At 44.0% G+C, this 57,671-nt stretch carries 58 protein-coding genes (3 of these 58 only partly in view); 47 read left to right on the top strand and 11 right to left on the bottom strand.

The annotated features are described in order from the left end of the window. Positions 1–2: a 2-nt sliver of a serine hydrolase domain-containing protein gene (locus FRX57_RS04575; protein ID WP_146567167.1), read on the bottom strand. The gene continues 925 nt to the left of window position 1, outside the view; only 2 of the gene's 927 nt are visible here; only part of the start codon is in view: it crosses the left edge, with 2 bases visible at positions 1–2; the stop codon falls past the left edge of the window. After that, positions 1–736 carry the 5' portion of a CppA N-terminal domain-containing protein gene (locus tag FRX57_RS04570; protein ID WP_186600826.1) on the bottom strand. It extends 2 nt beyond the left edge of the window, so 736 of the gene's 738 nt are visible here — the first part of the coding sequence; the start codon lies at positions 734–736; the stop codon is cut by the window's left edge — 1 of its three bases falls inside, at position 1. The genes FRX57_RS04575 and FRX57_RS04570 overlap by 4 nt, the downstream gene beginning before the upstream one ends. Positions 737–851: 115 nt before the next feature. Here FRX57_RS04570 and FRX57_RS04565 point away from each other — a divergent pair, with 115 nt between their 5' ends. Then, on the top strand, positions 852–1,733 hold the full coding sequence (locus tag FRX57_RS04565) for a sulfite exporter TauE/SafE family protein (RefSeq protein WP_146567162.1): 882 nt from the start codon (positions 852–854) through the stop codon (positions 1,731–1,733). Between the two features lie 200 nt (positions 1,734–1,933). Here FRX57_RS04565 and FRX57_RS04560 read toward each other — a convergent pair whose 3' ends face one another. From FRX57_RS04560 to FRX57_RS04550, 3 genes are read right to left on the bottom strand one after another with little or no spacing between them, the layout of a single operon-like run. Continuing rightward, positions 1,934–2,530 (bottom strand): hypothetical protein, encoded by a 597-nt coding sequence (locus FRX57_RS04560; RefSeq protein ID WP_146567160.1) that lies wholly within the window; start codon positions 2,528–2,530, stop codon positions 1,934–1,936. 5 nt (positions 2,531–2,535) lie between these two features. After that, a complete protein-coding gene (locus FRX57_RS04555; RefSeq protein ID WP_146567158.1) occupies positions 2,536–5,259 on the bottom strand; it encodes an AAA family ATPase in 2,724 nt (907 codons plus the stop codon). Between the two features lie 21 nt (positions 5,260–5,280). Further along, positions 5,281–8,394: a G5 domain-containing protein gene (locus FRX57_RS04550; protein WP_146567156.1), complete on the bottom strand. Its 3,114-nt coding sequence runs from the start codon at positions 8,392–8,394 to the stop codon at positions 5,281–5,283. Between the two features lie 290 nt (positions 8,395–8,684). Between FRX57_RS04550 and FRX57_RS04545 the strand changes: the two genes are divergently transcribed. Then, a complete protein-coding gene (locus tag FRX57_RS04545; RefSeq protein ID WP_186600825.1) occupies positions 8,685–9,614 on the top strand; it encodes a helix-turn-helix domain-containing protein in 930 nt (309 codons plus the stop codon). A gap of 57 nt (positions 9,615–9,671) precedes the next feature. Here the strand turns inward: FRX57_RS04545 and pflB are convergent, their stop codons facing one another. Then, a complete protein-coding gene (pflB, locus tag FRX57_RS04540) occupies positions 9,672–11,984 on the bottom strand; it encodes a formate C-acetyltransferase (protein ID WP_146567152.1) in 2,313 nt (770 codons plus the stop codon). Between the two features lie 157 nt (positions 11,985–12,141). Here pflB and dinB point away from each other — a divergent pair, with 157 nt between their 5' ends. Continuing rightward, a complete protein-coding gene (dinB, locus tag FRX57_RS04535; RefSeq protein WP_146567150.1) occupies positions 12,142–13,236 on the top strand; it encodes a DNA polymerase IV in 1,095 nt (364 codons plus the stop codon). A 44-nt stretch (positions 13,237–13,280) separates the two neighbouring features. On the opposite strand, the gene recD2 is transcribed toward dinB, so the two are convergent. From recD2 to rnhC, 3 genes are all read right to left on the bottom strand, one after another. After that, entirely contained in the window at positions 13,281–15,683 is a 2,403-nt protein-coding gene (gene recD2, locus FRX57_RS04530) for an SF1B family DNA helicase RecD2 (RefSeq protein ID WP_146567148.1), read from the bottom strand. A 67-nt stretch (positions 15,684–15,750) separates the two neighbouring features. Beyond that, positions 15,751–16,341, bottom strand: coding sequence for a signal peptidase I (gene lepB / locus FRX57_RS04525; protein WP_146567145.1), 591 nt, complete (start codon positions 16,339–16,341; stop codon positions 15,751–15,753). Beyond that, positions 16,338–17,252: a ribonuclease HIII gene (rnhC, locus tag FRX57_RS04520; RefSeq protein WP_146567143.1), complete on the bottom strand. Its 915-nt coding sequence runs from the start codon at positions 17,250–17,252 to the stop codon at positions 16,338–16,340. Before rnhC ends, lepB begins: the two co-directional genes overlap by 4 nt. Positions 17,253–17,362: 110 nt before the next feature. Between rnhC and FRX57_RS04515 the strand changes: the two genes are divergently transcribed. From FRX57_RS04515 to FRX57_RS04360, 32 genes are all read left to right on the top strand, one after another. Next, positions 17,363–17,662: a cell division protein ZapA gene (locus tag FRX57_RS04515; RefSeq protein ID WP_146567141.1), complete on the top strand. Its 300-nt coding sequence runs from the start codon at positions 17,363–17,365 to the stop codon at positions 17,660–17,662. Continuing rightward, positions 17,659–18,183: a CvpA family protein gene (locus FRX57_RS04510; RefSeq protein WP_146567138.1), complete on the top strand. Its 525-nt coding sequence runs from the start codon at positions 17,659–17,661 to the stop codon at positions 18,181–18,183. The genes FRX57_RS04515 and FRX57_RS04510 overlap by 4 nt, the downstream gene beginning before the upstream one ends. A gap of 87 nt (positions 18,184–18,270) precedes the next feature. Then, a complete protein-coding gene (locus FRX57_RS04505; RefSeq protein ID WP_146567136.1) occupies positions 18,271–20,607 on the top strand; it encodes an endonuclease MutS2 in 2,337 nt (778 codons plus the stop codon). A 70-nt stretch (positions 20,608–20,677) separates the two neighbouring features. Next, positions 20,678–20,992: a thioredoxin gene (trxA, locus tag FRX57_RS04500; protein WP_146567134.1), complete on the top strand. Its 315-nt coding sequence runs from the start codon at positions 20,678–20,680 to the stop codon at positions 20,990–20,992. Positions 20,993–21,163: 171 nt separating this feature from the next. After that, positions 21,164–22,213 (top strand): zinc-binding dehydrogenase, encoded by a 1,050-nt coding sequence (locus tag FRX57_RS04495; protein WP_146567132.1) that lies wholly within the window; start codon positions 21,164–21,166, stop codon positions 22,211–22,213. Positions 22,214–22,342: 129 nt separating this feature from the next. Then, positions 22,343–23,557 (top strand): pyridoxal phosphate-dependent aminotransferase, encoded by a 1,215-nt coding sequence (locus tag FRX57_RS04490; RefSeq protein WP_146567130.1) that lies wholly within the window; start codon positions 22,343–22,345, stop codon positions 23,555–23,557. 139 nt (positions 23,558–23,696) lie between these two features. Further along, entirely contained in the window at positions 23,697–24,482 is a 786-nt protein-coding gene (codY, locus tag FRX57_RS04485; protein ID WP_146567128.1) for a GTP-sensing pleiotropic transcriptional regulator CodY, read from the top strand. Between the two features lies 1 nt (position 24,483). Then, on the top strand, positions 24,484–25,035 hold the full coding sequence (locus FRX57_RS04480) for a cysteine hydrolase family protein (RefSeq protein ID WP_146567126.1): 552 nt from the start codon (positions 24,484–24,486) through the stop codon (positions 25,033–25,035). Between the two features lie 83 nt (positions 25,036–25,118). After that, entirely contained in the window at positions 25,119–25,541 is a 423-nt protein-coding gene (locus tag FRX57_RS04475; RefSeq protein WP_146567124.1) for an Rrf2 family transcriptional regulator, read from the top strand. 112 nt (positions 25,542–25,653) lie between these two features. Next, positions 25,654–26,289, top strand: a complete 636-nt coding sequence (locus FRX57_RS04470) for an NAD(P)-dependent oxidoreductase (protein ID WP_146567122.1) — start codon at positions 25,654–25,656, stop codon at positions 26,287–26,289. Between the two features lie 117 nt (positions 26,290–26,406). Beyond that, complete coding sequence (gene gatC / locus FRX57_RS04465) at positions 26,407–26,709, top strand: Asp-tRNA(Asn)/Glu-tRNA(Gln) amidotransferase subunit GatC (protein WP_146567120.1); 303 nt, start codon at positions 26,407–26,409, stop codon at positions 26,707–26,709. After that, positions 26,709–28,172: an Asp-tRNA(Asn)/Glu-tRNA(Gln) amidotransferase subunit GatA gene (gene gatA / locus FRX57_RS04460; protein WP_146567118.1), complete on the top strand. Its 1,464-nt coding sequence runs from the start codon at positions 26,709–26,711 to the stop codon at positions 28,170–28,172. The genes gatC and gatA overlap by 1 nt, the downstream gene beginning before the upstream one ends. Continuing rightward, positions 28,172–29,608 (top strand): Asp-tRNA(Asn)/Glu-tRNA(Gln) amidotransferase subunit GatB, encoded by a 1,437-nt coding sequence (gatB, locus tag FRX57_RS04455; RefSeq protein WP_146567116.1) that lies wholly within the window; start codon positions 28,172–28,174, stop codon positions 29,606–29,608. The genes gatA and gatB overlap by 1 nt, the downstream gene beginning before the upstream one ends. A gap of 95 nt (positions 29,609–29,703) precedes the next feature. Further along, positions 29,704–30,231, top strand: a complete 528-nt coding sequence (locus tag FRX57_RS04450; protein WP_146567114.1) for a YqeG family HAD IIIA-type phosphatase — start codon at positions 29,704–29,706, stop codon at positions 30,229–30,231. Next, the gene (yqeH, locus tag FRX57_RS04445; RefSeq protein ID WP_146567112.1) at positions 30,232–31,338 is read left to right on the top strand and encodes a ribosome biogenesis GTPase YqeH; all 1,107 of its coding nucleotides are present in this window, start codon (positions 30,232–30,234) and stop codon (positions 31,336–31,338) included. Between the two features lie 15 nt (positions 31,339–31,353). Continuing rightward, entirely contained in the window at positions 31,354–31,662 is a 309-nt protein-coding gene (gene yhbY, locus FRX57_RS04440) for a ribosome assembly RNA-binding protein YhbY (RefSeq protein ID WP_146567110.1), read from the top strand. 20 nt (positions 31,663–31,682) lie between these two features. Next, positions 31,683–32,315, top strand: a complete 633-nt coding sequence (locus FRX57_RS04435; protein WP_146567108.1) for a nicotinate-nucleotide adenylyltransferase — start codon at positions 31,683–31,685, stop codon at positions 32,313–32,315. Further along, positions 32,312–32,896: a bis(5'-nucleosyl)-tetraphosphatase (symmetrical) YqeK gene (yqeK, locus tag FRX57_RS04430; protein ID WP_146567106.1), complete on the top strand. Its 585-nt coding sequence runs from the start codon at positions 32,312–32,314 to the stop codon at positions 32,894–32,896. The genes FRX57_RS04435 and yqeK overlap by 4 nt, the downstream gene beginning before the upstream one ends. A 12-nt stretch (positions 32,897–32,908) precedes the next feature. Then, on the top strand, positions 32,909–33,262 hold the full coding sequence (rsfS, locus tag FRX57_RS04425) for a ribosome silencing factor (RefSeq protein ID WP_146567104.1): 354 nt from the start codon (positions 32,909–32,911) through the stop codon (positions 33,260–33,262). A gap of 51 nt (positions 33,263–33,313) precedes the next feature. Further along, positions 33,314–33,790, top strand: a complete 477-nt coding sequence (locus FRX57_RS04420; protein WP_146567102.1) for an HIT family protein — start codon at positions 33,314–33,316, stop codon at positions 33,788–33,790. After that, a complete protein-coding gene (locus FRX57_RS04415; protein WP_146567100.1) occupies positions 33,777–34,517 on the top strand; it encodes a class I SAM-dependent DNA methyltransferase in 741 nt (246 codons plus the stop codon). Before FRX57_RS04420 ends, FRX57_RS04415 begins: the two co-directional genes overlap by 14 nt. Further along, a complete protein-coding gene (locus FRX57_RS04410) occupies positions 34,514–35,626 on the top strand; it encodes a nucleotidyltransferase (RefSeq protein ID WP_146567098.1) in 1,113 nt (370 codons plus the stop codon). Before FRX57_RS04415 ends, FRX57_RS04410 begins: the two co-directional genes overlap by 4 nt. Before the next feature lies 1 nt (position 35,627). Further along, positions 35,628–37,382, top strand: a complete 1,755-nt coding sequence (locus tag FRX57_RS04405; RefSeq protein ID WP_146567097.1) for a hypothetical protein — start codon at positions 35,628–35,630, stop codon at positions 37,380–37,382. Positions 37,383–37,416: 34 nt separating this feature from the next. Further along, positions 37,417–38,133: a YebC/PmpR family DNA-binding transcriptional regulator gene (locus FRX57_RS04400; RefSeq protein WP_146567094.1), complete on the top strand. Its 717-nt coding sequence runs from the start codon at positions 37,417–37,419 to the stop codon at positions 38,131–38,133. 302 nt (positions 38,134–38,435) lie between these two features. Then, complete coding sequence (locus tag FRX57_RS04395) at positions 38,436–38,924, top strand: hypothetical protein (protein ID WP_146567092.1); 489 nt, start codon at positions 38,436–38,438, stop codon at positions 38,922–38,924. Between the two features lie 51 nt (positions 38,925–38,975). Next, complete coding sequence (locus FRX57_RS04390; RefSeq protein ID WP_146567090.1) at positions 38,976–39,449, top strand: DUF2975 domain-containing protein; 474 nt, start codon at positions 38,976–38,978, stop codon at positions 39,447–39,449. A 12-nt stretch (positions 39,450–39,461) separates the two neighbouring features. Continuing rightward, positions 39,462–39,671 (top strand): helix-turn-helix domain-containing protein, encoded by a 210-nt coding sequence (locus FRX57_RS04385; protein WP_146567088.1) that lies wholly within the window; start codon positions 39,462–39,464, stop codon positions 39,669–39,671. A gap of 115 nt (positions 39,672–39,786) precedes the next feature. Beyond that, positions 39,787–40,608 carry a transporter substrate-binding domain-containing protein gene (locus tag FRX57_RS04380; RefSeq protein ID WP_146567086.1) on the top strand — a complete coding sequence of 274 codons (822 nt, stop codon included), beginning with the start codon at positions 39,787–39,789 and terminating at the stop codon, positions 40,606–40,608. 196 nt (positions 40,609–40,804) lie between these two features. Then, entirely contained in the window at positions 40,805–41,662 is an 858-nt protein-coding gene (locus FRX57_RS04375; RefSeq protein WP_146567084.1) for a MetQ/NlpA family ABC transporter substrate-binding protein, read from the top strand. A 67-nt stretch (positions 41,663–41,729) separates the two neighbouring features. Continuing rightward, positions 41,730–43,097, top strand: coding sequence for a M20/M25/M40 family metallo-hydrolase (locus tag FRX57_RS04370; protein WP_146567082.1), 1,368 nt, complete (start codon positions 41,730–41,732; stop codon positions 43,095–43,097). Continuing rightward, complete coding sequence (locus FRX57_RS04365) at positions 43,090–44,154, top strand: methionine ABC transporter ATP-binding protein (protein ID WP_146567080.1); 1,065 nt, start codon at positions 43,090–43,092, stop codon at positions 44,152–44,154. The genes FRX57_RS04370 and FRX57_RS04365 overlap by 8 nt, the downstream gene beginning before the upstream one ends. Further along, entirely contained in the window at positions 44,155–44,847 is a 693-nt protein-coding gene (locus FRX57_RS04360) for a methionine ABC transporter permease (protein WP_146567078.1), read from the top strand. 435 nt (positions 44,848–45,282) lie between these two features. On the opposite strand, the gene brnQ is transcribed toward FRX57_RS04360, so the two are convergent. Beyond that, entirely contained in the window at positions 45,283–46,659 is a 1,377-nt protein-coding gene (gene brnQ, locus FRX57_RS04355) for a branched-chain amino acid transport system II carrier protein (RefSeq protein ID WP_146567075.1), read from the bottom strand. A 190-nt stretch (positions 46,660–46,849) separates the two neighbouring features. On the opposite strand from brnQ, the gene sstT reads away from it, so the two are divergent. The 6 genes from sstT to srtB all read left to right on the top strand — a co-directional run bounded on the left by sstT (position 46,850) and on the right by srtB (position 53,007). Further along, entirely contained in the window at positions 46,850–48,058 is a 1,209-nt protein-coding gene (gene sstT, locus FRX57_RS04350; protein ID WP_146567073.1) for a serine/threonine transporter SstT, read from the top strand. Positions 48,059–48,207: 149 nt separating this feature from the next. Beyond that, on the top strand, positions 48,208–49,050 hold the full coding sequence (locus FRX57_RS04345) for an SAM hydrolase/SAM-dependent halogenase family protein (protein ID WP_146567071.1): 843 nt from the start codon (positions 48,208–48,210) through the stop codon (positions 49,048–49,050). Positions 49,051–49,059: 9 nt separating this feature from the next. Beyond that, positions 49,060–49,605, top strand: a complete 546-nt coding sequence (locus FRX57_RS04340; RefSeq protein WP_146567069.1) for an ECF-type riboflavin transporter substrate-binding protein — start codon at positions 49,060–49,062, stop codon at positions 49,603–49,605. Between the two features lie 8 nt (positions 49,606–49,613). After that, entirely contained in the window at positions 49,614–51,299 is a 1,686-nt protein-coding gene (locus tag FRX57_RS04335) for an ABC transporter ATP-binding protein (protein ID WP_146567067.1), read from the top strand. Next, on the top strand, positions 51,286–52,119 hold the full coding sequence (locus FRX57_RS04330) for an energy-coupling factor transporter transmembrane component T family protein (protein ID WP_146567065.1): 834 nt from the start codon (positions 51,286–51,288) through the stop codon (positions 52,117–52,119). The genes FRX57_RS04335 and FRX57_RS04330 overlap by 14 nt, the downstream gene beginning before the upstream one ends. Positions 52,120–52,158: 39 nt before the next feature. Continuing rightward, the gene (gene srtB / locus FRX57_RS04325; protein WP_246100941.1) at positions 52,159–53,007 is read left to right on the top strand and encodes a class B sortase, LPKTxAVK-specific; all 849 of its coding nucleotides are present in this window, start codon (positions 52,159–52,161) and stop codon (positions 53,005–53,007) included. 41 nt (positions 53,008–53,048) lie between these two features. Here the strand turns inward: srtB and rsmG are convergent, their stop codons facing one another. Next, positions 53,049–53,762 (bottom strand): 16S rRNA (guanine(527)-N(7))-methyltransferase RsmG, encoded by a 714-nt coding sequence (gene rsmG / locus FRX57_RS04320; RefSeq protein ID WP_146567063.1) that lies wholly within the window; start codon positions 53,760–53,762, stop codon positions 53,049–53,051. Between the two features lie 126 nt (positions 53,763–53,888). Here rsmG and FRX57_RS04315 point away from each other — a divergent pair, with 126 nt between their 5' ends. From FRX57_RS04315 to dnaI, 6 genes are all read left to right on the top strand, one after another. Next, entirely contained in the window at positions 53,889–54,437 is a 549-nt protein-coding gene (locus tag FRX57_RS04315) for a LemA family protein (protein ID WP_425472611.1), read from the top strand. A gap of 60 nt (positions 54,438–54,497) precedes the next feature. Next, positions 54,498–55,388 carry a zinc metalloprotease HtpX gene (gene htpX, locus FRX57_RS04310; RefSeq protein WP_146567058.1) on the top strand — a complete coding sequence of 297 codons (891 nt, stop codon included), beginning with the start codon at positions 54,498–54,500 and terminating at the stop codon, positions 55,386–55,388. 18 nt (positions 55,389–55,406) lie between these two features. Then, positions 55,407–55,940 carry a DUF177 domain-containing protein gene (locus tag FRX57_RS04305; RefSeq protein WP_146567056.1) on the top strand — a complete coding sequence of 178 codons (534 nt, stop codon included), beginning with the start codon at positions 55,407–55,409 and terminating at the stop codon, positions 55,938–55,940. A gap of 88 nt (positions 55,941–56,028) precedes the next feature. After that, complete coding sequence (gene nrdR / locus FRX57_RS04300) at positions 56,029–56,517, top strand: transcriptional regulator NrdR (protein ID WP_146567053.1); 489 nt, start codon at positions 56,029–56,031, stop codon at positions 56,515–56,517. Next, positions 56,507–57,664, top strand: coding sequence for a replication initiation and membrane attachment family protein (locus tag FRX57_RS04295; protein ID WP_146567051.1), 1,158 nt, complete (start codon positions 56,507–56,509; stop codon positions 57,662–57,664). Before nrdR ends, FRX57_RS04295 begins: the two co-directional genes overlap by 11 nt. Further along, positions 57,665–57,671, top strand: the 5' portion of a protein-coding gene (gene dnaI / locus FRX57_RS04290) for a primosomal protein DnaI (protein ID WP_146567049.1). It continues 896 nt past the right edge of the window; the window shows 7 of its 903 coding nt (coding positions 1–7); the start codon lies at positions 57,665–57,667; its stop codon lies off the right edge, out of view.

Genomic DNA, 57,671 nt, shown 5'->3' with positions numbered 1-57,671 from the left:
ATTTTTGAAACCATAGTTCAATGTTGCTAGGGTCTGAAACCACGAGAATACATTCTTTTTTATCCAAAAAGTAGGGGGCTTGTTTTTGAGCGAAAAATTCTCCCAGAGCCCTGAGGTCGTCATCTTGAGCGACGGTGAATTCTAAAATTTCTAAGTCCCAGATTTTAGCAGGGTCACTAGCCAAATCCTCCCCCTGAGCCAGTGAGACATCAATAGTTAGGGGCAGACCTTGGTAAAAATCTTGGGAAAGCTTGTCATCTAGAACATTGAGTATGACGGCATCTAACTGATAGTCCCAAAGTCCTTTAAAATCAGGCAGTGACCTAAACGTGCGATCCTTAGTAGGCTCAAGCAAGGAGTAGTTATCTTCGGCATGCAAGAGGATAAGGTCTCCTTGAGGAGAGTAAGCTTCAAAAGCATAGCCTTGTTTTCCTTTGAAAACCTGTTGAACAGGGTGGCCCTGAGCCAAGAGTGCCTCAATGTCTTGAGGTCTGGACGTCTTAAAAATGAGCTTGTTTAGCTTTTTATTTCCTCGGGCAGCCCGTGTTCGGTATTCCGGTGATTCTTCTAGGCTAAAGCGCGTCTCCTTGTCTTTCAGGGCACAAAAAAATGCCAGAGAATTTTCTTCTGTCAAAAGTTTGAAGCCACATACCTCTCTGAAAAAGTTAATGTTAGCTTCTTTATCCTTTACGCGTATAACAGGCGTTTGAAATCTGATAGTATCGAACAATGTCATGTCAACCTCCATATCCTCTCCATTTTAGACGAATTTACTGATTTTAGCAAGAATTTATATGCCATTTGGTAAATTATTATTTACAAGTAGCCTTTTTTAGGGTAAACTAGATATTATGGATAATAATATGATTTTACGAACGATTCAATTTTTATTGGTGGCAACTATTGTCTTCATGACTGGTTTTATCTTGTTACATGCGAAAAAAAATAAGATTAATCTTTTTAAACGTTTTGGAACAGGGTTTTGGATTGGTTTGGTGACTGACTGTTTGGACGCCTTAGGGATTGGGTCATTTGCAACGACGACAACTTTTTTCAAGATGACCAAGCTTGTGGATGATGACAGCAAAATTCCGGGCACCATGAATGCGGTACATAATATTCCGACCCTAGTGCAGGCCCTCTGCTTTATCTTGGCGGTGAAGGTGGATATGACCACCCTTCTTTCAATGGCGATTGCTTCTATTTTTGGAGCAGTAGCAGGAACACGCCTCACCAAAAATTGGAAAACCTCAACGGTTCAGCTGATTTTGGGAACTCTGTTGATTTGTGCTGCTTGTTTTACTGTTTTCCGCCTGCTCACTAACCCAGGGGATGGCTTGGATGAAAGTGTTACCGGTCTCAAGGGGATTTGGTTGGTGATTGGGATTGTCTTTAACTTCCTCTGTGGTGCCCTGATGACGATTGGTCTTGGTAACTATGCTCCAGAATTGATTTTCTTCTCAATGTTGGGGTTGAGCCCAACCATCGCCATGCCAGTAATGATGTTGAATGCGGCAGTAGTGATGACCACTTCAAGTATTCCTTTTATCAAGGCAGACCGGGTTAACTGGACTGGTTTTGCAGGTATTGTTGTTGGCGGTGTTATTGGGGTGATTATTGCGGTCTTGTTCTTGACCAATATCCCAATAACCGTGCTTAAATGGTTGGTTGTTGGTGTGGTTATCTACACTGGTGTGACCATGATTAAGGCTTCTCGGCAGGCTAGCCATTAAGATAGTAAGGAATAGAAAGTTACTAGCATGAGGAAAAATCCTCGTGCTTTTTAGCTGAGAATGAAGGCTAGAAGATACCTTTATTCTTCCTGTCACTAGTCTATTTAACGTCGTAACCAAGCAAAAAAACCAAGGGTCAGGAAGTCCTTGGTTTTTTTGAGTGTGCCACAGAGTGGGTAAGTTAGGAGATAGAAATTGATTTATCGTTTTCTGAATTTGAAAAAATAAATGAGATAGGCAGTTGCGGGAATAAAGTTAAAAGTAAGTAAAATAGCCGATAGGAATACTATTGAAAGCAATAAGAAAAATTGAGTACAACCATATATGGTTTTGGTAGTATCATCGACAAAGAAAAAGTTACCGGACTTAGTGATATAAGCATCTGGAAGTATTAATCTCATGATACCAATAAATGCTAATCGAACGTAATGGTAGAGTGGTCTTATAGCGATAGGAAATAATATGATATTTGAAATGAATAAGATAATGACTAAAATAAAGTGTACTGGATATTGCTGAATTGTATAAGGATTAGAATCTAAGCTAGAAGATAGACCTTTAATCCAAAAGTAGATATAAAAAACAATCGCGACTAAATAACATAAGATGAAATAGTTTTTTCCAAAGTGTTGAATAAGCTCTTGAATTTTTGTGCTTCTAGTAGATAGAATATTAGAAGACGTTTTTTTCTTGTCCTTTAAAGAAGGGCTAGCGATGTGGGATTGTTTTTCACGGATAGGAGGAACATAAGAATCTGTTGATTTATTAGGTGGTTTAACATAGTCATTATTAGACATAAAAATTATCCTTTCAATAATTGTTTTAAATCTTCTGCAGTAATGGTGTTAAGGTCATTGCTATTTGTTTGAGCAATACGTGAAGACATTAAACGAATCAGTTGTTCATTCATATTACGAATCCAGCGACCGTTACTTTGGTCATTGCTTTCCTGATAGGCTTTTTGAATAATTTGGCTATAGTGGTTTTCATCAATAATATAACCTTGTTCTTTAATACCTAGTAAACCGATTTGGCTAATCTCTTGGGCGGTGTAATCTTCAAAGTTAAAGGTATTTGGAATACGACTTGCTAATCCAGGGTTTATTTGTAAGAACTTAGTCATTTCCTTTGAATAACCAGCAAAGATAATAACAATGTCACGTCGATGATCCTCCATAAATTTTAAAATCTCATCAATAGCTTCTCTACCAAAATCGTTTCCGTGGTCTTTGTATAAAGTATAGGCTTCGTCAATGAATAACACTCCTCCCAGGGCATTTTCAAGAACTTTTCTTGTTTTAATGGAAGTTTCACCGATATAGCGACCAACTAGGTCACTTCGGGAAACCTCGATAAACCTTTGTTGCTTGATAATTCCTTTTTGGTAAAGAATTTTGCCGACAAGACGTGCAACAGTGGTTTTTCCTGTGCCAGGATTTCCTAAATATAGGGAATGGAGAGAAAAGTCTGTGTTAGCTTGTCCTTGTTCAAAGCGTTTTTTATTTAATTCTGTTAGGTCAATGAACGTCTTAATTTGATGTTTTACAGTCGAAATACCGATTAGTTGATTTAATTTTGTCCAGGCGTCTTCATCTGGATTAATTCCAGAAAGATATTGATGAATAACTTTATCGATATCAATGTTTTTTATCGTTGCAACATCTGTAGAGTTCTCATTATAGGAACGATTGGCCATGGTTTTTAATAATTGTTCATTAAAATTATGAATCCAATGACTGTTATTATGATTTGGAGTAAACTGGTAGGCACTAGCTACATGTTTATCATAATAATCACTATCTTCTAAAACATATTGTTCTTGTATTAAATGGTTATGACCTATTTGAATAATTTCTTCAGGACTATAATCTTCAAAATCAAAAATATTTGAAATACGTGCTTTTAAATCAGGGTTAGATTTTAGCAATTGTTGCATTTCTTTGGTATGATCAGAAAAGATAATCATGATTTCATCATAATGGTCTTGCATATATTTTAAAATAGTATTGAATGCTTCTTGTCCATAATAGAATTCATGCTTTTTTTTGATTAGGGTATAGGCCTTATCAATGAATAAGATGCCTCCTGTAGCCTGTTCTAAGAGATTTGTTGTCTTTATAATAGTGTTACTAAGCTCTGAGGAAACAAAATCAGATTCTGTTGCTTCAAGGAAGATAAAATCATCACCAGCTAATGCTCCGATTTCAAAGAGCATTTCTCCGAGTAAGCGGGCAACGGTAGTTTTTCCAGTTCCTGAATTTCCCATAAAGATAGCATGAAGGGCTTGCTTTTGAGGAACTAGTCCTTTTTTTACCCTTTTATTATTAAAATCGATCAATCTGAACATTTTGTCAACTTCTTTTTTAACATGACTGAGCCCAACTAGATTTTGTAATTGTTGTCTAGCATTTAGCTGTGGTCTTGTAGTATTTTGAGTTAAAGATTGACTGTTGAGTTTTGATTTAATAAAATCGCTAGATTCATCTGTCTGAAAATGAAGGTCAGCTAGATTACCATTTGGAAAGGTTACGTTTGAGATTTTTGTTAAAGAGTAATTATGAGTTTGGATATTAGGTATATAACTACGATTTAATTCAATACTTTCTAAGATAACACTCGAACTATTTTCTGAGAAAATATCAAAGCATTCCTCATTTTTTCCTAAAAATTGGCAAGTTCCAAAACCTCTAATTAAAGAATGATTACAATAAATTCCTACCTCAATAATAGTATTAGTTAGAGAAACGATACTCTTATAAACGGTAAGGGAAGTGGCTTTAGTATTTTCTACTGTCAGGCAGCAAGATTCTAGCGAAATACTTTCAGGATGTTTTCCTTGTTCCAGGAGACAATTAACTAGCGAAATTTCAGAACGCCTGGCCCAGAGAGCAGGATAATCGTGATTACTTTGTTGATTCCTTAGGGTCACCTGCTCCAGATGGAGGGAGGAGTTATTAGATTGAATCATATTATTATTATCAATGGATAAATCTACTAGACATTCTCTAAGGGTAATATTACTGTCATTGGAAACAATAATAGCTCCAAGATTAGTAGATTTGATTGACCAAACAGAATTGACAGCCTTTACCAAAGGCACATTATTGGATGCGTTAATCCAGGAATGATCTACGATTAGTTGAGAGTTTTGATTAGATGATATTACTATATGACAGTGATTATTTTCAATATGGCAGCAGTTAAGGGTAAGTTCAGATTGTTCAGTGATTATCAAGTTTTCTTTATCTGCATTAGAAGACATCAGGAGATTGGAAATGGTTACTTTGGCACCGTTAGCGATACGTAATTTACCGATAAAAGCACTATGAAAATATGTTGTGTTATCAACTACTGTAGTATTGTGTCCAAGGAGATGAATACTTTTATTAATATTTCGTTGTTGATTCACTGGAATTTCAAATGTAAAATTTTTTTCAAATTCCAAGATATCTCCATCGTTACAAACAGCATAAGCTTCGTCAAAATTCCAGGCATTTTCAGAGTAACCGATTAAATATCTAGCCATAGGATATCTGTCCTTTTCTTTTTATATTTTTTTCCGTTTGTTAAGTCTCATTAGACTTAGTAGACCGAGACCTACTAGTGCCAAGAGATGATTTCCTTTGCTACCGGTGTTTGGTAAGCGTCTCTCCGATAGGGCAGGTTTGCTACTAGGTTTAATCTCGTTTAGAGGGCTAGTTGCGACCATTGTGGCTTGGTTAATCTTATGCACTAGTTTGACATAGTCTTGAGGGTTGGTCTGAACCAAGTGCTTGTTAGGAACCTTGCTAGATTCAATGATGATGTCTTTCCCTGCTGGGATTGACTCGGTTTGGTCAGCTAACTCTGATCTTGATTGATCAGTTTTGACAGTGTCAGTAGGAACCAGGATTGGCTTGGTTTCTTCTTTGGTAGGTGGGGTGGAATCTATCACTGGATTAGTTGGGGAGGTTTCAGGTTTAGTATTGTCCTTAATCACAGGAGGTGTCATGTCTGGCTTAAGCTCCGTTGTTCCAGGAGTTTGAGTACCTTTATTGGTTGGTAATAATGTTGATAAATCAAATGTAGGGTATTTTACAGATTCCGGAGTTCCAGTAGCAAACTCAAACTTAGGAATAGCGATAGTCTCTGGAGTTCCAGTAGCAAACTCAAATTTAGGAATTGAGACAGTCTCCGGAGTTCCAGTAGCAAACTCAAACTTAGGAATTGAGACAGTCTCCGGAGTTCCAGTAGCAAACTCAAACTTAGGAATTGAGACAGTCTCCGGAGTTCCAGTGGTAAACTCAACTGTAGGGATGACGACAGTCTCTGGAGTTCCAGTAGCAAACTCAAATTTAGGAATTGAGACAGTCTCTGGAGTTCCAGTGGCAAACTCAAACTTAGGAATTGAGACAGTCTCCGGAGTTCCAGTAGCAAACTCAAATTTAGGAATTGAGACAGTCTCTGGAGTTCCAGTGGCAAACTCAAACTTAGGAATTGAGACAGTCTCCGGAGTTCCAGTAGCAAACTCAAACTTAGGAATGGAGATAGTCTCCGGAGTTCCAGTAGCAAACTCAAACTTAGGAACAGAGACAGTTTTAGTACCGACGGCGATAATTTGATCAATGGCTTCACGGACAATCTCACTAATGGTGTTGCTAACTAATTGACCGGTTTCTTTGTTGACTAGACTATAGCTGGTGGTCGTACGTTTGAGCCCATTTTTTCCGTCTTGGATGACTTTTGTTTCACCGACTAGTAGGTCAGGGCTGTCCACTTCCTTGGTCGCAAAGGCGATGAGTTCTTCTTCCACTTTTGGTTTTGTTCCAAGGGCAATTTTTCCATCCTTGCGTGGGGTATGTGTGATGGTGACCTGATCAACGACGACAACTTTCTCGCTCTTGGTAGCTGGTTTATCGAGAAGTTTCTGATAGAGTTTATCAAAGTAATCAATGACAGCTTGATTATCAATCGGGCTATACCCCTCTTTGTACCTTTGATGGTCTTCCTCTACGTCGTATATTACTTCATCTTGAGCGATATAGCGAACAGGCTTGTAACCAAAGAGTTTCCAAGCTAGAAACTCACCAAAACCATTTGCAAAGGCTTCTTGTTGGATATCACGATAATGAGGTCTAACAATCCTATCCTTGTAGTAGGTAGTATAGATGTTGGTAAAATTATCGTTAGTTGAAAAACTTCCGACAGACTCGTCAACATAAGATGGTAAACCACTATTAATATCAATAGTGTGGCCTATTTCATGGAGTAGGGTTCGTAAGAGTTTTTTGGGAGTACGTGGAGACTCGTCCGTTGATTTTGTATTTTTTATATTAATAGTGGTAGAAAGGTCAGCTAATCCGGTTGTATTTGGTCTATGGGGGATTAAATCGTTATCGGTGACGAAAAGATTGGGAATATTCTGTCGGATTTGAGGTGGAATTTTATTTAGTTGCTCTTCCAACCATTGGCGTTTTTCCTCTTCCAGGCTTGTTGTACTGTAATCAGTGCTAAAACCACGATAATTAAGCGTATTGTTGTAGCGTTGGGTGATGGCATCAAAAGCTTCATTAGCTTCTTTTTTAGCATTATTAAAGTATTCTAGGTAATGCTCCATTTTTTCAGGGCTGACATCATCCCCTAAAAGTTGTTTGCCACGTTCGATGAGCTCTTTTTCGACTTGGGGAGCAATGGCTTGAAATCTAAGGAAATTTGCCTTAGCGTCTGCATATTGACTCTCAGTGATAATATGGCTGTTATAATAACGCTTGAAGTCATCAGCTGTAGTGCTATTGTCTACAGGGATGAATTTAGTTAGATAGGTAGAGGAAGCCGATTGTATCATGTCTCTTGTTGGTAGGAATGTACCTTGAAGATGAGTCATGTTCTCAATAATGGTATGTTCTTCCCCTGTAATGCTATTTCCTGAGCCATCCCAGTATTCAGTAGGAAAATAATAGGTCCGACCATTAATGGTTTTGGTGAAGAGTCCCCCCTTTGCAGCTTCACGGATAGAAGGATTGGCTTGAATCTGAGCGACTAGCGCGGCATAGGCGTCTAGGTCCTCTGGCAAGGGATAGAAAAGCTTGCTCTCATCAATCACAATGCGGTCGCTAGGTAGTTCCTTACTCTCATCAATGGTATAAACTGTCCCTGGACTGTAGCGGTAAGTTTCGTCTAGAGGCAGGTCGTACCGAGGATTGTTGACAGTCTTATAGGTGGTCGTAGTGGTCTCGATACTGTCTTGCTTTTCAGTGATTATTTCCCTCTCGCCATAGTCCAAGGTCTCGTCTATGACATACTCAGTTGAGGCAGTTTCTAGTACTTTTTCGGTGACGGTCGGTGCTAGTGGGTCTGTGCTTGCTGGACCTGCTTCCTGGTTTTGGTCTGTGCCAAGACTCTGCTCAGTTTCTTCTTGGGGATTTAGTTGCGGCTGATTATCCGCCCCTGTTTCTAAGTTAGGGTTGGGGCTAACCATGCTGGTTTGGTCAGTGGTGACTGTCTCTGTTGATCCAGTATTATTGACTGGGCCCTTATTTATCTCTGTCTCAGGGGTAGATACCTGTGTTAGACCAGGACTAGCCTGATTACTGCTTTCTTCCGCTAAAACAGTCGGAGCGATTAAACTTCCTGCCAAGAGGGCAGAAGTGGCTAAGAATGTTTTTTTCTTAAATGTCATCATAATCCTCTTTCTTTTTCGATGTTTTTCAAGGAAAGTTCCCTGGGGTAATAACTAAGTCATTTAAGAACAGTTAGTTCTTACTGACTTTATCTAAGATTAATCTACCAAACTGATAAGGAAAATCAAGAGGGTCTTAAATTATAGTTTCAATAAAGTCAGAAAAGCCCCTTTTTTTTAAAAAATTGAACTAATTTGAAACTATAGTTTCATCGGGCTAGACAAGATTTCCGAATTATTTTATAATATGTACAGATTAATATATATATATATATATAATGGGAGAAAGTATTTTGGATAAAAAATCATATCATATATTCGGCATAGCCTTTAAAGAGTTGAGAGAGGCACGTGGGTTATCGCTCAAGGCTGCTGCCAGAGATATTGTGACACCCCAGTTTTTGAGTCAGTTTGAAAAGGGACAGAAAAGCATCACTCTAGATAAGTTTTCCCGTCTTTTGATTTCCATCGGGGCAGATTGGGTTGATTTTTTGGATTTTTATCAGGGAGAACGGCTAGATAGTTATTTTTCTATTTGGACAGAGCTGGCTGATTCTGGTGTTCATTTTGAACAGTTTGTTCCGGCAGCTGTAGAAAAGCTTAAAGACTATTATCTTGATAATCCTGAGTATAAAAAGCAAGTTCTCTTTGCCATGGCTAACCTAGCCTCTTATCGTCAAGGGATTGCAGATAAGACCTATCAGACCCAGCTCATTCATCATCTCAAGCGGGTCAATCACTTCAATCTCTTGGAAGTTGATTTATTTAACATGCTCATGCAGGAACTGCCCTTTACCTTGGTTGAAAAGATAGAAGCTTATCATTTGAAAACCTATCGGGAATCAACGGACTATAACTCCCTGACCAATGCCCATAATGGCTTGCTCTTTATTATCGGTTATTACTCGGAAAAAGGCTACTATCATCGAGCAGACCAGCTCATTGCTGAGATTAAAAAAGGGCGTTCCTTTAACACCTTTCGCATGAGTTATGACATGGCCATGCTGGAGCGAGAAGAGGCAGCCCATCTGCTCAGGCAGAATAAAAAGGAAGGTCTGGTTAAGGCAAGGCGGGTGATTGAGTTTTTTAAGCTGATGAAGGCTTTTGACCCGACGAACGAATATTATATTGAGGCTCTCCCTCAATTTATCGCAGCAATCAATAAACTCAACCAGACAGGTGAACTTCTCTTTCCCATTGATGAGAGTTTTTTGGACAGTTAGTTATTCCAAAGTTTAAGGTAACTAAAAAAGAAGAACCAAAGGGTTCTTCTTTTAGGTTTAGAGAGCAGAATCCATTGAAAGGACTTCGTGGAAGACCCGTTGGGTCAATTCTGTTTTTTGTTCCTTGGTGAGGTACTTGGTGTTGACACAGTAACCTGAGATACGCACAATAACATCTTCGCCGTTCATGATTTTCTCATAAACATCGTTGAGGTCCATGACGTTGAGGTTGACGTGCTGGCCACCATTTTCAAAGTAACCGTCAAGGATGGTGACTAGGTTTTTGACCTGCTCGTCACGTGTTTTACCAAGGGCACGCGGAGAGACTTGAGTGGTCAATGAGATACCATCGTTGGCATGTGAGAATTCCAATTTTGAGAGTGAGTTGAGGTTTTGGAGCCAGCCACCACGCGATTTGCTGGTTGGGTTAGCACCTGGTGGGAAGAATTCAACTTGGCTAGTGTTAACACTGCCATCCTCGTTGAGGTAAACCCCACGGTGAACAGGTGAGTTACCTGTTTGTTTTGAGTAGGCAACATTTGATGTGATGGTCAAGAGTGATACTGTTGCTTCGGCATTTTTGTAAAGCTTATGGCTAGCCAAGCGAGTGTAGAAGGCTTCCATGAGCCATTTGGCAATATCATCCACACGGTCATCGTCTTCACCATAACGTGGGAAATCACCGATGGTTTCGTAGTCGTAGATGTAGCCATCTTGGTCACGAATTGGCTTAACGGTTGCGTATTTAATGGCAGATAGGGTGTCAACAGTGTTGGCAAAGCCACAGATACCAAATCCCATGTTGGCCCGTTGATGACTTGGCAGGAAGGCCATTTGAATGGCTTCGTAGTTGTATTTGTCAGTCATGTAGTGGATGATGTTGAGGGCATCCACGTAGGTGTCGGTCAACCAGTCGAGAGATTTTTCAAAGTTTTCTTTGACCTCATCAAAATCAAGAACTTCTGAGGTGATTGGCTCAACCACATTGAAGACTTTGTAGTCCTTATGGACATCATCATAACCACCGTTGAGACCGGTTAAGAGGGTCTTCATGACATTGACACGGGCACCAAAGTATTGAATGTTGTGACGTTTGTCTTCATTCTCTGGATCAAGAGGCGAAACACAGCAAGAGATACAACTCATTTCACCGTAGCCTTCCTTAGCCATGGTTGAGACACCTTCGTACTGGATAGATGAGTGTTTGTGGCTCATGTGCATACAGTAGCGGCGGAAAGCATAAGGGAGTTCACTTGACCAAAGAACAGTCAAGTTAGGTTCTGGCGAGTTACCGATATTGTCCAGGGTATTAAGGAAGCGATAGTCCATTTTGGTCACACGGTGGCGGCCATCATTTCCCATACCAGCCATAGAAGTCGTGATGAAGGTTGGGTCACCAGAATAGAGTTGGTCGTAGGCCTTGGTACGAGCGTATTTTACCGTGCGGAGTTTCATGACAAAATCGTCAACAAACTCTTGGATTTCGGATTCGGTGTAGGTACCTCTTGCCAAGTCACGCTCAGCGTAGATGTCAAGGACGATTGGAACACGACCAAGAGAAGTTGCTGCCCCGTTAATGACACGCGCAGCTGCCATAAAGGCAATATTAGTCCATTGGATAGCTTCCTTGGTATCATAGGCAGGGCGACGCACGTCTAAGCCATAGAGTTCACCAAATTTGATGACTTCTGCAAGGGCTTGGTACTGGAGGTTAATTTCTTCACGAAGACGGATAGTTTCTTCATCAATCTCAGTGAGGGCATTCCAGTCGTTAACCTTTTCTTGCATCAGGTAGTCAGCTCCGTAGAGGGCAAGGCGAGCATAAACCCCGATGATACGGCCACGTGAATAGGCATCTGGTAGGCCAGTTACGGTGTGAGCATGGCGAGCCCGACGGATATTTGAGGTGTAGGCACGGAAAATACCGTCATTAACCGTTGTTGTGTGCTTGGTGTAAATCTCATGCAGGGTTGGGTCTGGCTCATAGCCATTTTCAACCAAGGTTGTTTCAGCCATGCGGATACCACCTTTTGGCATAAAGCTGAGGCGGAAGAGTTCAGAGTTTTGTAAACCAAAAATCAACTCATTGTCCTTGTCAATATAACCAGCAGGAATATCAGCGATAGAAGCGACACGGTCAGTATCCATTGGGAAACGAGTAGCTTCATAGTGGGCCTTGGTTTCTTCTACAATTTTTTTAATGTGCAGTGAGCGAGCAGTTGGGCCCGCAAGGAAGCTTTCGTCACCATCGTAAGGGGTGTAGTTGGCATTGACAAAGCGTGACACACTCGCTTTCTCTTTCCAATCCGTCCCTTTGAAGCCTTCCCAGGCTTTTTCGAAAATATCAGTTGTTGTTTTTACAGTTACCATAAACAAGTCTCCTTTATCGTCTTTATAAGTTTATCTTACCATAAAAGCAAACGGTTACATAACAAAAGCACAAAGATGGCGTAATTTCTTTTATAAAACAGTTGTCAAAGCTGGGCTAACTGTATTATAATGATTAGTTGAATTTAGGAGGTGGCAGATGTTAATTTTTCCCTTGCGACAAGACACATCACGAAAAATTATTCATATTGACATGGATGCCTTTTTTGCTGCCATTGAAGAACGAGATAATCCCAAGCTGAAAGGAAGGCCCGTCATTATCGGAGCAGACCCGCGACTGAGTGGGGGGCGTGGGGTGGTTTCGACCTGTAACTATGAGGCTAGGCAATTTGGCGTTCATTCGGCCATGACCACCAAGGAGGCCTATGAGCGTTGTCCTCAGGCGATTTTTATTTCAGGAAATTATGCCAAGTACCGTCAGGTAGGGCAGCAGGTGCGAGCGATTTTTCATCGCTATACGGATTTGGTTGAACCCATGTCCATTGACGAAGCCTACTTGGATGTCACCAGCAATAAACTGGCAATTAAGTCGGCGGTCAAAATTGCCAAGCTGATTCAGCATGACATTTGGCGGGAGCTTGGTTTGACCTGCTCGGCTGGGGTTTCCTACAATAAATTTTTGGCTAAACTGGCTAGTGACTTTGAAAAGCCACGCGGCCTGACCTTAATTTTACCGGAGCAGGCTCAAGCCTTTTTGAATGGTTTGCCCATTGAGAAATTTCATGGTGTGGGCAAGAAAACGGTGGAAATCTTGCATGAACTGGGGGTCTATACTGGGGAAGATTTGCTAGGCTTGTCAGAGACCGTTTTGATCGATCGTTTTGGTCGTTTTGGTTATGACCTTTATCGAAAGGCTAGGGGAATTAATCATTCGCCAGTAAAGACTAATCGAGAACGCAAGTCTATCGGTAGTGAGCGAACTTATGCCAAGCTCTTGTACCGTGAGGAGGACATCAAGCTGGAATTGAGCAAACATGTCAAACGGGTGGCTAAGAGTTTAGTCAAACGAGATAAGCTCGCTCGGACCTTGGTCTTGAAGGTGCGTTATTCTGATTTTACCACCTTGACCAAGCGGCACAGTTTGGATTTTCCGACTAGAGAAGAGGAGCTGATGGAGCGGGAAGTCTTTGCCATTTTTGAGGAGCTGGCAGACAATCCTTCAGGTATTCGTTTGCTGGGGGTAACGGCGACAGGCTTTGAGGAGACAGGTGATTTGATTTTATTGGATATATAGGAAAAGAGCAGGCTCTCAGGGGCTTGCTCTTTTGTGGATAAGTGTCAGGACTTGTTGAAAAATGCTTCGATATCAGCTTTAGTTAAGCCAATCATGGGGTCAATCCTTGACCAATTATCTTCTGTCAGGCGGTAGTTATCCCTTGTTTCTAGACTTGGGGTAGAGTTTTCCCCAGAAATTGGGTCATTTCCCACAGGCTTATCCACATCTTGTGGATAAGTTTTACTTTCGGTGGGGATAAGCTCTGGCAGAAAGCGTTCTTTGAGGTAGGTTTTTCGCTGGGTACCTTCCTGTTTGACAGCATAGTCAAAGGCCGTCCACTCACCCAGTAGAACCAGCTTACTCTTAGCTCGGGTGATGGCGGTATAGATGAGATTACGCTGGAGCATGCGGCCACTTTGGCTGGTCAGGGGTAGGATAATGACAGGAAATTCACTGCCTTGTGACTTGTGGATACTCATGGCGTAGGCTAAGGTGATTTTGTGCCAATCCTTGCGGGGGTAGCTGGTTTCAATACCGTCAAAATCAAGGAGGATTTCATCTTGTTTGCTTTCGGTATATTTGGCGGGAATGAGATCAGTGATGTAGCCAATATCCCCGTTAAAGACGTTGAGCTCGGCATCATTAACCAAGTGGAGAACCTTATCGCCCTTACGGAAAGCTTGGTCGTTGACGTTAAACTCCAACTGGTCTCTTAGGGGATTGAGCAAGTCTTGCAGGAGTTTGTTGAGGTTGGTAATGCCGGCTAGCCCACGATACATGGGGGCTAGAATTTGGATATCTTGGGGGGCTAGCCCACTGTTGAGGGCAGCTTGGACGATTTTTTCCACCATTTGCGGAATATGCTGGGCCTGAGCTTCAAAATAAGAGCGGTCAGGTTTTTTCTCCGTAAAATCATGGGGTAGCTGCCCCTCACGCATTTGGCTGGCCAGGGTGACGATGGTGGATTGGTCAGATTGGCGGAAGATTTTCTCTAGTCTAGCCTGAGGAATGTCTGCGATGGCTAGCAGGTCTGCCAAAACCTGCCCCGGTCCAACAGAAGGGAGTTGGTCGCTGTCACCGACGATAATGACCTGACTATGGGAGGCGATGGCAGCCAGTAATTGATGGGCTAACCAAGTATCAACCATGGAAAATTCATCAACAATAATCAAGTCACCATCTAAATAGTCGTCCAAGGCCTGATAATCGCTATCGTCAGAGGTTAGCCCTAGGTGACGATGGATGGTGGCACTGGGTAAGCCAGTCAGTTCATTCATGCGACGAGCCGCTCGGCCAGTAGGGGCAGCCAGAATAATTGGCAGGTCTTTTTTCTTAGTGTCTATCTGGTGAATTCGGCTATAAATGTCAATAATACCTTTGATGATGGTGGTTTTCCCCGTTCCTGGTCCACCGGTTAGGATAAAGACCTTTTGGCTGAGGGCTTGACAGATGGCGGTTTTTTGTTCTTGGTCATAGGTGATTCCTAGCTGTTTTTCTGTTTTTTCAATTTCTTCATTTAAGCGGTGCTGGTCAAGCACTTGTTCAAGGGAATTGTCCAAAATACGCCGGAGATTTTTTTGAATACCGGCCTCGGCATGAAAAAGGCTATTCTCAAAAATCTTGGTGTCACTGTGCTGCACCTTGCCATCAGCAATTAGCTGGCTCAATTCTTGGGCCACGAGGGAGGGATCGATTTCTAAGGAACGGGATTCTTCCAATAATGACAGGCTTTGCTCGAGAAGGTCGCGGGCTTCAACATAGGTGTCTCCCCTATCCCAAGATAGTTTCGTCAAAGAATGGATCAGGGCAGCTCGAAAGCGTTGGGGCGAGTCACTACTGATGCCTAGTTGCTCAGCTAACTGATCGGCTACGGTAAAGCCGATGCCTTTGATATCTTCAACTAGTTGGTAGGGATTTTCCTTAATGACGTCTAAGGCTTCTTCCTTATAATAGTCAAAAATAGTTAGAGAAACCCGATGATTTAGGCCGTACGTAGCCAGTCTAGCTAGGATTTGTTCGGTGCCATAATTAAGTTTGAGCTTGGCCAGGAACTTTTCACGGGTCAGGGCAGATAATCCCTTAATTTTTTTGAGCTGGTTGGGGTCCTCTAAGATTTGGTCAATGGCATTGTCTCCATAGAGGTCAACGATTTTTTTCGCTGTTTTTTTACCAATTCCGGAAAATTGTGGGCTAGAAAAGTAGTTGATAAGGCCAGATGCTGAAGGCCTTGCTTTTTCATAGCGGCTGACCTGAAGTTGTTCCCCGTATTTGGGATGTCTGGTCAGATTCCCCCAAAAGGTATAATCTTGCCCCTCAATGATATCAGCCATGGTGCCTGTGACGATAATGTCCACATCCTCAAAGTCACTATCGGTTTCGTCAATATTGAGCAGGACAATCTTAAAATAATTGCTGGCATTTTCGAAAATGACCCGTTCAACAGTGCCAAGAAAGTAGTATTCCATAAATGTTCCTCGCTTGCTTATCCTGTAAAAAAAGAGTGGAAGACCAATAGCCTTCGACTCATCTGTATTATTTAACCTTGCCAATGGCTGAAAATGGCCAAAAGCGGAAACTAACCTCGCCGACAATTTGCTGCCTGCTAAAGGTGCCGACTGCCCGACTATCCTTGGAGACGAGGCGATCATCACCTAGGAGATAGTATTGGTTTTCTGGGACCTTGACGGTAAAGTTAGGGCTGCCACTACTATCGGTCGTGAAGGCACTGGCCTGGCTAGCCAGTTGCTGGAAGAAAGAATTGTAGGCATAGGTGGCCTGAAGTTTATCTTGCTTAAAGGCAGTTTGATAAGTTTGGAGATAATCCTCTTTAACCTCCTTGCCATTGATGGTTAATTGGTCATTGTTATAACTGATGGTGTCTCCGGGCATGCCGATGACCCGTTTGACGATGCTCTTATCCCCTTCCTTGGCGACAACAATATCAAAGCGGTCAATAGGGGTGACCTTTAAGACAAAGAGCCTTTGCCCATCTTGGAGTGTTGGATCCATGGAGTGGCCTTCAACTTTAACATTGACCCAGACAAAAATCCAGGAGAGGAAGAAAAGGCTGAGAAAGAGGGTAAAAAATCCCCATTCTTTGAGAAAGTATTTGACTGTTTTCATAGTAATCCTTTATGTTTGAGTAGCTTTTGGGCTTTTTGGGTATTGGCAAAATGCAATTTGGCGGTCATTTCTAGTCCGGCTAGGCCTTTTTGGGCGAGAATGTGGCTTGCCACCTGGTCGGATTTTGCTCCTGCCCCGCTAGGTAGTTGGAAACCGATAGCTTGTCCCAGTTGGTCGAGGTTATCCAAGAAAAGTTGTCGTGCTAAAATAGAGCTAACGGCAACGGCTAAGTATTTTCCTTCGGCTTTTTCTTCCAAGGTAACGGCCTGCTTAACCTGATTTTTTTCTTGTTTCAAGTAATGTTGGTAATTTTTTACTGATGTAAAGGCGTCAATAACAATTTTTTCTGGATCAAACCCTTTTTGCAGTAAGAGAAAGATAGCCTGATTATGGAGGGCCACCTTGACGGAAACGGCATTATAAGGTTTATTGGGTCCAACTAGCTGGTTATATTTGCTCGGTTCCAGCAGGAGGGCCTGATGGGGAAGCTTCTGCTTCAAGATAGGGGCAATTTGGCGAATTTTGTCATCTGAAAGTTGTTTCGAATCGTCAACTCCTAATTGTCGGAGCAGGGGGAAATCTTCAGACCTTAGGTAGGTGGCAACAACAGCAATGCCACCAAAATAGGAACCGTTGCCGACCTCATCCGTTCCAATCATGGATAGAAGGGGTCCTACCTTAGCATCTGTGACGGGTTTGACGGTTTTCTGATAGCCAAAAGTTTGGGCGACAACCTCAGCCTGGCTACCTTGAAAAACGATTTTCCCTGAGGTATAGAGCTGGACGAGGACTCCCTGGTACTTGGCAGCAAAGGTCACATAAGGGTTTTTACTGGTAACTTGATAGGGGGTCAAACGCTCCTTGAGTTGGTCTGTCTGGCCTTCTCCCATGGTCATAACAACTGTGTTCATACCCTTTATTATATCATATTTTCGGCACATTTCCTTCTCTATCTCATCATTTTGTGGATTCTATTTTACGAAAGATTATTTTTACGCTATAATGTAAGGGAGGTATAAAAATGAGTAATAACCGATATAAGTTTAGATTTGGTCAAAAACCATTGACCCTAACAACCGATAAGGATAACCTCTTTATGGAGGAGGTTGAACGTTTAGCCAAAGAAAAATATGAGGCGATCAAGGAACATCTTCCTCAGGCTGATGATGAAACCGTCGCTATTTTAATGGCGATTAATTGCTTGTCCACCCAGCTAGTACGTGAACAGGAGTTTGACAAGGAACGCCAGGAATGGGAAAAATGGGTGGCCGGTGAGGTTTCAGGAAAGAATAAGGCAAAACCAAAGGGAGGCAAGGCATGATTAGTCTAATATTGCTACTAGTGTTTGCTTGGGCATTTTATATTGGCTATTCTCGCGGGCTCTTGTTACAGGCTTATTATGCAATGGCGAGTTTATTATCTCTAGGAATTGCTGGTGCCTTGTACCGGTCCGTGTCACCATCCTTGACCTTGTGGGTGCCCTATTCAAACCCGAGTGAAGATGCGGTGGTTAAATTTTTTACCCATGTCAATATCTTTGAGTTGAGTCAGGTTTATTATGCGGGTGTGGCATTCTTTTTGGTTTATATCCTGGCCTATTTGTTTTTCCGATTGTTAGGAATTTTTGTCCATTTGGTTAACCTCAATCGCTTTGACAGTAGGTGGGGAGGTTTGCTAGCCGGTGCTTTGTCTGTTCTTGTGACTGCACTCGGTTTTAGCATGGTGTTTACCATCTTGGCAACCGTGCCCTTGACAACTTTACAGAATCACCTGTATGATAGTTTTTTAGTGAGAATTTTGGTGGATTTTCTTCCTATATTCTCAAGTATTTGGATGGGGTGAGACCTGTTTTGGAGAGGAAACTGATAACTGGTCAGTCTCCTCTCTTTTTCTTTTTTAGAGAAAAGAGATTATGCTATAATATGAAGTATGAATACGAAAATATTGGAAGCCTTGGAGTTTGTCAAGGTCAAAAAACAGTTTGAAGATTTTTTACAGACGGAGCTGGGGAAGCAGGAACTGGCTGATTTATTGCCATCTAACTCACCGGAAAAAATGAAACGGGCCTTTGCTGAGTTGGAGGAGATGGCCGGTCTATTTACGGCCGGTCATGACTTTGCTTTAGGGGCCTTGCCAGATTTATCGCCAAGTTTGACCCGTCTGACCTTGGGGGCAGACTTGAATGTGTCGGAATTAGTTGACTTAAAACGTCTCCTGCAAGTATCGTCAGATTTAGAGCGTTTTTATGGGGAATTGGAAGAAGAGGACATTCCTGCCTTAGCCGCTCTATTTGAAAAATTGGCTATCTATCCGAGTCTACAAGGGGCCCTGCAAGTCATCAATGATGCCGGCTTTGTTGAACAGTTTGCCAGTCCGAAGTTACAAAAGATTCGCCGTCAGATGGTGGAACATGAGCAACAAATGCGTCAGATTTTACAAGATCTCTTGAAAAAACAAGGGGAGTATTTATCAGAGCAACTGATTGCTAGTCGTAACGGTCGTAGTGTTTTGCCGGTTAAGAATACCCATCGCCATCGAATTGCAGGTGTGGTTCACGACATCTCGAGCTCAGGAGCAACTGTCTATATTGAGCCGCGGGCCATTGTTTCCCTCCACGAGGAGTTAACCCAGTTGCAGGCTGATGAACGGCATGAGTTGAGTCGTATTCTGCATGAGTTGGCAGTGATTTTAGCCCCTCATGCAGATAGTTTGCGTAATAATGCCTGGGTGATTGGGCATTTAGACTTGATTCGAGCCAAGTCTCTTTATATGAAGGAGAAAAAAGCAAGTGTACCTAGCCTATCTGCAGACTCAGCGATTAGGCTCTTACAGGCAAGACACCCGCTCTTGGAAAGGCCAGTGGCCAATGACCTGCATTTTGACAAAGACTTGACCGTTATTGTCATCACAGGACCAAATACGGGGGGCAAGACCATCATGCTCAAGACCTTGGGCTTGACCCAGCTCATGGCCCAGTCAGGTCTGCCAATTTTGGCCGACAAGGGCAGTCAGGTGGGGGTCTTTAAGGAGATTTTTGCTGATATTGGGGATGAGCAGTCCATTGAGCAGAGCTTGTCCACCTTTTCTAGTCACATGACCCATATTGTGTCCATCTTGGACCAGGCAGACCAGGATAGCCTTCTGCTCTTTGATGAACTGGGGGCAGGGACGGACCCACAAGAGGGGGCCGGTCTAGCCATGAGTATTTTGGAGCATCTCCGGCTGCATCAGATTAAGACTATGGCCACCACCCACTACCCAGAGTTGAAGGCCTACGGCATTGAGCGTGACTTTGTGGAAAATGCTAGCATGGCATTTGATACGGAAAGTCTATCGCCCACCTATCGCTTCATGCAAGGGGTACCGGGCCGGTCTAACGCTTTTGACATTGCCCGGCGCTTGGGCTTGCCAGATGTTATTGTCAAGCAGGCAGAAAGTCAGACGGATAGGGACCGTGATGTCAACCAGATTATTGAACAACTGGAACAGCAGAGCCTGGAAAGTCGCAGACGTTTGGAACATATCAAAGAGGTAGAACAGGAAAATCTCAAGTTTAACCGTGCGGTCAAGCGGCTTTACAATGAGTTCTCTCATGCCAAGGACAAGGAATTGGCCAAGGCTCAAGAGCAGGCTCAGGAAATCGTTGATTTGGCCCTAGCAGAGAGTGATGCCATTTTGAAAAATCTCCATAGTAGGTCACAAGTCAAACCCCACGAGATTATTGAGGCTAAGGGGCAGTTGAAAAAGTTAGCTCCTCAGCTTGATTTATCCAAAAATAAGGTCTTGAAAAAGGCCAAAAAAACTCGAGCAGCTCGCGTTGGTGACGATATTATCGTGACTAGCTATGCCCAGCGTGGCACTTTGACTAAGCAGCTCAAGGATGGTCGTTGGGAAGCTCAGGTTGGCTTGATTAAGATGACCCTCAAGGCAGATGAATTTAGCCTGCAACGGTTGACAGAGCCTGAGCAGAAACCAGCCCAAAAACGGGTCAATGTGGTGAAAAAAGCCAAAACCAGTGCAGGCCCGAGGGCCCGTTTGGACCTGCGTGGCAAGCGTTACGAAGAGGCCATGGAGGAGTTGGATGCCTTTATTGACCAAGCTCTCCTGAATAATATGGCTCAAGTGGATATTATCCATGGTATCGGTACTGGTGTCATTCGTGAAGGCGTGACCAAGTATCTCCGCCGCAATAAGCATGTCAAGAGTTTTGGTTATGCCCCACAAAATGCAGGCGGCTCAGGAGCTACCATTGTCAATCTCGGCTAAAATCTTTTGGCTAGACAAAAGCCAAGAATGAGAGTAGAATAGGTAGCATTACAAGTGAAGGAGATAAAAAATGGTACAAGTTGTAACAGATGCAAACTTTGAAGCAGAAACCAAGGATGGTTTGGTTTTGGTCGACTTTTGGGCAACCTGGTGTGGGCCATGTTTGATGCAAGCTCCTATCCTAGACCAGTTGGCGGAAGAATTTGACGAAGATGAGTTGAAAATTGTGAAATTGGATGTGGATGAAAACCCTGAAACAGCTAAGCAATTTGGCATCATGTCAATTCCAACCCTGCTCTTCAAAAAAGATGGTCAGGTGGTCAAGCAAGTGGCAGGGGTGCACACCAAAGAACAACTCAAGGCGATTGTGGCTGAATTAAGCTAGGCTAGCTTATCGATCAACTCTTGGAAAGGCCAGTGATGGGCTTTTCCAGGAGTTTTTTGATAATGAAAAAATATTTGATTAATAAAAGCAGTTTTTGCTTGACTTAGAGTTAACTCTAAGTGGTATGATAAAGGTGTTGATTAAGATTTAGCAGAGATGGAGGATAAGTAGATGAAAACTGCTATTTTTGAAAAAGCGGGTCTGATGAGCATTCAGGAGGTCGAAAAACCTCAATTGCAGGCGGATGATGACGCTATTATTAAGATTGTACGGTCTTGTGTCTGCGGGTCAGACCTCTGGGCCTATTCACATGGTGACGATAAGGCTCCACAGTCCATCAATGGCGGGCATGAAGCTCTTGGGATTGTGGAAGAAGTTGGCTCAGCGATTACGACCGTTAAGCCGGGGGATTTTGTGATTGTGCCTTTTACGCATGGTTGCGGCCACTGTGATGCCTGTCGAGCAGGGTTTGACGGGACTTGTGACAACCATGTCATGCCAACCAACTGGGGCAATGGCTATCAGGCTGAATACCTTCGTTTCCATTATGCCAACTGGGCTCTCATCAAGGTACCAGGTCAGCCATCTGATTATAGTGAGGGCATGATTAAGTCCCTGTTGACCCTGGCTGATGTCATGCCGACCGGTTATCATGCGGCGCGTGTGGCCAATGTTGGTCCTGGTGATAAGGTGGTTGTCATTGGGGATGGAGCCGTTGGTCAGTGTGCGGTGATTGCGGCTAAGATGAGGGGGGCAAGCCAAATTGTCTTGATGAGCCGTCACCAAGACCGGCAGGAATTGGCCCTGGAATTAGGAGCGACAGCTGTGGTCGCAGAACGTGGCCAAGAGGGCATTGCCAAGGTTCGGAAAATTCTTGGCGGCGGGGCTGACGCAGCCCTCGAATGTGTAGGGACAGAGGCGGCCATTGACCAAGCCATCGGCGTCCTGCATAATGGTGGGCGGATTGGCTATGTGGGTGTTCCCCACTATAACAAACGCTCTTTAGGGTCAACCTTTGCCCAAAATATTAGTGTCGCTGGTGGCTCTGCCTCTGTGACCACCTATGTTAAACAGGTCTTGCTTAAGGCGGTACTAGATGGTGATATTAACCCAGGTCGGGTCTTTACACAAACCTACCAATTGGCCGACATCAATCAAGCCTATCAGGATATGGCTGATCGTAAGACCATCAAGTCTATGTTGGTGGTAGATCCCTCTTAATAACCCAAGCAAGAACTCAGACTGACTAGTTTGAGTTCTTTTTTGTTCCTTTTTACTAATTTACTTGACAATTAGATATTGTCAGAAAATAAGGATTTAGGGTATAATAGAAAAAATGAGAGGTATCCTATGAAGACGTTTAATAAATCATCAAAATTAGAACATGTGGCCTATGATATTCGTGGACCAGTTTTAGACGAGGCCAATCGTATGCTGGCCAATGGCGAGAAGATTCTCCGCTTGAACACGGGAAATCCAGCAGCCTTTGGCTTTACTGCTCCCGATGAGGTTATTCACGACCTGATTGTTAATGCGAGAAATAGTGAGGGCTACTCAGACAGTAAGGGGATTTTCAGTGCCAGAAAGGCCATCATGCAATATTGCCAGCTCAAGCATTTCCCAGAAGTGACCATTGAAGATATTTATATTGGTAATGGGGTTAGTGAATTGATTAGTATGGCCATGCAGGGGCTTCTGGATAATGGGGATGAGGTCCTAGTGCCTATGCCTGATTATCCCTTGTGGACGGCTGCGGTCAGCCTAGCAGGGGGCCATGCGGTTCATTATATCTGTGATGAGGGGGCGGAATGGTATCCAGACCTTGATGACATTAAGTCCAAGATTACGGAACGGACCAAGGCCATCGTTATCATCAACCCTAACAACCCAACGGGAGCTCTTTATCCTAAGGAAGTGTTGGAAGAAATTGTTGAGATTGCTCGTCAGCATGAGCTGATTATTTATTCAGATGAGATTTATGACCGTTTGGTCATGGACGGTTTAACCCATATTCCTATTGCTAGTTTGGCACCTGATGTCTTTGTCGTGACCATGAATGGCCTGTCAAAATCTCATCGCATTGCTGGTTTTCGGGTCGGTTGGATGGTTTTATCGGGGCCTAAAAAACATGTTAAGGATTATATTGCGGGCTTGGACATGTTGGCTAATATGCGACTCTGCTCCAATGTTTTGTCCCAGCAGGTGGTTCAGACCTCGCTCGGTGGCTACCAATCGGTGGATAAATTGCTCTTGCCTGGTGGTCGAATCTATGAACAGCGGGAATTTATCACCAAGGCCATTAACAATATCCCGGGCCTATCCGTGGTTAAGCCCAAGGCGGGCCTCTATGTTTTTCCTAAGATTGATCAGACCATGTATCGTATCACTGATGACGAACAGTTTGTCCTAGAATTTCTCAAGCAAGAAAAAATTATGCTAGTCCATGGTCGTGGCTTTAACTGGAAGGATCCAGACCATTTTCGTATTGTTTATCTGCCTCGGGTATCTGAGCTAGCTGAGGTTGAGGAAAAACTAACGCGTTTTCTGGCTCAGTATCGTCAATAGGGTTCGGAGTCATTTTAGTAATTTTAAATAGTTTACATTTATTCTATTATTTTTGTGCAAACGCTAACGAATTTTGATATAATAGTTAGGAAAGCAATTTAATACATAAAAATATATTTAAATAGAGAAAGAGTGGATTATGGTAGACTTATTAACAAAGACTCGTAAAATTACGTCCATTTTGCAACGTACGGTTGAGAGTGCTGACAAGGAGCTTCCCTATAGCATGATTGCAGCCCAGTTGGCAGATATTATTGACTGTAATGTCTGTATTGTTGATGAAAAGGGTGCTTTTCTCGGCTACATTATGAAGCATAAAACCCATAATGACCGGACAGAAAAGTTGTTTAATACTCACCAATTCCCTATTGACTATGTGAGTGGTATCAATCGTATGTTTGATACAGAAGCAAATTTGCCCATTAGTCATGAATTTACAATCTTCCCTTACGAATCTCATGAAATTTATCCCAATGGGGTGACGACCATTGTGCCAATTTATAGCGGTGGCATGCGTTTGGGGACTTTGATCATTTGGAAAAATGAAGAACCCTTCAATAATGACGACCTAATCTTGGCGGAGATTTCGTCAACTGTTGTTGGTTTGCAACTCTTGAATTATCAATCAGAAAATCTAGAGGCAGCCATTCGTCAACAAACGGCAGTGACCATGGCTGTTAGCGCCTTATCTTATTCTGAACTGAAGGCTGTGTCAGCTATTTTGAACGAACTTGACAGTAATGAAGGGCGTCTGACGGCTTCATCTGTGGCTGACCGCATTGGGATTACCCGCTCGGTTATTGTCAATGCCCTACGTAAACTGGAGAGTGCCGGAGTGATTGAGAGTCGCTCGTTAGGAATGAAGGGAACCTATATTCGTGTTCTCAACGAAGGGCTTTTTGAGGAAGTTGAAAATCGAAAATAAGATGAAAAAAGCACTAATTTCCATTGATTACACGGTGGATTTTGTGGCAGATGAGGGCAGGTTGACCGCGGGTCAACCTGCCCAAGCCATTGAATCAGCCATCTGTCAGTTTAGCCGGGCAGCTTATGAGGCCGGTCATTTGCTAGTCTTTGCCATTGATGGTCATGACGAAAAGGATAGCTACCATCCAGAGAGCCGTCTCTTTCCCCCTCACAATCTTATGGGTAGCCAAGGTAGGCAGCTCTATGGGGAACTAGGCCGTTTTTATGACCAGGTAAAAACAGCGGCTAATGTCCTCTGGTTGGATAAACGGTATTATTCGGCCTTTGCGGGAACCAGCCTCAATGCTCGCCTACGAGAACGCGGTGTTGATACGGTCATCCTGACGGGAGTGCTGACCGATATTTGCGTTCTTCATACGGCGGTAGATGCCTATAATTTAGGTTACCAGATTGAGATTCCGGTTTCGGCAGTGGCCACCCTGACACCAGAACGCCAAGCCTGGGCTTTGGAGCATTTTCAAACCGTTCTGGGAGCGAGATTGATTGATTAGAGAGCTGAGGTCAGTTCTCTTTTTGTTGTCATAGTTGACATGACAATTAAAAAAGGGTATAGTGAGTAAAAGGAGGCATGAGCATGCAAATATCCAGTCGTTTTACCATTGCCAGTCATATCCTGGTCTATGTTGCCACCTATCATCGTGAGGAGAAAATTACCAGTGATGTTTTGGCTCAGAGCATTCAGGTCAATCCAGTCATTATCCGTAATATTTTGGGCCAACTCAAAAAAGCAGGCCTGATTGCTGTTAAAAGGGGTCAAGGTGGGGTTTCCATCCTACCGTCCTATGAGGACTTGTCACTCTTGGCGGTCTATCAGGCGGTGGAAAGTGTCAAAAATCAAGAATTATTTAGTTTCCATGATAATCCCAATCCGGCCTGTCCAGTGGGGCGGTCCATTCATTCCCTCTTGGATGATAGACTCTTAGCTGCCCAACGCGCTATGGAAGCAGAACTAGCTCAGGTGAGTTTGGCAGATTTGTTAGCCCAAGAAATGGTTTAATTTCTCAGAAATTAAACTTTTTTTATTTTTTTGAAATGTAAATATTGACATTACAACAAAAATAGAGTAAACTATAATTGTAATGAAAAATATGACAACAAAGGAGAAAAAGATGTCTAAAATTGCAGTTATTGCCTCAAATGGTATGGCAGGTCGTCACATTGTCGCAGAATTGGTTGCACGGGGTCATGAGGTCACCGGATTTGCCCGTGGTGAAATCAATCAGTCTCAAGCTCAAAGCTATGTACAAAAGGATTTGTTTGACTTGACCAAGGTTGATTTGGCTGGTTTTGATGCGGTGGTGGATGCCTTTGGCACCTTTAGTCCAGAGACCCTTCACTTGCATGAAAAGGTGGTTGCTTTCTTGGCTGATCTTTTGGCGGGAAGCGAGACAAAGCTTTTGATTGTTGGTGGGGCAGGCAGTCTTTATGTCAATGATGATCATAGTTTGCAGCTCTTTGAAACACCTGATTTTCCGGCTGAATTTTATGACTTAGCCAAGGCTCAGGCAGGGGCCCTGGCCCTTATCCGTCAACGTCAAGATGTCAAGTGGACCTTTGTTAGTCCAGCGGCAGAATTTGAAGTTGATTTGCCGATTACGGGGGAGTATCTTTTGGCTGGTGAAGTATTTACCCTTAATGATAAGGGACAAAGTGCCATCAGCTATGCCGATTACGCTAAGGGATTTGTGGCTATTTTAGAAAGTGGCCAGCATCTTCAAGAGCGTGTGAGCTTGCTTGGTAGATAAGGTGATAAGAAGCAGGTTAATGAACCTGCTTTTTTTCTGATGGCTGCGGCATCTGATTGCCCCAAGCCTTGTAAAATATGGTAAAATAGTAAGGACTATAGTGTTAAGGAGAAACTAATGAAAATTTCTGAAGCAGAAGTTCGTCATGTGGCCAATTTGTCTAAATTGTCATTTTCTGACCAAGAAACTCGTGCTTTTGCCGAGAGTCTGACCAAGATTGTCGATATGATTGAACTCTTGAATGAGGTGGATACAACTGGGGTGCCGGTGACAACGACCATGGCTGACACCATCAATATGATGCGGGAAGATGTGGCGGAAAAGGGAGAAGATCGCCAGCTCCTCTTTCAAAATGTCCCTGAACAGGAAAACAACTATATCAAAGTACCTGCCATCTTAGAAGAAGGAGGAGATGCCTAATGACCTTTAATCACAAGACCATTGATGAATTGCATGACCTCCTGGTTAAAAAGGAGATTTCTGCCCTTGAACTAACTCAGGCTACTCTGGCTGATATTCACGAACGTGAGGAGGCTGTTGGCTCTTTCATCACGATTTCAGAAAAAGAGGCCTTGGCTCAAGCGGAAGCCCTAGATAAAGAGGGGATTGATGCTGCTGATGTCATGAGTGGTATTCCCTTGGCCGTCAAAGACAATATCTCAACCAAGGGGATTTTGACGACAGCAGCCTCTAAAATGCTGCACAACTATACCCCAATCTTTGATGCAACCAGCGTGGCTCAAGCCTACGACCGAGGGATGATTGTCATCGGTAAGACCAATATGGATGAATTTGCCATGGGGGGATCAACCGAGACATCTTATTTCAAAAAGTCGAAGAATGCTTGGGATTTGACCAAGGTACCTGGCGGCTCATCAGGTGGATCAGCATCGGCAGTTGCAGCGGGTCAGGTCCGGCTATCTCTAGGGTCTGACACGGGCGGGTCCATTCGTCAGCCAGCAGCTTTTAATGGTATCGTTGGTTTCAAGCCGACCTATGGACGAGTGTCACGTTACGGTCTGATTGCTTTTGGTAGTTCCTTGGATCAGATTGGTCCTTTTGCTCCTACGGTTAAGGAAAACGCCCAGCTGCTAGAGGTGATTTCAGGTTATGATCGCAAGGATTCGACGTCAGCTAATCAACCTGTGGACTTTACCAGCAAGCTTGGTCAGGATATTAAGGGCATGAAGATTGCCCTGCCTAAGGAATATCTAGGCGAGGGAATTGATCCTAAGATTAAGGAAAATATCTTGGCTGCGGCGCAGCACTTGGAAAACTTGGGGGCGGTGATTGAGGAAGTTAGCCTACCTCATAGCAAGTATGGCGTGGCGGTTTACTACATTATCGCCTCATCAGAAGCATCGTCAAATCTGCAACGTTTTGATGGCATCCGCTATGGTTATCGCACGGAAAATGTAGCCAATCTGGATGATGTTTATGTCAATACTCGTAGTGAAGGTTTTGGCGAAGAGGTCAAACGTCGGATTATGCTGGGTACCTTTAGCCTGTCATCAGGTTATTATGATGCCTATTTCAAGAAGGCAGGTCAGGTCAGAACCTTGATTATTGAGGATTTTGCCAAGGTCTTTGCTGACTATGATTTGATTCTAGGGCCAACCACTCCAACGGTAGCTTATGATTTGGATTCGCAGCAACATGACCCTGTAGCCATGTATTTGAGTGACTTGCTGACCATTCCTGTCAATCTGGCTGGTCTTCCTGCCATTTCTATCCCATCTGGTTTTGTGGACGGTCTGCCAGTTGGTTTACAGTTGATTGGGCCAAAATATAGCGAGGCAACCATCTATCAAGTGGCGGCAGCTTTTGAAGCAACGACCGACTACCACAAGCAACAACCAGTGATTTTTGGAGGTGCTAACTAATGAATTTTGAAACGATTATTGGCTTGGAAGTCCATGTTGAACTCAAGACCAATTCCAAAATCTTCTCGCCTTCTCCAGCCCACTTTGGTGAGGATCCCAATGTCAATACCAATGTCATTGACTGGTCCTTCCCCGGTGTCTTGCCTGTCATTAACAAGGGGGTCATTGACGCAGGCATCAAGGCTGCCCTTGCCCTAAATATGGACATCCATCAGCGGATGCACTTTGATCGGAAGAATTATTTTTACCCAGATAATCCCAAGGCCTATCAGATTTCCCAGTTTGACGAGCCTATCGGCTACAATGGCTGGATTGAGATTGATTTGCCAGATGGTTCCACGAAAAAAATCCGTATTGAACGGGCCCATCTGGAAGAGGATGCAGGGAAAAATACCCACGGTACAGATGGCTATTCCTATGTTGACCTTAACCGTCAGGGGGTGCCTTTGATTGAGATTGTTTCTGAGGCTGATATGCGGAGTCCCGAGGAAGCCTATGCCTACTTGACAGCCCTCAAAGAAGTCATCCAGTACACTGGTATTTCTGATGTCAAGATGGAAGAGGGCTCCATGCGGGTAGATGCCAATATCTCTCTGCGTCCTTATGGGCAGGAAGAATTTGGTACTAAGACCGAGCTGAAAAACCTCAACTCTTTTAACTATGTGCGTAAGGGCTTGGCTTATGAGCAAAAACGTCAGGCAGAAGTCTTGCGTTCAGGCGGGCAGATCCGTCAGGAAACGCGTCGTTATGATGAAGCCACGGGCGAAACCATCCTCATGCGGGTCAAGGAGGGAGCAAGTGACTACCGTTATTTCCCCGAGCCAGACCTTCCTATTTTTGAGATTGATGACACTTGGATTGAGCAAGTGCGGGCAGAATTGCCAGAATTTCCCAAGGAACGCCGTGCCAAATACCTCAGTCTGGGCTTGACGGACTATGATGCTGGCCAGTTAACAGCTAGCAAGGCAACTTCTGATTTCTTTGAAGAGGCAGTTGCTTTGGGTGGTGATGCCAAACAGGTATCCAACTGGCTCCAAGGTGAAGTGGCCCAGTACCTGAACACCGAAAGTCTAACCATTGAGCAAATCAGCCTCACACCGGCTAACTTGGTCGAAATGATTGGCTTGATTGCTGATGGTACCATCTCGTCAAAAATTGCCAAGAAAGTCTTTGTTCATTTGGCCAAGGAGGGTGGTTCAGCCAAGGCTTATGTGGAAAAAGCTGGTCTGGTCCAAATTTCTGACCCAGCTGTGCTAATTCCAATCATTCATCAAGTTTTTGCGGACAATGAGGCAGCGGTAGCAGACTTCAAGTCTGGCAAGCGTAATGCTGATAAGGCCTTTACCGGTTTCCTGATGAAGGCAACCAAGGGTCAGGCCAACCCACAAGTAGCCCAAGCTCTCCTTAAGGAAGAATTGGCTAAATTATTGGATTAGAAAGAGAGGAAGTCACTTGGAGGACTTCCTTTTTCTCTGCAAAAATTCCTTTTTTATGCTAGAATAGAGAAGACTATATAAATGTGGAGAATGATGTGAGTATCGAAGATTATATACCGACCTTTGCGGTTGAGGCAGTTTATGATTTGACACCGGAGAGCCTGCGTCGTCATGGTATTAAGGCAGTCTTGGTGGATTTGGATAACACCTTAATCGCATGGAACAATCCGGATGGCACCCCTGAACTGCGGGCCTGGTTGGACGAGATGACCATTGCCGATTTGCCAGTTGTGGTGGTTTCTAACAATAAACACGCTCGGGTTAAACGGGCCGTGGAGAAATTTGGTGTCGATTTTGTCAGTCGGGCCATGAAACCCTTCACTAAGGGCATTGATCAGGCCATTGACCGCTATGGTTTCAATCGTGAGGAGGTGGTCATGGTCGGTGACCAACTGATGACGGATATTCGGGCCAGCCATCGGGCAGGCATTCGCTCAATTTTGGTTAAGCCTTTGGTGACATCAGATGCCTGGAACACCAAATTTAACCGGGCTAGGGAACGTCGGGTCTTGGCTAAAATTGAAGAAAAATACGGTAAAATAAAGTATCAAAAGGAAATTTAAGTGGAACGTTTACATTGTATCGGTTGCGGTATTGCGATTCAAACAGAAGATAAGGAAGCGGCAGGTTTTACCCCCAAGGCGGCCTTGGACAAGGGGTTAGAAACGGGTAATCTCTATTGTCAGCGTTGTTTTCGCCTGCGTCACTATAACGACATCACAGATGTGCAGCTCTCAGATGATGATTTTTTAAATCTCCTGCACAGTGTTGGTGATAGCCAAGCCTTGGTGGTCAACGTGGTTGATATTTTTGACTTTAATGGTTCAGTCATTCCAGGTTTGGCCCGCTTTGTGGCTGGCAATGATATCTTGCTAGTCGGCAATAAAAAAGACATCTTACCCAAGTCAGTCAAGGACAGTAAAATCAGCCAATGGCTGACCGAACGAGCCCATGAGGAAGGTTTGCGACCAGTGGATGTGGTCTTGACCAGTGCCAAAAATAAGCAGGCCATCAAGGACCTGATTGACAAGATTGAGCAGTATCGCAAGGGACGTGATGTTTATGTGGTTGGGGTGACCAATGTTGGTAAATCAACCCTGATTAATGCCATTATTCAAGAAATTACCGGCGATAAGGACCTAATTACCACGTCGCGTTTCCCAGGGACAACCCTTGATAAGATTGAAATTCCCTTAGATGACGGCTCTTATATTTTTGATACGCCAGGCATTATTCATCGCCACCAGATGGCCCATTATTTAACCGCCAAAAACCTCAACTATGTCAGCCCCAAGAAAGAAATCAAACCTAAGACCTACCAGCTCAATAGCGGTCAAACCTTATTTTTGGCTGGCCTGGCTCGTTTTGATTACCTGGCTGGTGATAAGCAGGGTTTTACAGGCTTTTTTGACAATAATCTCCCTCTTCATCGGACCAAACTGGCTGGTGCAGATGAGTTTTATGCCAAACACAAGGGGGATTTATTAGCCCCACCGAGTCAGGCAGAATTGGCTGATTTTCCGCCCCTCGTTCGCCACGAATTTACCGTCAGTGACAAGACAGACGTGGTCTTTTCCGGTCTGGGTTGGATTCGGGTCAGTCAACCAGCGAGACTGGCGGCTTGGGCACCAGAGGGTGTCGGCGTCATGTTGAGACGAGCAATTATTTAGTAAAGGAAAAAAGAAATGCTAACCAGTAAACAACGTGCCTTTTTGAAGAGTGAAGCCCATCACCTAAAACCGATTATCCAGATTGGTAAAAATGGGCTCAATGACCAAATTAAAACCAGTGTTCGTCATGCCTTGGACGCTAGGGAGTTAATCAAGGTCACCTTGTTACAAAATACGGACGAGAACATTCATGAAGTGGCCGAAATTTTAGAGGAAGAAATCGGTGTGGATACCGTCTTGAAAATTGGTCGGATTTTGATTTTATATAAGGAATCCAGTCGCAAGGAAAATCGCAAATTATCTCCTAAGGTTAAGGCTATCTAGGAGCAGGACAAGGAGGGCTTATGGCAATTGAACTACTAACCCCCTTTACCAAGGTGGAATTAGAAGTAGAAAAAAAGGATAGTAATCGCCGTCAGGTGGGGATTTTGGGTGGCAATTTTAACCCAGTTCACAATGCTCACTTGGTGGTGGCAGATCAGGTCAGACAGCAACTGGGTCTTGATGAGGTCTTTCTCATGCCAGAATACTTGCCTCCCCATGTAGACAAGAAAGAAACCATTGCTGAAAATCATCGCTTGAACATGTTGCAGCTAGCCATTGCAGGAGTTGAGGGTCTGGCCATTGAGACCATTGAATTAGAGCGAAAAGGCATTAGTTACACCTACGATACCATGAAGCTCCTAACCGAGAAAAATCCTGATGTGGACTATTATTTTATCATTGGTGCGGATATGGTGGATTATCTTTCCAAGTGGCACCGGATTGACGAGCTGATTCAGTTGGTTCAATTTGTCGGTGTTCAGCGTCCTAAATATAAGGCTGGTACCAGCTATCCTGTGATTTGGGTCGATGTGCCCTTGATGGATATTTCGTCCAGCATGGTGCGTGATTTTATTAAGAAAAATCGTCGTCCCAACTTCCTCTTGCCTCAAGATGTTTTGGCCTATATTGAGAAAGAGGGGCTTTACCGATGACTTATGCTGACTATGTTACAGGTGGGCGTTCCTTCCTTTTGGAAAAAATGGCAGAGCGACTCAGTCCCAAACGTTTGGCACATTGTCTAAGAGTGGAAGAAGCCAGTATTGATTTGGCTAAACGTTATGGCCTTGATGAAACCAAGGCTGGTCTGGCAGGGCTCTTGCATGATTATGCCAAGGAGCTAGCTGACCAAGATTTTCTAACCTTGATTGACCAGCACCAGTTGGACCCAGCTTTGAAAGCTTGGAATAATAATGTCTGGCATGGCCTCCTTGGTCCCTATGTCATCCAAGCAGAATTGGGCTTGACGGATGCCGATATTCTTCAGGCCATTGCCTACCATACGGTTGGTTCCAGTCAGATGACAGACCTAGATAAGGTGGTCTATGTGGCAGATTATATTGAGTGTGGCAGGGATTTTCCAGGGGTTGACCAAGCAAGGGAAATCGCGAAGATCTCCCTCAATCAGGCGGTGGCCTACGAAACAGCGGCCACGGTGGCCTATTTGGCTCAAAAGGGGATGCCCATCTATCCGCAGACTCTAGATACTTATAATGCCTATATTCACTATTTGTAAAAGAGAAAGATTATGACAGAAAAAGAATTATTATCGTTGATTGTAAAGGCTTGTGATGAAAAACGAGCAGAAGATGTGGTCATTTTGGATTTGCGGGAGCTGACTACCATGACCGATTATTTTGTCATTGCTAGTAGTAGCAATAGTCGCCAGTTGGAAGCGATTTGTGACAATGTCCGTGACAAGATGAAAGAAGCAGGTCAAGCAGTTACTCACCTCGAGGGTGATAGTAAGGCTGGTTGGGTCTTGCTGGACCTCAACAGTGTTATTTTGCACGTCTTCTCAGAAGATGAGCGTCTACACTACAATTTAGAAAAACTCTGGCATCAAGCTCCCCTGCTTGATCTTGACGAATTTTTAGCATAAGCCTATGTGACCTTGTTCCCGGAACAAGGTTTTTCGTGAGGAGATGAAAGAATGTGTTTAATTTGTTCTCGTATTGAGATGATAAAGGAAAAGCAAAATCCTTATTTTGTGAAAGAATTAAAAACAGGTTATGTTGTGCTAGGTGACCACCAACATTTCCAAGGCTATACTTTGTTTCTCGGTAAACATCATGTAACGGAGTTGGACCAGCTTAACAAGTCTGAGCGTGATTTGTTCTTATCTGAAATGGCAGACGTGGCAGAAGCTGTAAAGTTGGCTTTTGGAGCGGATAAAATGAATTGTGAATTACTTGGGAATGGTGACGCTCATGTTCACTGGCATCTCTTTCCACGGAAAGATGGAGATTTAGGGGAGTATGGTCATAATGGTAAAGGGCCGGTCTGGTGGTATCCTATGGAGCTTATGTATCATCAAGATAAAGAACCTACTGCCAAAGAATTGACAGGTATGAAAGAAAAACTTCAAGCTGCATTAGAAAAACTGGAGAAAAAACATGGCAACTTATGAAACTTTCGCATCAGTCTATGATGCGGTAATGGATGATTCTTTGTATGATAAGTGGACGGATTTTTCGCTCCGCCATTTTCCCCAAAAAGCCAAGGGCAAACGTCTCTTGGAGCTAGCCTGTGGGACGGGGATTCAATCCTTGCGTTTTGCCCAAGCAGGTTTTCAGGTAACAGGCTTGGACTTGAGCAGAGAGATGTTGGATTTGGCTCAAAAACGGGCCCAAGCTGGCAAGCAAAGTATAGACTTTGTAGCGGGTAACATGTTAGATTTGTCTGGTTTGGACACCTTTGATTTGGTGACCTGCTATTCCGACAGCCTTTGCTATTTGGCTGACGAGGTAGAGATGGGCGATACCTTTGCTCAGGTTTATGACCACCTAGCAGAAGGGGGGACTTTTATTTTTGATGTCCACTCAACTTATCAGACCGATGAGGTTTTTCCTGGTTATTCTTACCATGAAAATGCTGAAGATTTTGCCATGGTTTGGGACACTTATGCTGATGAGCCCCCCCACTCCATTGTTCATGAATTGACCTTTTTCATCAAGGAAGCTGATGGCCGTTTTAGTCGCTATGATGAGGTCCATGAGGAGCGAACCTATGAACTCTTGACCTACGATATCTTACTAGAGCAGGCGGGTTTTAGGGATGTTAAGGTCTATGCTGATTTTGAAGATAAGGAGCCAACTGAAACCTCCGCTCGTTGGTTTTTTGTGGCCAAAAAATGACAGTCACAGGGATTATTGCCGAATTTAACCCTCTTCATAATGGCCATGCCTACCTCTTGCAGCAGGCAGAGGGCTTGAGAATTGTGGCCATGTCTGGCAATTTCATGCAGCGGGGGGAACCAGCCATTGTGGATAAGTGGACTAGAGCAGAGATGGCCTTGGCCAGCGGAGCGGATTTGGTGGTGGAGTTGCCCTTTCTGGTAGCGGTCCAGTCGGCCGATTATTTTGCCCAAGGAGCTGTGGACATTTTAGCCAAATTGGGGATAAGTCAACTGACCTTTGGTACGGAAGAGCTTATGGACTATAATGCTCTGGCTAGGACTTATGCTGACAAGGGAGTAGAGATGGTGGATTTTCTCAGCCAACTCCCGCAAGAACTCTCCTATCCCCAAAAGGCTCAGGCCATGTGGTCAAAGCTGGCTGGGATTGATTTTTCAGGGGCCAGTCCCAATCATATTTTGGCTTTGGCTTATACCAAGGCTGTGGCTGGTCGTGACATTGAATTGAAACCTGTCAAACGCCTGGGGGCAGGCTTTCATGATTCGAGTCAGGTGACCGATTTTGCCTCGGCGACCGCCATTCGCAAGCATGCTCAGGATAGGGATTTTCTCCGGCAGGTCATGCCTCAAGCCGGTCGTTTTGAACAGGCGGTTAAGGTGTCTTGGGACACTTATTTTCCCTTTTTACGCTATCAAATTTTAACTCACCCAGACTTGACCACTATTTTTCAAGTCAGTCAAGAACTGGCTAGTCGCATTTGCTCGGCTATTGGTCCGGCTAAAGACTTTGACGATTTAGTGGAACGAGTAGCAACCAAACGCTACACCAAGGCCAGAATTAGGCGGGTCTTGACCTATATCTTAGTTCAGGCCAAGGAAACCCCGCTACCGTCAGCCATCAGAGTTTTAGGTTTTTCGTCGGCAGGTCAGACCTATTTAGCTGGTTTGAAAAAGCGAGTCCCTCTAGTCACACGTATCGGGCAAGATCCATGGGATGAGGTGAGTCAACAAGCGGATCGGGTTTACCAACTAGGCAGTACAGAACTTTTGGAACAAAATTGGGGAAGAATTGTTTTAGGCCCACATTCCAATAGAAAAAAGGAGACCTAGTATGTTACAGTGGTTTCAATTAAACAAGTGGCAGAAAGGCTTGTTTCTTGTCGCTTTTATGGGCTTATTTTCTTTTGTCCTATGCTTGCCACAGGTGCTGACCAGAGAGGTCACCATGGGGGCGGATTCGATTTTTCACTATAACCGTTTCTATGAGACGGCCATGCAGATCAAGGAGAGAAATTTTTCCTACTTTATTAGTCTTTATGGCTATCAGCAGTCGGGTCGGATTGTTAATGCCCTCTATGGACCTTACTTCGCGTATTTTCAGGGACTACTGGTCCTGCTAGGGAAAACCTGGTTTGGCTATCATATTTTGTCACGCACTCTGATTGGTCTGATTGCGGGCTCCTCGCTCTATTTTTTGATGACAAAAATGCGGGTAAGAAAGTGCTATGCCCTCCCCCTTTCTCTCTTTTTCATCACCACCTATGCCATTCAATATTGGACCATTTTACAAGGATTTTCCAGTTGGGGAACAGCTTTTTTCCCTTTGGGCTTGCTAGGGGCAGTGGACTTATTGCAACAGCGGCGGGCCAATTGGTGCCTGATTGCCCTATCAATGGGAATGATGTTACAGGTTCATGTCTTATCAACCCTTTTCTTGGGGATAATCTATGCGGTGGTTGGTCTTTATATTCTCCTGACCAGTCCAGACAAGTTGACCTTCTTGAAGACGATTAGCTATGCCATCTTACTTTTCCTGCTACTGACAGTTAATGTCTGGTTACCTCTCATTCAACTCAATCTGACCAATGAATTGGTTCAACCCTATATCAATAAAAAATTTGTCCAGCAGACCATTACTGGTCTAGATCGGGGAGTTCTTTTTGCACCAGCAACCATTTTAGTCTTGATGGTGGGGCAATTGGTCCATTATGTCCTCTTTGCTCGGAAAAACTCTCCAGTTAACCGGCTTTTGATGGGAGTCTATCTTCTTTTCCTCGTCCTAGCTTCTGGTTTTTTCCCTTGGCAATATTTTGCGGGTAAGCATATTGCGCTTGTCGATTTAATTCAATTTCCAACACGATTTTTCTTTTATGCCACGCCCTTGCTTTTACTGCTAGTTGGTCTTCAGCTAAGTCAGGGAAAACAAACCTACCAAAGAGCGGCCGTCGGTCTCTTGACCTTCTGTCTGGCTGGAGGAATCTACTATACCTTAACCGCTAGCCGGGAAAATATTACCAATAATTATCGTAGCGATCATTTTTTGGAAACCAAGGCCCATACCACCTTATATGGCAATAGTCAGGAGATTCGTCAGGCCTTTCATGATCAAAAGTTAAGCCGGCTCCTTTATCTGGTTAGACGTTCCACACCAGATTATCTTCCCTTGATTAAAAAACAAACCAGTCTAGATGGTATGAGGCATCTAAAAGAAAGTCGCTACGACCTATATGAACATTATATTATCTTAGAAAATGATATCTTTACGAAAAAGGTCAGGGGCAATTCTCTGATCTTGACTTGGACGACAGATGTAGAGGCTTGGATTAACCTACCACTGGCTGTTTATGCTAGGAGCCAATTAGTCTTTAACGGGCGTCTCCTAAAAGCCAAAGATTATGAGCTCAGTGTCATTGGAACGCCTAGCGTTAAGCAAGTCAAAGGAAAGAATGAGCTGATATTAAGTTACCAAAATCCGTGGTGGTTAATACCGAGCCTGATTATATCTGTCCTATCTTGGTTGGGTCTTTGTTACCATGGCATGAAATTCAAGACTAAGAATTTACCAATAGCCAACAAAATGCTATAATATAGAGGATTGATAAAATAAAAGGAGACGATTTATGGGACGCAAATGGGCAAATATTGTTGCCAAAAAAACTGCCAAAGATGGAGCAAACTCAAAAGTTTATGCCAAATTTGGTGTTGAAATCTATGTTGCTGCGAAGCAGGGTGAGCCTGATCCAGAGTCAAACTCAGCCTTAAAGTTTGTTTTGGAGCGTGCCAAGCAGGCACAGGTACCAAAACACGTGATTGACAAGGCCATTGACAAGGCTAAGGGAAATACCGATGAAACCTTTGTCGAGGGTCGCTATGAAGGCTTTGGGCCAAACGGCTCAATGATTATCGTTGATACCCTGACTAGCAATGTCAACCGCACCGCAGCCAATGTCCGCACAGCCTATGGAAAAAATGGTGGCAACATGGGAGCAGCAGGTTCTGTCTCTTATATGTTTGATAAAAAAGGTGTCATTGTTTTTGCTGGCGATGACGCTGACCAGGTCTTTGAATGGTTGCTAGAGGCGGATGTTGAGGTGGACGACGTGGAAGCAGAAGACGGTACCATCACTGTTTATACTGCCCCAACTGACTTGCACAAAGGCTTAGAAGCTCTCCGTCAGTCTGGTATTACAGAATTCCAAGTGACTGAACTTGAGATGATTCCTCAATCAGAGGTGACCCTTGAGGGTGAAGATCTGACTACCTTTGAAAAATTAATTGATGCTTTAGAAAATGATGATGACGTGCAAAAAGTCTACCATAACGTAGCAGATTTCTAATTTTTTCCTACCAATATCCCTGATAAGCCCCTTAGTCATTAGGACTGAGGGGCTTTTACTGAGGGGGAGAAAGACTTGTTATAACATCTATTTCCTATCTAATTTTTGCTTAAAATAAAAAAATTATTAAAAAACGATAAAAACCACTTGCTTTTCAAAAATTTTGTGCTATAATAAATATATCGGTAAACGATAATAAGTTTCCGTTAGAAATAAACAAGACGAGCTCAACTTGTAATGACTATCCCCCCTACTGAAATGTTAGCAGTAGTATCCATCAAAAAGAAATAGAGGACAATCTTATGACAACAGCAACTATCACTAAAATCATCAAATTATTCTTGACATTTGTAGCCAATCTTGGTATCTTGGGTCTAGGCTTTATCAGTGTCGTATCCTTATTGTTACTTTTGGGCCAGTTTGACCTATCGTCAGTTCTACCTGCCGGCTTGGACTTAACGGTTATCAAGGCCCCAACCTTGGCAGGCCCTGCCGCTTTGGTCTTTACCCTGGTCCTAGCTAATAGTTTGATGATTTATGGCCTGATCAAACTAAAAGCCTTCTTGGCAAGCTTTACGGAAACAGACTGGGTGACCCCAAGAACGGCGAGCTTTTTGAACAAGGGTGCCATCTTGATGGTCTTGGTTGGTCTGCTTCAAAGCTTGACTGACTTTATGGCAAGTCAAGCGCCTAGAAGTTTATTCATTGACCTATCCGTAGCCGCTTGGCTTTTCTTGGCAGCCTTGCTAGTAGCTTATCTTAACCGTAAACAAGCTAAAAAATTGGTTTAATGGTCTTGCTAATGCTGGCAAGACAAGACTGGAAATAGAGGTAATCGTTTCATGAACAAGGAGAAATCCTATCTAACTTACGCCTTGGGTTTTATCACCGTGATTTTATTTATCTTTGGCATCACTTTAATTGCCGCCATCGGCCTATCGATTATGGGACTGACTAAGCTCAGTCTCTTTGGCGGGGCAATTTCCCTGCAGACTAGTCTAGGTGATCATTCAGCCTGGACCACTTTCTTATCGCTAGCCAATGGCCTGATTATTTGTTTGGTGCTGGCCTGCCTGCGGCAATTCTTCAAGAATATCTTGGCAGAAGACATCTTCGTTGCGGAAAATGTCAGCCTAGCCAAACGCGTTGCCTTACTTCTTTTTCTGGCAGCCTGTTTGAGTGATGGTGTTTTTGAAATAGGTGGTTATTCCTTTTTGAATATTAGTTTTCTGGTCACGGCACTGGTTGTTTGGACCTTGTCAAAAATCTTGGAAAAAGCCAATCAGATTGCCGAAGAAAATGAATTTACCATTTAGAAAGGAGCCATCATGATTGTTGTAAATCTAGATGTGGAATTAGCCAAGAAAAAAATGCGCTCTGGCGAATTGGCCGAGCGTATCGGGATTACCCCAGCTAACCTCTCCATTCTAAAAACAGGTAAGGCCAAGGCCATCCGTTTCTCCACCCTTGACGCCATCTGTAAGGAACTGGGCTGTCAGCCAGGCGATATTTTGGCTTATTTACCTGATGATGACTAGGCGAGTTTGTCTGGTCCTTGATAAGGTTAGCCTATCACTGCGATAGGGAGCAAGTATTGGTCAAGTTAGGGCTTTCGTGGTAGAATGGTTACATGACAAAAAAGGAGAATGAAACATGAAAAAAATCGTGACAGTTAGTCTGCTAGCCACATCAGCCCTTGTGCTAGCAGCTTGTGGGTCAACATCAACAGAAAAAAGCAGCACGGACTCATCAAAGGAGCAGGTTGTCCTTGCAACGGTCGGCACGACACGTCCATTTTCTTATGAAAATGACAAGGGAGAGTTGACTGGTTATGATGTCGAAGTAGCCAAGGCTGTTTTTGCAGGCAGTGACAAGTATGAGGTGACCTACCAAAAAACCGAGTGGTCATCAATCTTCACTGGTCTGGACAGTGATAAATTCCAAATGGGTGCTAACAATATCAGCTATACCGAGGAGCGTGCGAACAAGTACCTGTATTCAAGTCCCATTGCTTCAAACCCAAGTGTTCTAGTGGTGCAAAAGGGAAGTGGTATCAAGTCTTATGACGATATTGCTGGCCGTTCAACTCAGGTGGTGCAAGGAACAACATCCGCTAGCCAGCTAGAGGCCTTCAATGCAGAAAATCCTGACAAGCCAGTTGCCCTTAACTGGACCAACGAGAACATTACGACCATGTTGCGTAATGTCAACGAAGGCAAGTTTGATTTCAAGATTTTTGATAAAATCGCGGTTAACTCCATCATCAAGAGCCAAGGCTTGGATAATCTTGAAGTGATTGAATTGCCAAGTGAGCAACAACCTTATGTTTACATGATTTTCGGCAAGGAGCAAACGGCCTTACAAGAGTTTGTCAACAAACGCATCAAGGAACTCTATGAGGACGGCACTCTTGAGAAACTATCACAAGACTACCTAGAAGGCAGCTATCTGCCAGCTAGTGCAGACATCAAATAACCCCCCAAAGACTCCACTCTCAAGCAGGGTGGAGCCTTGTTTTGGTTTCGCTATAGGCAAACTGGTCTGAGTTTTCAGAAAGAGTTAGGTGGTTTTGTTATAGATAAAAGCTATATATTTACCTAGTTTTTAACAGTTTGCTTTTTATAGCTTCCTATGGGATAATAAATTCATCAAAACAAAAGAGGTATAGAAGATGAAATTGAAAAAGATTCTAGGAATTGCTAGTTTAGCTCTTGTATCAGGTCTGGTCTTGGCAGCCTGCGGTCAAAAATCGGCTGGTTCAGACGATGCCAAAACCGTTACTGTCGGTGTCATGACCAAGACTGACTCTGACGAAGCTCGTTGGAACAAGATTCAGGAACTCCTAAAAGATGACGGGATTACCTTGAAATACAAGGAATTTACCGACTACTCACAACCCAACAAGGCTCTGGCTAATGGCGAGGTTGACATCAATGCCTTCCAACACTATAACTTCCTTGACAACTGGAATACAGAAAACAAGGGTGACTTGGTAGCCATTGCGGAAACCTACATCAGCCCAATCCATCTCTTCTCAGGAACAGATGGTTCAGGCAAGGCTAAGTACAAGGATGTTAAGGAATTGCCAGACAATGCGACCATCGCTGTGCCAAACGACGCCACCAATGAAAGCCGTGTGCTTTACGTTCTCCAATCAGCAGGCTTGATTAAACTCAATGTTTCTGGTAAGGAATTTGCGACAGTAGCCAACATCACGGACAATCCAAAGAACCTACAAATCAAGGAAGTTGATGCTTCACAAACGGCTCGTTCATTGACGTCGGTAGATGCAGCCTTTGTTAACAATAGCTACGCTGTGCCAGCTGGCATTGACTACAGCACATCATTGCTGAAAGAAGAAGTCAACGACAACTCTAAACAATGGATTAACATCCTAGCAGCTCAAAAAGACTGGGAGTCATCAGACAAGGCTGACTCAATCAAGAAGATTATCGAAGCCTACCATACAGACGACGTTAAGAAGGTGGTTGATGAAACCTCTGACGGTGTTGACGTCCCAGTTTGGTAAAACATGAAAGAAAGTGCTGGAGTATTCGCTTCAGCTTTCTTTACTTAAATTAGGATAGAGGAAAAGCATGACCAGGGATCAGGAAGAGATTAGACAATTTTGGGAAGATAGCACCATTCAGACCTATTTTGAGGTCTTGCGTCAGCTCATTGCTAAAAAATCCATCTATGCTCAAGGGGTGGGTCTCTTGGAGGTGGCTCAGTTTTTAGCAGGGATTTTTGAGCAGGCAGGGGCTAGGGTTGTCTTAGATGATAGCTACCCAGCACCCTTTGTCTTGGCAGAATTCAAGTCGTCTAATCCCCAAGCCAAGACCATTATTTTCTACAACCATTATGATACCGTGCCAGCAGATGGCGATCAGGCTTGGACCAGTGATCCTTTTACCTTGACGGTGCGTGATGATGTTATCTATGGTCGAGGTGTGGATGATGACAAGGGCCATATCACGGCACGCTTGTCGGCCTTGGTCAAGGTTTTGCAAGATCAGGGGGACTTGCCGGTCAATGTTATCTTTATCATGGAAGGGGCAGAGGAGTCTGCTTCGGTGGATTTGGACAAGTATCTGGCCAAATATTGTGACCACTTGTCAAGGGCTGATTTGTTGATTTGGGAACAGGGCAATCGCAATAGCTTGGGACAATTGGAGATTTATGGGGGCAACAAGGGGATTGTGACCTTTGATGCCTCTGTTAAGAGTGCAGATTTGGATATTCATTCCAGCTATGGTGGTGTGGTTGAGTCTAGCATTTGGTACCTGATGCGGGCCTTGAACAGCCTGCGTCGGGAGGATGGTTCACTTGCTATTGAGGGCTTGACGGATGATTTGCTCGAGGCTAATGAGCGTGAACTGGCCTTGATTAGCCAGCATGCTCAACTGACACCAGAAAAACTCAAGGCCATTTATGGTTTAGAGCTGCCCTTGTTGGTTGAGGAGCGAGAGGCCTTTCTCAAGCGTTTCTATTTTGAGCCGTCTTTGGCCATTGAGGGCCTTTGGTCAGGCTATCAAGGGCAGGGGGTCAAGACCATTCTGCCTGGTCAGGCCCAAGCCAAGTTAGAAATTCGTCTGGTGCCCCATCTTAGTCCGCAAGATGTGTTTAACAAGGTCAAGGCTCAGCTGGTAAAAAATGGGTTTGAGCAGGTTGACTTGACCTATACCTTGGGCGAGAAAAGCTATCGCAGTGATATGAGCCATCCTGCCATTGTGCGTGTCATTGATTTGGCAGCCAAGTACTATCCCGAAGGGCTGGCCATCTTGCCAACTTCGGCCGGAACAGGGCCTATGCACACGGTTTTTGCCCAGCTAGGTGTACCGATTGCGGCTTTTGGGATGGGTAATGCCAATAGTCGTGACCATGCCGGTGATGAAAATGTTAGGGTGGTGGATTATTATCGCCATGTCAAATTAGTAGAGGAGTTAATAAAGAGTTATGGCTAATGAGATGATAAAATTAGAGCATATTGATATTACCTTTCAGCAGAAAAAGCGGGTGATTGAGGCCGTTAAAGACGTGACGGTCACCATCAATCAAGGGGATATCTATGGCATTGTGGGCTACTCTGGTGCGGGGAAATCAACCCTAGTGCGGGTGATTAACCTGCTCCAAAAACCAACGGCTGGTCGTGTGGTGGTGGATGGCGATCTGCTCTTTGACCAAGATAAGACGGTTTTGTCAGCCAGTCAATTAAGAGAAAAACGCCGTGACATTGGCATGATTTTCCAGCATTTTAACCTCATGTCACAAAAGACGGCCCGTGAAAATGTGGCCTTTGCCCTCAAACATTCTGCTCTGACCAAGGAAGAAAAAGACAAGAAAGTCACGGAACTCTTGGACTTGGTGGGCTTGGCGGATCGGGCAGAAAATTACCCGTCTCAACTGTCTGGCGGGCAAAAACAGCGGGTAGCCATTGCTCGTGCCCTTGCCAATGACCCGAAAATCTTGATTTCAGATGAGTCAACCAGTGCCTTGGACCCTAAAACAACCAAGCAAATCTTAGCCCTCTTGCAGGATTTGAATGAAAAATTGGGCTTGACCATCGTCATGATCACCCATGAGATGCAGATTGTCAAGGATATTTGTAACCGAGTGGCTGTCATGCAAAATGGCGTTCTGATTGAAGAAGGCACGGTCTTGGAGATTTTCTCAAATCCTAAGCAGACCTTGACTCAGGAATTTATTCAGACCGCAACAGGAATTGGTGAGGCCTTGACCAAGATTGAAAAACAAGATATCGTTGCCAATCTGGCCGCCAATTCTCTTCTGGTTGAGTTGAAATATGCCGGCACATCAACCGATGAGCCTATCCTTAATCAAATTTATAAGGAATTTGATGTCAGTGCCAATATTTTATACGGTAACATTGAAATTTTAGACCATGTCCCTGTGGGGGAATTGGTGGTTGTTCTGTCAGGTCAGACGGATAACCTAGCCAGTGCCTTGACTGCTTTGGAGAAAGCAGGGGTGTCTGTGGTGATTTTGAAAAGAGGTGCCTAGATGATTGAACTAATAGAAAAATACCTTCCCAATGTCTATGCCTTGGGGTGGTCAGGTGATGCAGGCTGGGGAACAGCTATCTTCAATACCCTTTATATGACAGTTATTCCCTTTATCATTGGTGGCCTCTTGGGCTTGGTGGCGGGGTTGCTCCTTGTCATGACTCGTCCTGGGGGTGTGCTTGAAAATAAACCTGTGTTTTGGTTGCTAGATAAGGTCACCTCAGTCTTTCGGGCCATTCCTTTCATTCTGCTGCTAGCCGTCATGTTCCCTGTGGCCTTGTTCTTGGTTGGAACCATGCTAGGGCCGGATGCGGCCAATGTTTCCCTCTCAGTGGCAGTCTTTCCTTTCTTTGCTCGTCAGGTGCAGGTGGTCCTATCTGAGCTGGACAAGGGCATTATTGAGGCGGCTCAGGCGTCAGGTGCGACCACTTGGGACATTGTCAAGGTTTATCTGACAGAGGGGTTGCCTGATTTAATCCGAGTGTCAACGGTGACCTTGATTTCCTTGGTTGGTGAAACAGCCATGGCTGGAGCCATCGGTGCTGGCGGTTTGGGAAATGTTGCCATTTCTTATGGTTATAACCGCTACAACAACGATGTGACCTGGGTGGCAACTCTGATTATTCTAATTTTGATTTTTGCCATTCAATTTTTAGGTGACTTTATCACCAAAAAAGTGAGCCATAAATAATAGGCTTTGGAAGTAAAAATCCTCTTACCATTGATTTTTATCTAATGGCAAGGGGATTTTGTCATCAGGGTGGAAGACATACCAGTTTGTAGACGTTAATCAGGTTTGACTAGGTGTTGTTCATATTAGAGAGACCATCGTTTTTCGCTAATCTCATTAGGTAACGTTGGACTTTTCTGATTCAGCTTTGCACCAATCAAGCAGTGCTGATGGAAATCTTGTCTTATAGTATGGTTGGTACAGAAATTTGAGGTAAGAGACGAGGAAGATTGGTTTATCCCCGTTAGCTGGGGCAAGAGAATGGCAAATTTTTAACCAAAGGGTATGTTGACCATGACCTGTTTTTAGAATGACAATAACTAAAAAATCTTAGCCCTGTGAGCAACAGGGCTAAGATTTTGAATAAGTAATCTAATAAGTTCCAGTGTTTCTAGATTAAGATTTACGTTTATCAAGCATTAAACCAATGACAAAACCAAGGAAGGCAAAGCAGATCCAGCCCAGTTGGAATTGTCCTAGAGGAACAACCTTGGTAAAGAAATTCGCAATACCACTTGGGATAAACTCGAGGTTGAGTTGACCTGCCAAGGTAGCAAGAGAATCATAGAGAGCGGCAATCGCAGTGAAAATGAGAGTCGTTCTATAAACGGTCTTACTTTCTTTGAACCATTTGCCACTTAGGGTTAGAACGATAAGGGCGATAGCCAATGGATAAAGGAAAAAGAGCATGGCTAGCGAGGCTTTAATAATGCCACTAAGTCCACTGAAGTAAAGGAAGGTACCAATCAAGGTCATGATGGCTGACCAGCTGGTATGTGATAATTTAGGAAGTAGGGTATGGAAATAATCTGCGCTAGCAACAACTAGACCAGATGACGTTGACAAGCAAGCCAGAAAAACAGCTAGGGATAGGGTTACTTGTCCAAAGGTTCCAAAGTAGTTTCGAGCTGCGATACTGAGGACGGTTCCTCCATCAATCCCCACACCGTTGAGAGTAAAAAGGCCATCGGTCATTGGAAAGAGACCTTGAGACATGGAGCCGAGACGGGCAACAAAGAGGTAAATAATGGCCAGACAGGCGGTCGTAATCAAACCAGCTTTGAGTGAGACTCCAGCAATGTCATGTTTACTTTTGGCCCCAAATTGCTTGGCAGAATTAATCACAACGGTAATGAACATAAAGGCAGCTAGGGCATCCAGAGTACCGTAACCTTGCAAGAGACCTGCAATGAATGGAAGATCAGCAAAGGCATTAGATAAGTCGCTAGCAGCATTGTAGCTCCTGGTAGCTGGTACTGCCGCAGGGCTGATAAAAGAGCCTAAAACTAGGGTTGCAATGACTAGCAGGAGAGCTGGTGTCAGGTATTTACCGATGTTATCCGCAATTTTGCTAGGTTTAACAGCAATAAGATAGGTCAAGCCAAAGAAAATTAGGCCGTAGATAAGTTTACTGACTAAGCCTGTACCAAAAAAGGGGGCGATTCCGACAGAAAAAGAGACGGCTCCTGTCCGAGAGATTGAGAAGAGGGGCCCGATGGTTAGGTTGAGGACAACCATGAAGCTGACAGCAAACCATTTTGAGACCCGCTGCTCAATCATGTCTTGGGCATTATCGTTACCAGAATAAGCGATGGCAATGACGGCCAAGAGCGGTAGGGTTACTGCTGATAAGCAAAAGCCTAGGATGGCTAACCAGAGGTTGCTTCCGGAATAAATTCCCAAGAAAGCAGGGTAGGTCAGGTTAGAGGCGCCAAAGAACATGGCAAAAAGCATTAAACCGATGACGAGGTATTTATTTTGAATCTGTTTCATATTTCTCCTTTTAGAATGACAACAAAAATAGAAAGTTCAGTACTTTCCTTGCTAACTATTCTATCTTACAGAGAATTATTCGTCAATAGGGGCCATTGATGATAAATAAAAAAATTTGGCAAATTTGCTTGAATTTTTAAGTATTTTCCTATATTATAGTAATTATATTGAATTTTTAGTGAGGTATCTTATGAAAAATATTTTGCAGGCTTGGGGGAAGCTTAGCCTGATTCAACGGATTATTATTGGTGTGGTCATTGGTGCTATTTTAGGTTTACTTGTGCCATCATGGTCAGTTATTGGTCTCTTTGGGACAGTCTTTGTTGGTGCCCTAAAAGGTGTAGCGCCTATCTTGGTCTTTGTTTTGGTGGCCCATGCCCTCTCGCAAAGTCGTCAAGGGCATCAGAGCAAGATGAAAAGTATCATCGCTCTTTATCTCTTGGTAACCTTTGCTGCAGCCTTTGTGGCGGTTATCGCTAGCTTCCTTTTCCCAGTGACACTGAATTTAGCTGGGGCTAGCAGTGATACGTCATCTGCCCCACAAGGCATTGCTGAAGTTTTTACCACTTTTATTACCAATATTGTGGATAATCCAATCAATGCCATTGCCAATGCTAACTATATCGGGGTTCTGTCTTGGGCGGTTCTCTTTGGTTTGGCTTTGCGTCAGGCTAGTGATGCTGTTAAGGACGGTCTTGGTCAGGTGGCAGATGCGACCTCTAAGGTCGTGACTTGGGTCATCAGCCTAGCACCTTTTGGTATCATGGGCTTGGTCTTTTCAACCATTTCTGAAAATGGAATGGAAATCTTGACCACTTACGGTCGTTTGCTTCTTGTCTTGGTAGGTACCATGGCAGTGGTGGCTTTGGTAGTCAACCCGCTGATTGCCTTTATCATGATGAAGGAAAATCCTTATCCCTTGGTTTTCCGTTGTTTGAAAGAAAGTGGTCTGCCAGCCTTCTTTACCCGTAGTTCCGCAGCCAATATCCCAGTAAACATGAAACTCTGTAAGGACCTTGGCTTGAATGAAGACACTTATTCAGTGTCAATCCCTCTTGGGGCAACGGTCAACATGGGTGGCGCAGCCATCACCATTACCGTCTTGACTCTAGCAGCGGTTAATACCTTGGGCATTGCCGTTGACTTTCCAACAGCCTTCTTGCTTAGTGTGGTGGCAGCCTTGTCAGCTTGTGGTGCTTCAGGGGTTGCAGGAGGCTCATTGCTCTTGATTCCTTTGGCATGTAGCTTGTTTGGTATTGATAGCAATATTGCTTCAGAGGTTGTTGGTGTTGGTTTCATTATCGGTGTTATCCAGGATTCATGTGAAACAGCCATCAACTCATCAACCGACGTTCTTTTCACAGCCGTAGCTGAAAAATCAGCTTGGGGTAAAAAATAACACTTCAGAAAGTTGAGTTAGACTCAACTTTCTTTTTATGAATATAGATATAGTTTATATCTATATATTTTTCATGAAAAGTATAGCCTACAAAAATAGTAGGACTTATGATAAAATAGAATCTATCTTATGAAAAAGAAAGGCAATGTATGACCAATAATTTATTAGTGCTACAGTCGGATTTTGGCTTGGTTGACGGGGCAGTATCAGCCATGATTGGGGTGGCCTTGCAGGAAGAGCCTAGTCTAGGTATCCATCACCTGACCCATGATATTACGCCCTATAATATTTTTGAGGGTAGCTATCGCCTCTTTCAGACGGTAGAATACTGGCCTCAGGGAACGACCTTTGTGTCGGTGGTTGACCCAGGTGTTGGCTCCAAGCGTAAAAGTGTGGTTGCCTTGACCGAACAAAATCATTATATTGTCACGCCAGATAATGGTACCCTGTCTTATATCAAAAAGCATGTGGGGATTAAGGCGGTGCGAGAAATTTCTGAGGTCAAAAACCGTCGTCAAGACACCGAACACTCTTATACTTTCCACGGCCGTGATGTCTATGCCTATACAGGAGCCAAACTAGCCAGTGGGCACATCAGTTTTGAAGAGGTAGGACCAGAACTATCTGTGGACAATATTGTTGAATTGTCAGTGGTGGACACAGTGGTTGAGCCAGATTTGGTTAAGGGGACAGTTGATATCTTGGATGTCCGCTTTGGTTCCTTGTGGACATCTATTACGCGAGAAGAATTTTACACCTTGGCTCCAGAGTTTAACGACCGTTTTGAAGTGACCATCTACAATAATGACATGTTGGTTTATCAAAATCAGGTCACTTATGGCAAATCCTTTGCAGATGTCCGCATTGGTCAGCCAATTTTGTATATTAACTCACTTTATCGTTTGGGGCTAGCCATCAATCAGGGGTCTTTTGCTAAGGCCTATAATGTTGGTGTTGGTTCTAACTGGCATATTGAAGTCAAGAAAATTTAGGAGGCGATTATGAAAGATCATTCTATTAAAAAAGTTGTCGCAACAGGTATCGGAGCAGCCCTATTTTTTGTGGTTGGTTACTTCATTAACATTCCAGTCCCTGTGCCAAATACTAGTATTCAGTTACAGTATGCCGTCCTAGCTCTTTTTGGTCTCATCTATGGACCAAGTGTTGGTTTCTTTGCTGGTTTTATCGGTCATACCATCAAAGACATGACCCAATACGGGCCTTGGTGGACCTGGATTTTAGTCAGTGGCTTGCTAGGTCTGGGCTTTGGTCTTTTGCGTCGGGTCTTGCCCCTTGGTTCAGGAAAATTGACCACCAAAGACTATATTACCTTTAATGTGGCTCAGGTCTTGATGAATATCGTGGGTTGGGGGTTGCTTGCTCCGACCTTGGATATTCTCTTTTATCAAGAGCCAGTGGCTAAGGTTTATGTTCAGGGACTTTGGTCAGCAGGGGTTAACTCTTTGACTGTTGGGATTGGAGGTAGCCTTTTGTTGGCCCTTTATGTCAAAACACGGACGCAGGCGGGTAGCCTATCAAAAGATTAAGTGAGAAGGTGACAAGAGACTTGATTGAATTTATCAATTTTAGTTTTAGATATGAGGTTCAGGCTGAACCGACCGTCAAGAACATCAATCTCAAAATTAAGCGAGGGGAGAAGGTCTTGTTAGCAGGGCCTTCTGGTTCTGGCAAATCAACTCTGGGTCAGGTCATCAATGGTCTGATTCCCCATCATCATCAGGGTCAAATGACAGGCGATTTTCTGATTCAAGGAAAGCCTGTTTTTGACTTGTCTGTCTATGAAAAGTCACAACTGGTCAGCACGGTCCTTCAGGATATGGATGGCCAGTTTATTGGTTTATCTGTGGCAGAAGATATTGCCTTTGCCTTGGAAAATGACCAGCTTAACCAAGCTGAGATGACTGAGAAGGTCAGTAGCTGGGCCCAGCGTTTGCAGCTAACCAAGCTACTGGACCATCGCCCTCAAGATTTGTCTGGTGGTCAAAAGCAGCGGGTCAGCCTAGCGGGGGTTTTGGTGGATGAAAGTCCGATTTTGCTTTTTGATGAACCCTTGGCCAATCTAGACCCAAAGACCAGTCAGGACATGTTGGCGGTTATTGATCAGATTCATCGTGATCATGGGCTAACGACCATTATTATTGAGCATCGTCTGGAAGAAGTTTTGGCGAGTTCAGTGGATCGGGTGGTTTTGATGGATGAGGGGCAGATTGTTTTTGATGGTAGCCCAGATGACTTGTTGGCGGGGTCACTCTTGACGCAGCATGGTATCCGTGAGCCCCTCTATATCACCAGTTTGCGTGATTTGGGTGTGGATCTGTCTGGTCAAAAACGGTTGAGTCAGCTAGAGCAGATGGAGGTCAAACCTAAGCCTCTACCAGATTTCCCTAAGGTAGAAGCCATGGCTGACAAGGATGATTTATTGACCATTAAGGATTTGACGGTGGCTTATCAGGCTGGGCAGCCGATTTTGGATAGGTTGTCTTTGGCCATTAAAAAAGGTGAACGTTTGGCCATTGTGGGTCGCAATGGGGCGGGTAAGTCAACCTTAGCCAAGGCTCTCTGCCAGTTTGTTCCCAGCAGTGGCCAGTTACGCTATCAGGGACAGGATATTTCTGATGATAGCATTAAGGAACGGGCTGAGCGGATTGGCTATGTCTTGCAAAATCCTAATCAGATGATTAGCCAGACCATGATTTTTGATGAAGTCGCTCTAGGATTACGCTTGCGACAAGTTGATGAGGCAGAGGTCAGCCGACGGGTGGCAGAGGTCTTGAAGGTTTGTGGTCTTTATGCCTTTCGTAAGTGGCCGATTTCTGCCCTCTCCTTTGGTCAGAAAAAGCGGGTCACTATTGCCTCAATCTTGGTCTTAAATCCAGAAATTATTCTTTTGGATGAGCCAACGGCCGGTCAGGACTGGCAACATTATCGGGAAATGATGGCCTTTTTAGACCAACTCAATCAAGCTGGTCACACCATTGTCATGATTACTCATGACATGCAGTTGATGTTGGAATATAGCGACCGCACGCTTGTTTTGGCGGATGGTAAGGTTATTGCAGAGGGGCATCCTTTTGATATGTTGAATGATTTGGCAGTGGTTGAGGCTGCCAACCTCAAACAAACCAGCCTATTTGATTTGGCAGGCAAGCTAGGGGTTGAGCCAAGAGATTTGACCCAGTATTACATGAGTCAGAGAAGGGGACAAGATGGTTGGAAATAAACTTTTGGGCTACCAAGCAGGCAATAGTTTTTTGCATCAGCTGTCAGGAGCCAGCAAATTGATTTTCTTTGTTCTGGTTTCTATTGCTGCTATGGTCAGCTATGATACTCGCTTGATTGCGGTGATTGCTCTGGGTTCTCTGGTCCTTTTTCAGCTATCTGGTGTCAAATGGCGGGAGATTTCTTTGGTACTTTATCTGGTTTTGATTTTTTCTGCCCTTAATTTGCTAATGGTTTATCTTTTTGCCCCCAATTATGGCGGGGAAATCTATGGGCAATCTACTTTCCTTTGGAAGGGGATTGGTTCTTATCAGCTCACTTGGCAGGAGTTGTTTTATCTGTTTAATCTCATGCTCAAGTATTTTTGCACGGTTCCTTTGGCCCTAATCTTTTTGATGACCACTCAGCCCAGTCAATTTGCGGCCAGTCTTAATCAAATTGGTCTGCCTTATCGGATTGCTTATGCGGTTAGCTTGACCATGCGGTACATTCCTGACTTGCAGGAAGAATTTTACATGATAAAATTATCACAAAATGCACGCGGCTTGGACTTGTCCAAAAAGGCTAGTCTAATCCAACGGATTAAGGGCAATCTGCAAATCCTAGCTCCCTTGATTTTTAGCTCGCTGGAACGGATTGATACCGTAGCAACAGCCATGGAGCTGCGGCGTTTTGGTAAGGGAACTAGGCGGACTTGGTACCGTGGTCAGGCCCTAGCTCCTTTAGATTTTCTAGTGATTGGCTTGGCTGTTTTGCTCTTAGTCATCAGTTTTGGTTTGATTGTCCTCAACCAAGGCCGTTTTTATAACCCTTGGGCCTAGTCGGTCAGGGGTTACTATCTTATGAAAAAGGAGATGATTATGTCCTATCGTCAAGGGAGAAAAAAGGTTCCCTATCTTTCCTATCTCTTAGCAGGTTTGCTAGGTCTGGTCTTGATTTGTGGTTTCTTTTTTGTCAATCCTAGTCAAAAAGCAGTTCCAACTAATCCAAGCAGCTCTACCTTAGTCAGCTCTGTCAGTTCAGAGGAAAGCAGTCAGCAGTCTTATGAGCCAACAGCTGCGGAAAAAGCTTACTTAGCTGAGCGATTTGCCAAACTATCAGCCATCAATCCAGAGGTCATTGCTTATGTCTATGCCCCAGGGACCAAGATTGATGAACCAGTCGTGCAGACGGGAGATAACAGTACCTACCTTGACAAGACCTTTGAAGGGGCTTATGAGCCTTATATGGGGGCGGTCTTTATGGACACGACTAATAAGCAAGACTTTAGTGATAGCCTAACCTGGCTCTTTGGCCATGCACGGGGCAGTTTGGTCCCAGATAGTCGCATGTTCAATGATCTTAATTTCTATGATAGCCAGGCTTATTTTGATAGCAACCCCTATCTAGTCATTGAGACGGCGGGTCGTAACTACTATTATGAGGCGACCTATTTTATCATCGTGCCTGAAACGACCGACTTGTATCGGACTTCCTTTGAAACCACGGAAGATTTTCGACAGCAACTGGAAAGGGTTGCTGGGGAGGCCAAGGTCAAAAAGGCTGATGCCAAGATTGACCCCAGTGATAAGTATCTGGTCCTTTCAACCTGTCGTGAAGAAGATGGCAGCCTCAGGGCCAATCTTTATTTGCGTCAAATTCCAGACAATGAATTACCCCAATTTTTGGCGAAACATGCCGATAAACTGGCTTATGAGCCGACACGTTAGGAAAGCTTAAGAAAAAGAACTGACCAATGTGTCAGTTCTTTTTATAGGGGTTTCTTGTTGGGTAGGCCAGCCTTTCTTGGGTACTTGTTGGGGGTTTCTTTTTTCTTGATGACTGTGGTTAGGTTGCGGGGGTCGCCATTAGGTAGTTGGTAGTCAAGACTATCGCTGACCTGGGCAAAGAGGAGATTGAGGGCATTTTTAGCCTCAAGCAGCTCTTCTTCGGCTGAACTGGCCTTGAGGGCCATGAGCTGTCCGCCGATTTTGAGAAAGGGAATAGTTAATTCTGCTAAGACCTGTAGGCGGGCGACAGCTCTGGCGGTGACTAGGTCAAACTGGCCACGAAAGGTCTTATCTTGGCCAAAATCTTCTGCTCGGCCATGGTAAAAATGAACACCTGTCAAGCTCAAATCTTCAGCCAAGAGGTTGAGAAAGTTGATCCGTTTGTTGAGCGAGTCAATAATGGTGACGTTTAGCTGGGGAAAAATGATTTTCATGGGTAGGCTAGGAAAACCAGCCCCAGCTCCAATATCTAGTAGTTTGAGGGGCTGATTGGCAATTTTTCCTTGCAGAATCGGGGCGATAGAGTCGTAGAAATGTTTGAGGTAGACCTCATTTTTTTCGGTAATGGCGGTCAGGTTAATTTTGTCATTCCACTCGATGAGGCGTTCAAAATAAGTTTGGAATTGGTCTTTTTGCTGGTCGCTAAGTTGGATGCCGTGCTGGGTCAAGGCTTGGTAAAATTCTTCTGGTGTCATAGTCTCTCCTTTTGGGCTTCTCTTTTCATTTTACCATAAAGGGGCAGAGAAAAAAAGATGTCAGGCTTTCACTGGTATATCGGGGGGCTTTCTGCTATAATGTAAGCTAAAGAAAGGATGATTGCTATGTTGATACTTATTGCCATTATTGTTATTTTGGCTCTCTTTGCCATTGTTAGTTACAATGGTTTGGTGAAGAGCCGTATGCAGACGCAGGAGGCTTGGAGTCAGATTGATGTCCAGCTCAAGCGCCGTAATGATTTGATTCCCAATCTGATTGAAACGGTCAAGGGTTATGCGGCCTATGAAGAAAAAACCTTTGAAAAAATTACCCAGTTGCGGACACAGGTACTCAGTGCCACAACGCCAAATGAAACCATGCAGGCTAGTGATGCCTTGGCCAAGCAGGTCTCAGGTCTCTTTGCCGTAGCGGAAAATTACCCTGACCTCAAGGCTAATGCTAGTTTTGTCAAGTTGCAGGATGAGTTGACCAATACGGAAAATAAGATTTCTTATTCTCGCCAGCTTTATAACACGACGACAGCCAACTACAATACTAAACTTCAGACCTTCCCAAGCAATCTAGTTGCAGGCATGTTTGGCTTTAAGGCCAGTGAGTTTCTACAAACTCCTGAGGAAGAAAAGGCTGTTCCCAAGGTGGAATTTAATTTCTAAACAAGGGAGAGAAGAGGTTGACCACGGTTGGCCTGTTCTTGTTTTTAAGGAGAAAATACAATGCTTTATCAACAAATTGCCAGTAATAAGCGGCGAACCATTGTCTTGCTGATTGCCTTTTTTGCCCTTTTAGCGGCTTTGGGTGGAGCAGTTGGCTACCTGATGTGGGGGAGTTTGGCTGGTGGTATGGTTATTGCCCTCATCATTGGTAGTATTTATGCTATTAGTATGATTTTTCAATCCACTAATGTGGTCATGTCCATGAATAATGCCCGCGAGGTGACGGAAAAAGAAGCACCAGAACTCTATCGGATTGTGGAGGATATGGCCATGGTGGCTCAAATTCCTATGCCGCGTGTCTTTATCGTGGAGGACAGGGCTCTCAATGCCTTTGCCACAGGTTCTAAACCTGAAAATGCTGCCGTGGCAGCGACCACAGGACTTTTGGCCGTTATGAATCGTGAGGAACTGGAAGGGGTGATGGGACATGAGGTCAGTCATATCCGCAACTACGACATTCGGATTTCAACTATTGCTGTTGCCCTGACCAGTGCCATTAGCTTGATTGCCAGCATGAGTGGTCGGATGATGTGGTATGGTGGTGGTCGCAGGCGCAGTGACCGTGATAATGACGGTGCGTCAATCTTGATTTTGGTCTTTTCTATTCTTTCTCTCATCCTGGCTCCTATGGCAGCGACCTTGGTTCAGCTGGCTATTTCTCGTCAGCGGGAGTATTTGGCAGATGCCAGTGCGGTTGAATTGACCAGAAATCCTCAAGGCATGATTAATGCCCTGCAAAAATTGGACCAGTCCAGACCTATGGACCATCAGGTGGATAGTGCTAGTGCGGCCCTTTATATCAGTGACCCAAGAAAATCCAAGGGCTTCCAGGAACTTTTTCAAACCCACCCGCCAATTGCCGAGCGGATTGAGCGGCTAAGAAAGATTTGACGAGATTGAGGAGAAAAGATGTTTTACCTGAGTGAAGTGAAAAAAAATCCAGATGGTTTGAGTTTTGAAAAGAGCTTGGACGTGACAGCCAGTTTGCAGGAGCGTCAGCCCGATGTTCTGGCGGTGCGTGACCTTTTGGTCAAGGGGCAGGTGTCTTATGAGGATGGCTTGTATCATCTGGTCTATGACTTGTCCTATGTCATTACCCTGCCGTCTAGCCGTTCGTTGGAGCCGGTTGACTTGGCTGAACAGTTGACCGTTGATGAGGTTTTCATTGAGGGCAGTCAGGCTATGACCAAACAGGACTTGGTTGAGGAAAATCTGGTCTTGATTGTGGAAGGGGATAGTCTTGATTTAACGGAAAGCGTCATTGACAATATCCTCTTAAACATTCCCCTCAAGGTGCTGACAGCAGAAGAAAGTCAGGCCAGTGATTTGCCGTCTGGCAGTGATTGGGCGGTCTTGACCGAGGACCAGTATCAAAACCTGAAAGAGCAGGAAAAAGAGGCGAATAATCCTTTTGCTGCCCTAGACGGGCTCTTTGACGAGTAGAATTTTTGGAAGGCTCTGCCCTTCCTTTTATAATTGGTAAAAATATGGTAGAATAGAGAGAAAATCAAAGAGCGATTGGAGTGAGAAAATGCGTTGTCCCAAATGTCAAGGAAATAAGTCCAGTGTTGTTGATAGTCGTCAGGCTGAAGACGGTCATACCATTCGTCGCCGTCGTGTCTGCGATGATTGTCAGGCCCGCTTTACCACCTTTGAACGTGTGGAAGAGTTGCCACTCTTGGTCATCAAAAAGGATGGCACTAGGGAGCAATTTTCTCGCGACAAGATTTTGAATGGCATTATCCAGAGTGCCCAAAAACGGCCAGTGTCAAGCAGCGACATCGAGAAAGCCATCAATCGGATTGAGCGGAAGATTCGGACAGATTATGACAGTGAGGTGGCCAGTGAGGTGATTGGTAATTTGGTCATGGATGAATTGGCGGAGCTAGATGAAATTACTTATGTGCGTTTTGCCAGTGTCTATCGGAGTTTTAAGGATGTTGATGAAATTGAAGCCCTGCTTCGTCAGATTACTAGCCGAGTGCGTGGAAAAAGAAGTCAGGTAAATCATGAAAGCTAGTGATACCTTTTCTTACCTTAAAAATAATTATTTGACCATTGATAGTCAGAGTTTGGTGCGGGCTTATTTACCTTTGATGGGGAGTGAAGCCTTCATGCTCTACCATTATTTTGTGACCTTTTTCGATAATGGAAAAGGGACCCACCAGTTTAGCCAGATTTTGAATCACTTGCAGGTTGGCATGCAGAAGTTTCAGGAAGCCTTGGCCTTGTTGACAGCCCTAGATTTGGTTGTTTTTTATCATGATGGATCAACCTATAAATTTTGGTTGAAGCAGCCCCTGCCCCTAGATGATTTCTTTGCTAATGGTGTTTTAGCCACGCTCTTGGAAAAGCGGGTTGGTCATTCTGCCCTACTGGCCTTAACTCCGCAACCGCCCAAAGATTTGGTTGATTTGTCTAAAACGTTTTCGGAGGTTTTCTCAGATAGTGGTGAGATTGAGTATCGACCGGTTAAATCCAAACTGGCTTTTGATTTAAAGCATTTCAAAGAGCAAATGCAAAAGGATGGGCTTCAATTTGCCAATGAGCAGGAGGATGTCTTAGCCATCTACAATTTGTCAGAGCGGTTTCATTTAACCTGGTTTTCAGCCTACCAATTAGCCAAGGAGACTGCCCATAACCGGTTTATTATGCCCAAGCGGATGTTGGCCAAGAAAGAAAATGAGCAGAAACAATCTTCTAACAACTTAGCCAAGGGAGAGAAAAAGATTCTTGAAGTAGCTCAGTCCAACACGCCCGAGATGCTATTAAGTAAGTTGAAAAAACAGCGTCAGGCAGAGGTCGTGTCTAGCGAACGTGATTTATTGAACCAGCTAGCGGCTAAGCAGCTGTTAGATGAGGTTATTAATGTGGTCATGATTTATAGTTTTGAGCGGTCCCAATCAGCCAACCTCAATCAAAATCATGTCAAGAAGATTGTCAATGAGCTGGTCTATAAGGGCATTACTCGAGCAGAGGATGCGTTGATTTATTTGCGTTTTTCAGCTTATCCAAGTAACCAGAAAAAGCCAAAGTCAGCTGCTCGAGAAAAAAGCATACCTGATTGGAGCAATCCAGATTATAAAAATCAAACTAGCCAAAAGGAAAAGGAAGAGTTGGAAGCTTATAAACGGAAGCGTCTGGCAGAATTGAGAGGGGAGGACTAGATGGAAA

The sequence above is a fragment of the Streptococcus cuniculipharyngis genome (assembly GCF_007859195.1).
Taxonomy (GTDB): Bacteria; Bacillota; Bacilli; order Lactobacillales; family Streptococcaceae; genus Streptococcus; species Streptococcus cuniculipharyngis.
Note: the sequence above shows the minus strand (reverse complement) of the source record. Positions and strands in the feature narration are given on the sequence as shown.

Excerpts from the sequence above, each read along its gene's own strand:
- FRX57_RS04565 (WP_146567162.1), top strand. The coding sequence starts at position 852 with ATGGATAATAATATGATTTTACGAACGATTCAATTTTTATTGGTGGCA.
- FRX57_RS04560 (WP_146567160.1), bottom strand. The coding sequence starts at position 2,530 with ATGTCTAATAATGACTATGTTAAACCACCTAATAAATCAACAGATTCT.
- FRX57_RS04555 (WP_146567158.1), bottom strand. The coding sequence starts at position 5,259 with ATGGCTAGATATTTAATCGGTTACTCTGAAAATGCCTGGAATTTTGAC.
- FRX57_RS04550 (WP_146567156.1), bottom strand. The coding sequence starts at position 8,394 with ATGATGACATTTAAGAAAAAAACATTCTTAGCCACTTCTGCCCTCTTG.
- pflB (WP_146567152.1), bottom strand. The coding sequence starts at position 11,984 with ATGGTAACTGTAAAAACAACAACTGATATTTTCGAAAAAGCCTGGGAA.
- dinB (WP_146567150.1), top strand. The coding sequence starts at position 12,142 with ATGTTAATTTTTCCCTTGCGACAAGACACATCACGAAAAATTATTCAT.
- recD2 (WP_146567148.1), bottom strand. The coding sequence starts at position 15,683 with ATGGAATACTACTTTCTTGGCACTGTTGAACGGGTCATTTTCGAAAAT.
- lepB (WP_146567145.1), bottom strand. The coding sequence starts at position 16,341 with ATGAAAACAGTCAAATACTTTCTCAAAGAATGGGGATTTTTTACCCTC.
- rnhC (WP_146567143.1), bottom strand. The coding sequence starts at position 17,252 with ATGAACACAGTTGTTATGACCATGGGAGAAGGCCAGACAGACCAACTC.
- FRX57_RS04515 (WP_146567141.1), top strand. The coding sequence starts at position 17,363 with ATGAGTAATAACCGATATAAGTTTAGATTTGGTCAAAAACCATTGACC.
- FRX57_RS04510 (WP_146567138.1), top strand. The coding sequence starts at position 17,659 with ATGATTAGTCTAATATTGCTACTAGTGTTTGCTTGGGCATTTTATATT.
- FRX57_RS04505 (WP_146567136.1), top strand. The coding sequence starts at position 18,271 with ATGAATACGAAAATATTGGAAGCCTTGGAGTTTGTCAAGGTCAAAAAA.
- trxA (WP_146567134.1), top strand. The coding sequence starts at position 20,678 with ATGGTACAAGTTGTAACAGATGCAAACTTTGAAGCAGAAACCAAGGAT.
- FRX57_RS04495 (WP_146567132.1), top strand. The coding sequence starts at position 21,164 with ATGAAAACTGCTATTTTTGAAAAAGCGGGTCTGATGAGCATTCAGGAG.
- FRX57_RS04490 (WP_146567130.1), top strand. The coding sequence starts at position 22,343 with ATGAAGACGTTTAATAAATCATCAAAATTAGAACATGTGGCCTATGAT.
- codY (WP_146567128.1), top strand. The coding sequence starts at position 23,697 with ATGGTAGACTTATTAACAAAGACTCGTAAAATTACGTCCATTTTGCAA.
- FRX57_RS04480 (WP_146567126.1), top strand. The coding sequence starts at position 24,484 with ATGAAAAAAGCACTAATTTCCATTGATTACACGGTGGATTTTGTGGCA.
- FRX57_RS04475 (WP_146567124.1), top strand. The coding sequence starts at position 25,119 with ATGCAAATATCCAGTCGTTTTACCATTGCCAGTCATATCCTGGTCTAT.
- FRX57_RS04470 (WP_146567122.1), top strand. The coding sequence starts at position 25,654 with ATGTCTAAAATTGCAGTTATTGCCTCAAATGGTATGGCAGGTCGTCAC.
- gatC (WP_146567120.1), top strand. The coding sequence starts at position 26,407 with ATGAAAATTTCTGAAGCAGAAGTTCGTCATGTGGCCAATTTGTCTAAA.
- gatA (WP_146567118.1), top strand. The coding sequence starts at position 26,709 with ATGACCTTTAATCACAAGACCATTGATGAATTGCATGACCTCCTGGTT.
- gatB (WP_146567116.1), top strand. The coding sequence starts at position 28,172 with ATGAATTTTGAAACGATTATTGGCTTGGAAGTCCATGTTGAACTCAAG.
- yhbY (WP_146567110.1), top strand. The coding sequence starts at position 31,354 with ATGCTAACCAGTAAACAACGTGCCTTTTTGAAGAGTGAAGCCCATCAC.
- FRX57_RS04435 (WP_146567108.1), top strand. The coding sequence starts at position 31,683 with ATGGCAATTGAACTACTAACCCCCTTTACCAAGGTGGAATTAGAAGTA.
- yqeK (WP_146567106.1), top strand. The coding sequence starts at position 32,312 with ATGACTTATGCTGACTATGTTACAGGTGGGCGTTCCTTCCTTTTGGAA.
- rsfS (WP_146567104.1), top strand. The coding sequence starts at position 32,909 with ATGACAGAAAAAGAATTATTATCGTTGATTGTAAAGGCTTGTGATGAA.
- FRX57_RS04420 (WP_146567102.1), top strand. The coding sequence starts at position 33,314 with ATGTGTTTAATTTGTTCTCGTATTGAGATGATAAAGGAAAAGCAAAAT.
- FRX57_RS04415 (WP_146567100.1), top strand. The coding sequence starts at position 33,777 with ATGGCAACTTATGAAACTTTCGCATCAGTCTATGATGCGGTAATGGAT.
- FRX57_RS04410 (WP_146567098.1), top strand. The coding sequence starts at position 34,514 with ATGACAGTCACAGGGATTATTGCCGAATTTAACCCTCTTCATAATGGC.
- FRX57_RS04405 (WP_146567097.1), top strand. The coding sequence starts at position 35,628 with ATGTTACAGTGGTTTCAATTAAACAAGTGGCAGAAAGGCTTGTTTCTT.
- FRX57_RS04400 (WP_146567094.1), top strand. The coding sequence starts at position 37,417 with ATGGGACGCAAATGGGCAAATATTGTTGCCAAAAAAACTGCCAAAGAT.
- FRX57_RS04395 (WP_146567092.1), top strand. The coding sequence starts at position 38,436 with ATGACAACAGCAACTATCACTAAAATCATCAAATTATTCTTGACATTT.
- FRX57_RS04390 (WP_146567090.1), top strand. The coding sequence starts at position 38,976 with ATGAACAAGGAGAAATCCTATCTAACTTACGCCTTGGGTTTTATCACC.
- FRX57_RS04385 (WP_146567088.1), top strand. The coding sequence starts at position 39,462 with ATGATTGTTGTAAATCTAGATGTGGAATTAGCCAAGAAAAAAATGCGC.
- FRX57_RS04380 (WP_146567086.1), top strand. The coding sequence starts at position 39,787 with ATGAAAAAAATCGTGACAGTTAGTCTGCTAGCCACATCAGCCCTTGTG.
- FRX57_RS04375 (WP_146567084.1), top strand. The coding sequence starts at position 40,805 with ATGAAATTGAAAAAGATTCTAGGAATTGCTAGTTTAGCTCTTGTATCA.
- FRX57_RS04370 (WP_146567082.1), top strand. The coding sequence starts at position 41,730 with ATGACCAGGGATCAGGAAGAGATTAGACAATTTTGGGAAGATAGCACC.
- FRX57_RS04365 (WP_146567080.1), top strand. The coding sequence starts at position 43,090 with ATGGCTAATGAGATGATAAAATTAGAGCATATTGATATTACCTTTCAG.
- FRX57_RS04360 (WP_146567078.1), top strand. The coding sequence starts at position 44,155 with ATGATTGAACTAATAGAAAAATACCTTCCCAATGTCTATGCCTTGGGG.
- brnQ (WP_146567075.1), bottom strand. The coding sequence starts at position 46,659 with ATGAAACAGATTCAAAATAAATACCTCGTCATCGGTTTAATGCTTTTT.
- sstT (WP_146567073.1), top strand. The coding sequence starts at position 46,850 with ATGAAAAATATTTTGCAGGCTTGGGGGAAGCTTAGCCTGATTCAACGG.
- FRX57_RS04345 (WP_146567071.1), top strand. The coding sequence starts at position 48,208 with ATGACCAATAATTTATTAGTGCTACAGTCGGATTTTGGCTTGGTTGAC.
- FRX57_RS04340 (WP_146567069.1), top strand. The coding sequence starts at position 49,060 with ATGAAAGATCATTCTATTAAAAAAGTTGTCGCAACAGGTATCGGAGCA.
- FRX57_RS04330 (WP_146567065.1), top strand. The coding sequence starts at position 51,286 with ATGGTTGGAAATAAACTTTTGGGCTACCAAGCAGGCAATAGTTTTTTG.
- srtB (WP_246100941.1), top strand. The coding sequence starts at position 52,159 with ATGTCCTATCGTCAAGGGAGAAAAAAGGTTCCCTATCTTTCCTATCTC.
- rsmG (WP_146567063.1), bottom strand. The coding sequence starts at position 53,762 with ATGACACCAGAAGAATTTTACCAAGCCTTGACCCAGCACGGCATCCAA.
- FRX57_RS04315 (WP_425472611.1), top strand. The coding sequence starts at position 53,889 with ATGTTGATACTTATTGCCATTATTGTTATTTTGGCTCTCTTTGCCATT.
- htpX (WP_146567058.1), top strand. The coding sequence starts at position 54,498 with ATGCTTTATCAACAAATTGCCAGTAATAAGCGGCGAACCATTGTCTTG.
- FRX57_RS04305 (WP_146567056.1), top strand. The coding sequence starts at position 55,407 with ATGTTTTACCTGAGTGAAGTGAAAAAAAATCCAGATGGTTTGAGTTTT.
- nrdR (WP_146567053.1), top strand. The coding sequence starts at position 56,029 with ATGCGTTGTCCCAAATGTCAAGGAAATAAGTCCAGTGTTGTTGATAGT.
- FRX57_RS04295 (WP_146567051.1), top strand. The coding sequence starts at position 56,507 with ATGAAAGCTAGTGATACCTTTTCTTACCTTAAAAATAATTATTTGACC.